Genomic DNA, 50,390 nt, shown 5'->3' on the forward strand with positions numbered 1-50,390 from the left:
GAGGGAGAGCGAGGGAGAGAGAGGGGGAGAGGGAGAGAGGGAGAAAGTATTTTTCCCTGTTCCCTGTTCCCTGTTCCCTGTTCCTTCTGACAACTAACAACTGACAACTAACAACTGACTACTGACAACTAACAACTGACAACTAACAACTGACTACTGACAACTAACAACTGACTACTGACTATTAACTACTGACCAACTGATTTTCCTGCCGCAGATAAGCTTGAATGAACGGTTCTAATTCGCCGTTCATCACATCTAGGATGGCGGTTGTTTCCACCCCAGTCCGCAAATCCTTGACCATTTGATAGGGGTGAAAAACGTAGTTGCGAATTTGGTTGCCCCAAGCTGCCTCTACCATGTCGCCGCGAATCTCGGCAATTTCCGAAGCCCGCTGTTCCTTAGCAATCACCAACAGCCTAGCCTTGAGTAATGCCAAAGCTTTTTCCTTATTTTGCAACTGACTGCGTTCTTCGGTACAGCGGACGGCCAAACCAGTGGGAAGGTGAACGATGCGGACGGCCGTTTCTACCTTGTTAACGTTTTGTCCGCCCTTGCCGCCCGCGCGGGAAGTTGTGATTTCTAAGTCTTTTTCTGGGATATCCAATTGTACGGATCGATCGAGCACCGGCATCACTTCCACGCCCGCAAAACTGGTTTGACGCTTGTCATTCGCGTTAAAAGGCGAAATTCTGACCAAACGGTGAGTGCCTTTTTCCGATCGCATATAACCGTAAGCGTAGCGCCCGACAATTTCCAAAGAAGCCGATTTAACACCTGCTTCCTCTCCCTCGGAAATTTCCATTAAATGTACTTTGTAACCTTGACTTTCCCCCCAGCGGGTGTACATCCGCAGCAGCATTTCCGCCCAATCTTGAGCATCCGTGCCGCCCGCCCCGGCGTTAATTGTCAAAACTGCGCCGCCTTCGTCGTAGGGGCCCGATAGTAATTGTTGCAGTTCCCACTGGTCGAGTTCGCGGGTTAATTGAGCGAGACTCGATGAGGCTTCTTGGAACAAAGACTCGTCGGCTTCTAACTCCAGCAGTTCTAAAATAGCTCTAGCATCTTCTAGGCTAGTCTGCCAGCCGCGGTATTGGTCTAAATGAGATTTGAAGTTGTTGAGTTCTTGGAGGGTTTCTTGAGCTTTATCCTGGTCGTCCCAAAATGCTGGTTGGGCACAGATTTGCTCTAAATCTTGGATTTTTGCTGTGAGTGCGGGGATGTCAAAGATAGTCCTGGGTGGTACCCAGTCGATCGGACAATGTTTCGATATTGTGTTTGATGTCTAGAACTTCCACTGTGAGTTTTCCTAGTTGTGGGGTGTATTTTTGAGTTTAGCTGAAATTGCGCTCTTTCAACAAAATGTTATGACTTCTTCCTGATTAGATATAGTGCGAACCTGTTGAATTAAAAACTTTACCGCATTAAAAATTCAAGATTCAAAAAAAAGTTGCTATAATCTAAAATCAGGTTAACGATCTCGATGGAAGTTAACTGCCATGATTTCCCCAGAACTTAAATTGAGCTTGCCGTCCACCGAAGACCTGCCCTGTTCGGACGATACCCCTGTGGATAACGAAGACCAGAATTTGCTGCCGAACCTACTGTTGTTTGTCTTGATCGGTATTTGGTCCGATCGCATGGATTGGTACTTTGGGGTAGATATGGCGGTGTATCACACTACAGGAATCAGTCCCAAAGTGCCTGTCGTCCCGGACGGATTTCTCAGTTTGGGGGTGGAGCGCCGAAAAGGAGGCAAATCTCGCCGCAGCTATGCTGTCTGGGAAGAAAACGAGGTTGTGCCGATTTTAGCGTTGGAAATGGTGTCTCACAAACCGGGTGGGGAGTACGACGATAAGATGTCGATTTATGCCGGGTTAGGGGTTTTGTACTACATTATTTACAACCCCGAATTTTGGCGGCGCGATCGGCATCAACCGTTTGAAGTGTACAAGCTGATTGACGGGCAATACAGGCAGCAGATTGGCGAACCCTATTGGATGCCAGAAGTGAGACTGGGCATAGGGCGCTCTGGGCAAGTTATTGGGGGCATCGAGCAAGAAATTCTGGTTTGGTACGACGAGTCAGGAAATGTCTATCCCTTGCCGGATGCAGCGGCAGGGCAGATGCGCGAGGAGTTGAGGGTAGAACGACAGCGAGCTGAGGTTCAACAGCAGCGGGCCGAACGCCTAGCTGAGTATTTGCGATCGCAAGGTATCGATCCCGATAACCTGCCTGAATCGTGACATGAAATTCGATCGCTTCACCGCATTCTTCCTTCTTTCTTGTAACTAATGACTAATGACTAATGACTGATGACTAATGACTTCTTAAATATACTGCGAACCTGTGGAATTAAAAGTTTTACCGCATTCGTGAGCGCATACGTCCAACCTTTTGGAACATGAAAAACTTTTTGTGAGGTCTTCGCGAAACCAATCACAGGCGATCGCCTCTTTCACCGATTTAGTTCTGAGAGAATTAAACCCGTTGCCGTACTTTTCAATTAAAGCCAGCATTTGGGGTCTGTAAGTGTCGTTATAAACAGCGTATTTAGTATGGCTGACCCAACAGCAAGGCCAGAGTTCCGCTTCAAAAGAAATAAAAATCTCTTTGGTGGCTTGAGTTTGGCAGCTAATTTCTACATTGCGGTAGTAATTGTTTAGGCTGCCAAATGTTTCTACAGCTTTGATAAATTGGTCTCCCTGTGGATTTTTATATTGTTCCAACGATGGGGGTTGGAGTTCTTCGCTGGCTGGCTGTGACGGGATAGGCTGATTTTGAGCTACTGCTTGAGAGGTTTCGATAGCTATAGCTTGATACCAAGCATAATTTGCTTTTTCTGGTTGCCCCAACTGCGTTAAAACTCTAGCTAAATTGCGATAAGCTCCGGCAAAATTGGGTTTAAGCTCGATCGCCTTTTGGTAATAAGCACTAGCTGGCTGCCACTGTTTCTGTTGAGCGTAAAGACTGCCGACATTAGCATAAACTTCTGGAAAATTAGGCTGAATTTTCAGTGCGTTTGTATAGCAGTCGGCTGCTGCTTGTAACCGCCCCATAGCTTGGAAAGCATTGCCTAAAGTTTTACAGGCTGCTGCAAAGTTAGGTTGGATTTTTAGGGCTTGTTGGCAGGCTGCGATCGCCTCTGAGAGCTGTCCTTGTTTCAAACAGTCCTCCCCTTGTCGGTGCAGCCCAACAGCCGTCTGTGTTTGATTTTGAGGGGCTGAGGCATTAGTTGTTGCTGGTTGGTTGGGGCGATCGCTCTTAGCATCTACCTGAGAGTTTTCTGCCTGCTGAAGCGGTTGATTTGCGGACTCTTTGTCATAAATTTCTTTTGCTACAAAACGAGAGGTAGCTTTTGGTACAAACTCAACAAATCCTAATTCTTGGGCTAAATCCCTGGCTGCTTCTACTTGGTGCTGGTTGTGTTCAAATATCAAGTAGTGCCAGACTGCTTTTCCGCCCGCTTGGATAAAGGCCTTAACAGATTGCATTATCCTGTCCCAGTTGGTATTTTGGCGGTAAATGCTGTTAGTATCAGCCAATCCGTCGATGCTAAAAACTACGCGATCGTGTTCTCCTGTCATCGCCTGCGCCAGGGTTTGCCACCAGTCTGGATTGCGTCCGCTACCGTTGGTGTACAGGCAGATTTTAGGAACTCCCATCCGGTGCAAATATTCGATCGCCCCAATTGTAGTATTGCTAGTCATAGCATCGCCGTAGTTGCCGCACATATACACCAAATCCAACTGAGAGCAAAACTCTTGTGGGAAAATTCTCTCAATATCCTGCATCTTTAATTCCGCCCCCGGCAAAATCGGGTTGTCGGTGCGCGGACATTGGGGACAAGCGGCATTGCACCGGGAAGTAATTTCTACGCTGACTATCCTGATATCTTCATATTTTAAGTACATAACTGTTATTAAATTGAGTTGTGATTAATTTTGAAATCGCGATCGACAGAATTAGTAGAATCAATCTCAACTATAAAATCTCAAATCGACCGATCGCTCTCTTGGTTGTAAATCTTAATCAAAAACCGCAGCCGGAAGTCGATCGAGCTGCGGTTGTTTTTAAGCTAAACTGGCGTTGATTAATCGCGGCTGTTGAGAGCAATCATCAGGCGCAGAATGAAGATGAACAAGTTGATGTAGGTCAAGTACATCGACAAAGCTGCGGGTAAATACTGGTCGTCGCGGTAGCTGCGGGGCAGAATGTAAAAATCTACAATCGCAGCGCCAGCAAAGATAAACACGCCGATGCCGGAAATGCCAATTTCTAACCAGGTTGGGGTGTAGACTCCAAATAGAGAGAGGAGAAATTGACCGCCAACGACGACTAACAAAGCAATCACACCTAAACTGATGGTTTTGGTGACAGCCATGCCGTCTTCTTCCGACAAGTTAGAACCAATTTGGCGGGCGGCGATGAAGGTAATGCCACATCCGAGGGCTGCAAAACCGATGCCAGCAATGCCGACTCCTTCGTTTCTGAGCGCTACAGACACCAATCCGCTGAGGGTGTAGCCGGTAAGCAGGCTGTAGGTTACTAGGAGGGGTAAGGCGGTACTATTGTTACCTTTTTCGGCGACACCGCGAACGACAAAGAACAGAATTAATTGTAGGACGATCGCGGCGATGAATGTGGGAAAAAAGATTCCCGGATAGTTGCGAATGACTCCGAGGCCGCCGTAGGTGCCGACAGCGGTTAAGACAAGTCCGCCACCGACGAAGGGGAGGGCGTTGGAGATGACGTTGGGGCCTACCAGTGCGTGGTTTTTGGCCTCGCGCACGGCTTCGCGGAAATTGCTGGTGTTACTCACGAGGATTTACCTAATTTTGGCTGAGAGTTGATATCTTGGGACTGGCGCGCGGCAAAAGGAACCGGGTATGCACGAAAATACGAGGGCTTGAACCTGTAGTTATGGTGAAAAAGCCGATTTCTCACGCGGCGCGCAAGTCTTGTATTTCTATTCTGACAGCTTTACACTTTGTTTGCAAAACCTAGTCGAGTTTAAAGATTTGATAAAGAACCGGGGTGAAATCACCCCCAAGTAGGAAACTATTGTTTATAATCGACTGCGTACATGGTGTGCAGTCTCGCTGCGCCGGAATTAGCACAGTCTAATTAGGATTGTCTGACGCCACAGAGATATTCTTTAACTTAATTAACAGGGTGATGTCAAGGTCGATCGAATCGCAGATGGCACAGGTGAATAAATTTGGGATTTTAGATTTGCGATTTGGGATTGAAAGCTTTATGCTAAAGGGAGGGGGCACAGTTGATTTGAGGTTTTTGATGGCCGGCAAGAGTTGAAACTAGGGAGAGAGAATCTCCACAATTTAAAATCTCAAACCTGAAATCGGTTCGGTTAGTTGCACCTGGTAGCTCAGACAGGGAATTCCAAGAAAATTAATGAATAAATTTAGTTCGTACCGACCAAATTCTCAACAGGTAATGTCTAATGCTCACCTTTTTTGCTCGTAAATTATTGTCACCGGCAGCCGGAATTCTTTTGAGTGCTACTGCGGTGATTTCCGTTGGCCAAGCTGCTTTTGCAGGTAATGTCGGAGACATTTCTGTGGCTGCTGCATCGCAGGGTTCAGAATATTGGCTGCTGGCTCAGGTTGGTCAACCCCCCCAAGGTACAACTTCTCCGAGCCCGAACCCGCTAAAGGTAAACCGGGCACCCGGGCCTGTGAAAATTCCCGAACCTTCGACGGTGGTAGGGTTGGGTTTAGTGGCGGGTTCGCTGGCGGTGACTCGCCGGAGAGCGAGAGTCGGACGATTTTAGATTTTAGATTTTAGATTTTAGATTGGGAAATTGACGGATTGACGGATTGGTGGATTGAGGGATTGAGGGATTAGGGAATTGAAATGATCCCTCGTGTTGCGATCGAACTGCTATACAATCAGTGGCGGTGATATTGTGTGCGATCGATTTGCTGCAATCAGATTGCATAGCAGCATGGGACAGAAGTTTTTTGACGCTGCGGACTTTAGTCCGCACTACAAACTGCTGCGGACTAAAGTCCGCACTACAAACTGTTTGTTATGATTTTAGCCGATCGCATCCCTCAAAGCATTTTTAGTCATAGCTGCGATCGACTGTTCAGTAGCTTTCGGCAAATGATAGTATTTCCCGCCAGAAGTCTTGGCCAACTCCTTCGCAAAGCCGGTCGAAATGAATTTGCTCTCAGTGTCAATCACCAGCAACTGCATTCCCAAACCGCGAATTTTGGCAGCAATTTCTAACAATTCCTGCTTAATATCAGGCTTTTCTCCATCTAAAATCGGTTCGCCCAAAGAACGGGCCAAAGGAATATTACCGCGCCCGTCAGTAATCGCGACAATCGCCACTTGACCGATATCTCCCGACTGCCGCGCGTTGACTCCCACGCGCACCGCCTGCGTCAAACCGTGGGCCAGCGGCGAACCACCGCCGCAGGGCAGCCGTTCCAAACGCTTGCGGGCCAAGGCTATCGAGCGAGTAGGCGGCAGCAATACTTCTGCTTGTTCTCCGCGAAACGGAATCAGCGCCACTTGGTCTCGGCTTTGATAAGCTTCGGTGAGTAGCTGCATGACAGCACCTTTGGCCGACTGCATCCGGTTGAGGGCCATCGAACCGGAAGCATCCACGACAAATACCACTAGAGCCCCAGCTTTTCGGGCCAAGCGCTTCGCCCGAATGTCTCCCTGTTCCACAAATACGCGGCGCTGAACCCCCCCTTGCCCCCCCTTGCTAAGGGGGGGTTGACTTGCCTCTTGTCCTGCCCTAGCAAGAGAGGATTGACTCACCTCTTGCCCCCCCTTACCAAGGGGGGGTTGGGGGGGGGTCCCAGCGATATAATCATCAGCAACATCGGGAGCCATATAACCCAGAGGCAAAGATTTAGCCGCCCATTTCCCCTGAGCTTCCGCATCAGGAACTGTCAAAAATAAAACAGTTTTAGCTTGATAATTTGGTGCTAACTTCGTCAATTCATTCAGCAACTTTACCTGATTCACATCTTGGTCGCCGCGAATACTTACCAAAACCAAAACTGTAATACCGCTGTCATAAACAGCCTGATAAAGCACATTTTTGACAACTTGCGTCGGAGAACATTTCAAAAACTTGCAAAGTTTATCAATTGTGTCAGTTCCCGGCGTTTCCCGCTTTTCAAAAGTTGCAAAGGGCGACAGTTCCGCATCAGCCGGCATCGATACAGCCTTCTCCACATTAGCAGCATACTGACCGTCTTCAGTATAAAGAACTTCATCCTCACCCGCTTCTGCCAGCACCATAAACTCTTGAGAACCAGAGCCACCAATTGCACCAGAATCGGCATCTACTGCTCGGAATTCCAAGCCCGATCGGCGCAGCATATTGCTGTAGGCTCGATCCATATCCTGATAAGTTTTTTTCAAACTTTCTTCGCTAGTGTGAAAAGAATAGCCATCTTTCATAATAAACTCGCGACCGCGCATCAACCCAAAACGCGGGCGAATTTCATCGCGAAACTTAGTTTGAATTTGATAGAGATGCAAAGGCAACTGCCGATAGGAACGAACCATATCCTTAGCAATTGTAGTAATCACTTCTTCGTGAGTGGGGCCCAATCCCAACTCTGTATCGCGGCGGTCTGTGAGAGAAAACATGATACCTTCAGCTTGAGTGTAGGTATCCCAGCGACCGGATTCCCGCCACAAATCAGCAGGTTGCAGTTGCGGGAGAAGGCATTCTTGAGCGCCGGTAGCATCCATTTCTTCCCGCACAATTTGGGAGACTTTTTTGAGAACTCGCCACATCAAAGGCAGATAAGCGTAAATTCCGCTACCGATGCGCCGGATGTATCCCGCACGGAGTAATAGTTTGTGGCTGGGAATTTCTGCTTCTGCAGGGTCTTCCCGCAGGGTGACAAAAAGCATTTGAGAGAGTCGCATAGCTGATTTCCTTAAAAGACCGGATGATTGTAATCTCAGATTAACTTCTGATATTATCAGAACTCAGCCAGATTTGATTAAATCTATGAAGAAAATTTGGAAAGATTATCAAAAAGGTATGACAGCATTTGATAATTGTCACTCTCCTACTCTGCAATCTCAGTGGATTGCCTTAAAAGATGAAATAGGAGAATTTGTTCGGGAACCTAACTTGAGCGAAACTTGGGATATTCTTCATGCTGCTGGTCGATTGCTGTACCAACTAATCGGAATTCCTTTACATTTGGTTTCCTATCCTACTGTTTGCAAACACAGTCAACGTTTCGAGGAGTACGGGTGTATTCGCAGCAGACGCAACTGCGAGGGTAAATGCTGCCAAAAGTTGACAGTTGATGGTTGATAGTTGATAATTGATAGTTGATGGCGAGAGTTTTAAACAGTTGATATCTGACAATTTTTACGAGCAGATTTAACTGGTTTTAACTGGTTTAACTGGTTCCCAGCCAGAGCAGGAAATTTTCCAGAGGAAGAGCCTCCGCTGCAACAATGGAGGCAGAGCCTCCGGTTCTGCATTACCAGGTAGAGCTTGGTAACGAGTAGGGATTAGACGAGTATTGGCGAGGTTTTCAAACAGTTGATAGCTGACAATTCTCATGACTAGATTTATTCACGACCAATTCGCAAAGCAATATCTAAAAGAACTATTAACCCCTCTCGGCAAGGTCGAAACCAGCCGCGACATTGCTGGAGAAGTGAGACAGATTGACGTTTTCTTTGCCCCCAAACCAGAACCTGAAGTCGAACCAACGACGCTCGGCATTTTGGGTCAAATTGCAGCAAAAACCGCTGTATTGGAACCATTCCGCAGTCCAGTTCAAACCGGAGAAATTCGCAGTTGTTTGGGCAAACTATTTGATGTCCACGCCGAATATGAACGAGTCGCAGCCAGAGATAATAGCAGGATTGCAGAGGCAGACTTGCCCCAACTCTGGATACTGTCGCCGACGGTTTCCGACGTTATGTTAGCTGGATTTGGAGCGATTCCCGAACCCGAAAATTGGGTAAATGGAGTTTATTTTCTGAGTCCGTCTCTGAAAGCAGCAATCATTGCCATTCACCAACTGCCCCGCACTCCTGAAACGCTGTGGCTGAGGATTTTGGGGAAGGGAAACGTGCAAAAGCAAGCTCTTGCTGAATTGAGAGAATTACCCTCGGATAATTTCTTTCGGTTGAGCGCGTTAGAATTGTTGTACAACTTGCGAACGATTTTAGAAGTCCGTCAAGACATAGATCGAGAAGATCGGGAGTTAATTATGGAACTGTCACCCCTCTATTTGCAACGGCTTGAAGATGCAACTCAACGAGGTATCCAGCAAGGTATCCAAGAAGGTATCCAAGAAGGTATACAGCAAGGTATCCAAGAAGGTATCCAAGAAGGTATCCAGCGCAGTCAACGCTTGATAGTTGAGAGTATGCTACAAGTGAAATTTGGCGAGATTGATGAAGAATTAGCCCAAATAATCGAGCCTTTGATTAAACTAGAAAGCCTCGATCGCGCGCGACTGATTAGGCAGCTCGAACGCCCGCAATTACTAGCTCGTTTTCAGCCTAAAAATCAAACGGAATCCTAAAAAGACAGCGCACTTTACGATATGTAGGGTGCGCCACATCGCACTTTATTAAGTAACCACGCCCTATTAATTACATAAAAAGTCTTGACGGCCCCTGTGATAATTACTAGCCATCGCCCCCGCCTCAAACCTGCATTTTTTGGCGAACTCTACGGCTACTCCTCCCAAATCAACTCATTTCTGACTTTAGAGGGATTTATTTTTCCGCTTCCAGAGCCATAATCAGCAGTAAGGATGACATAACTAAAGAACTGATTTACTATTCATCCTTCATTTTACTAATTAGGGCTTCCTTAAGATAAAGCCTGACGAAAAAAACCACCATCAAAAAAGTGTCCATTCCCCTAGTTAAATGTTAGGGGCTAATTTCAATATGCCTGATTCGGCATCAAAATTTAGGAGGTAATTTATGTTTGAAAGCGAGTTATTAATGTCGCTGTACAGTCCCAAATTCAATATTGCCCAAATGCCGGTGCAAAGAGATGTCCCGTTCCAGCACCCCGATGTCGCAGGGCTGATGTTTCTAAGTCCTCAGTTTTTCGTGGCATTAATCGCCGGAGTCATTATGGCTTTCGGCTTCCAATTCCTGTTAACCAATTTCTCGATTGCCGCCAAAATATCTAATTGGGACGACGCTTTACCCGATGATGATGACGATTCCGAAAGTTTTGGTACTAAAATTCGGAAGACTGAAGGTCTAGTCGGCGGTTGGATTTTAGTCACAGTTAACATAGCTTTATTTGTAGCTTGTTTTCTGGCAGTCAAGTTAACTTCAATTTCCTCGGTAGATGGAGCGGCAATTATTGGTGTTGTCATTTGGGCTGCGTACTTTTTAACCCTGGTATGGCTGGGTTCTAGCGCCGTCGGCTCGATGATCGGTTCCTTGATAAAAACTGCTTTTTCAGGCATTCAAGGCGTTATGGGTACTGCCGGTTCAGCGATCGGCGGCAAGATGGCCGGCGACCAAATGGTCAATACTGTGGAAGCATCTGTGGCTGCTGTCCGCCGCGAATTGAGCTCGGCTGTAGACCCGGAGAGCATTCGCGAAACACTGCAAGATTATGTGGGTTCTTTGCAGTTGCCGAAGTTGGATGTCAAGGAAATTCGCGGTCAATTTGAAAAGTTGCTGGGGGATGCCGATATCAAATCTCTGGCGGGAACCGATGTTTTAAAGAATGTTAACCGCCAAACTTTTGTGGATTTAATTAGCAGTCGCAGTGATTTTTCTCAAGAGGAAATAAATCAAGTTGCTGACCAATTAGAAGGCGTTTGGAAGCAAACATTTGGCAAGCAGCAAGAAAAGAAAGACCCGAATTTAGAGTTAATTGATTTTCTCAAGTTTGCGGCTCCCGATTTGCTGAAGTCTGACGAACTTAACGCCAAATTGTCTCAAATCATGGAAAGTAGGGAAAACAAATCGGAGTCCAGCGGGGGCATGAACCGAGCGATGCAGTTGGGTGTGGAAGCTCTGGTGGGCACTGTTTTGTCGCGTACTGATTTGTCGGATTTGGATGTTGAAAAAATTTCTGGTCAGTTGCAGCAACTAACTGCAAAAGGAAAGGAAAAAGCTAAGTCTTTGACCGAGAAGGTGGGCGATAAATTGCCTGTGCTGCCTTTCAATACAGCTAAGGCTGATGTGGAAAATTACTTGCTGAATACTCAACCTTGGCATCTCAACCGAGAAACTATTAAGCAGGAATTTAGGGATGTTATTTACGATCCCGAAGCTTCTCCGGGGGCAGTTTTGCGCCAGTTAGAGATGTTTAATCCTGAATATTTTGTAGGGATTTTAGGCCGCCGCGAGGGGTTTAGTCAGGAACAGGCGGCGGAAATTGCCGAACAGCTTGAAGGTGTGCGTCAAGAAGTTTTGGGAATTGTTCGAGATGCTGCTGGTGAGGAACAGTCTCAAGATTTACGCAGCCGGATTGAGAATTATTTGCGATCGACCGGCAAGGAAGAATTGAATCCTGAAGGTATCGAGAAGGATTTCCAAGCGCTTTTGGACGATCGCGATGCTGGTTTTGAGGCTTTGCGCGATCGCCTGTCGCAATTTGACCGCGATACTTTGGTGCAGTTGCTCGGCCAGCGGGAAGATTTCAGTCCAGAGGAAGCGGATCAGTTAATCGGACGGCTGGAAAGTTCGCGCGATCGCGTAATTGCCAAATCTCAAGAATTGCAAGAGCAAGCGCAATCAAAAGCGCAAGAATTGCGCCAAAAGGTAGAAGAGTATCTCCGCAATACTAATAAGGAAGAACTCAATCCTGAAGCGATCGAGCGCGAGTTTCAAACGCTGTTAAGCGACCCGGAAGCGGGATTGAAAGCGCTGAGAGAACGCTTGTCTCAATTCGACCGCGATACGCTGGTGCAACTGCTGTCGCAGCGCCAAGACCTCAACGAAGAACAGATCGATCGGGCGATCGACAAAATCGAATCCGTCCGCGACAACATTATCCACGCGCCGCAAATAGTCGCAGATAGAGCTAAGCAACAGTACGAAGAAATTACTGGCAAAATTGGTGAGTACCTGCGGAATACCAACCTGGAAGAACTCGATCCAGAAGCCATCAATCGCGATTTGACCAAATTGTTTGAAAATCCGAAAGAAGGCGCTTTGGCGCTGCGGGAAAGGCTGTCTCAGGTCGATCGCGAAACCTTAGTCAAGTTGCTTTCGCAGCGGGAAGATTTGAGCGAAGAACAAATCAATCGGACGATCGATCGCGTGCAAGATTCGATTCGCAGCATCGTGAAATCGCCCCGTCGTTTGGCATCTCGCGCTCAAAAAACTGTCAAGGATTTCCAAGGAAGTTTGGAAAATTACTTGCAGAATACCAACAAGGAAGAACTCAATCCCGAAGGCATCAAACGCGATTTGCAGTTGCTGTTTAACGAGCCGGGAATGGGGATGCAAAGTTTGGGCGATCGCCTGAAGCACTTCGATCGCGGTACGCTGGTAGCCTTGCTGTCGCAGCGGGAAGACATCTCCGAAGAGGAAGCTAACCAAATTGCCGATCGTATCGAATCTGTCCGCAACGAATTTGTCGAACAACTTCAAATGGTGCAAGACAAGTTCCAGTCGGCAATTGACGGTATTTTCGCGAAAATTCGGGATTACCTCAATTCGCTCGATCGACCAGAACTCAACTACGAAAGCATTAAGCGAGACTTCCGCAAAGTGTTTGACGACCCGCAGGCCGGATTTGACGCGATTAAAGAGCGTTTAGGCGAGTTCGATCGCGGTACTTTAGTCGCAGTAATTAGCTCTCGCTCCGATATTTCAGAAGACCAAGCTAACAAAATTATCGACCAAATTGAAGGAGCCAGGGACAGCGTGCTGTCGCGCTCGGAACGCCTGCAAGAGCAAGCCAAAAAACGCATTAAAGATATCAAGAAAAAGACCAAGCAGCAAGCAGAAGATGCGCGCGAAGCTGCCGCAACTGCTGCTTGGTGGCTGTTCGGTACGGCTCTAACTTCTGTGGTTGTTTCGGCTCTGGCTGGAGCAATAGCAGTCGGCGGTATTTCGGGTTTGTTTAGCTAGAATTTCAACAAGTTTCAATTAAAATTCTCCTGATTCTAGGCTGGCTGTGTGCCAGCCTATTTTTTTGGGAATAATATCGTATTCGCTCCAACGGCCAAAAATGTTCGAGCGATCGCACTTAGGTACTCAAAAATGAAGAAAAACTGAATTGCGATCGAACTTGACGCTCTCAATCGAACTTGACCTGAGACCCACCGCATCATCCTTTAGTTGTAAACTTCCTACCACCTTCGGAGCCGCCACCACCAATTACTGTCGGGGTTCATCTCTACCTTCAGCAAGATTCTAGCCTCCCTATTTATTTGCTAACTTTTATTGAGTAGCAAAAAAACTTTTTGCGATCGGCAAACAGAGCAATACATATTATTTTGGAGACTGAAATGACATTTTCTACTAGCAGCGCCTACGACCAAGGAAAAGCAGATATGCAGAGCTTGAGCGTAGACGATCAATTAGGTTTGCTGTGGTTTGTTTACACCGAAATGGGCAAGTCAATCACGCCAGCGGCTCCCGGTGCTGCCGGTTCCGAAATTGCTCAGGGTTTGTTCGAGCAAGTCAAGCCGTTGCCCAAGGAAGAACAACTGCAAGTAATGCGCGACATTGCCTCAAAAGCTAATACTGAAATCAGCCGGATGTACGGCTCAATGAGTCCTGAAACCAAGCTGGCTTTTTGGTACTTCCTGGCAGTAGGAATGGACGAAGGAACCATTATTCCCGTACCTTCCGACTACAAACTTCCCGAAGCTGGAAATGCTTTATTAGCAAAGATTAAGGGCATGGATTTTCAGCAGCAAATTGATTTCCTGCGCGGTACAGTTTTAGAAATGGGTGCTGAAGCCGCTTCAGGGGCTGGAATTTAATATCAAATCCTCTCTTCATCGGAGTAGTAAATTCACGGTTGACTGTTGACTGTTGACTGTTGACTGTTGACTGTTGACTGTTAACAGTTAACATCATGTCTGAGTGCAACCGGAATTGATTTAATTTCAGTACAATCAGCACGAGCAATCAGAAACCGGTTTTTTGGCAAACATACTGCATCAACGCTTTTAATGGTGCAAAACCCGGTTTCTTTAATATTGACCTGCAATTCCTGCTTTACGCAGTAATTGTCGGTAAATATAGCATTTCTCAGAAAGATGAGGTGTTGTCGGCCAAACCGGCCCGCGCCGGGCATACCTCACTTTTTTGAGAAATGCTTACCAATTTTAACTAATAGACTTCTTGCAAAAATAGTTAGAACCGGCTAGGAGCAACGTCCCACAAAAATCTTTTTTCTTGTGGGATGGGCACGCGAACCCGTCCCAAAATTTGATTAAAAGGAATTTTGCAAGAGGTCTAATAACTGAATTCAGCAGCTATGTTTCCCACAACTTCCGGCGCACCTGCCATTAAACGCATATCTTCGCAGGCAACTGTTAGCAAGGGCTGACTTAAGTTCAAACTGGCAAAATGACTTTCGTCAGGTATTTCTAGTTCGCCTTTAATCAAACCGAGTCGAGACTGAAATTCTCCTTTGAATAGTAGCAAATTTCTGCGATCGGTGCTGAAAACATTTCCGCTAAAAGATACAGGTAGCGCTAAACTTTGCTGGCTGTAATTGAGAATGCACAGTTGACGGTTTGCTTGGCTAACTGTAACTCGGTAGCCTAGCGGTGCTGCTTTTACCGAATCGTTGCCTTCCCAACTAAATTGAGCTAATTCTTTAGGAAGTCCCCAAATTTCGCGCCCGCCGGCTACTGAGTTAGGGTTGTCTACGTAGATGTGGGAAATCCAAGCGCCCCATTTTCCTGCATAATTGGCGATCGCACTTACGACAATTAACTCATTGTACTCCATCACGGAATCCAATCCGTAGGAGGATATATAAACTCCGCCTAGGGTTTTTCCGGGCAATACAGAGACTATTTCTAACTCAGATGGAACCAAGGGACGCACCCGTGCCACATCTATTAATTGTAAAGTCTGAACAGCATAACCTTGCAAATTCCAAGGTGCAGGTGGATATACCATTTTCAGGGATTTTATGTGGGATATTTTATACTTATTTTAGCTCAACTTCTAAAACAGCAACTGGTTTTGGTATTTATTTATAAAGTTTTTGGAAAATTATTTAAGTCTTAATGTTTATAGTCTCAAAAAGTACCAGGTAAAAACCTTTGCCGAAAATCACCCATCAGATAGCATTAGCGTAGAATATCGCCGTCATGATGTTGGCGGAACTTTCGAGTGTTGCCTTCCTGGGGGGGAAAGTCTTGAAAGTTTCCTTCCTTAAGGCGAAAACATGAGTCGTTCAACCTCAACCCCTACTCCCCTTTTAAAAGGGGATTTAGGGGGTTCTTTATCTACTTACTCGCATATCCCGTACTCACCAAAAACTCGCGCAATTTCGTAAAGAATTGATTGCGATCGCGCCCTTGATAAACTTTGTCCAACAATTGCCAACCTTCGGCCTCCTGGCCCGCGACATACTTGCTAGCCATGAAGGCGGCCAACACCCCTTTTACCTCTACATCTTCGCTCGATCGCTTTCTAGATTCCAGCCACAGTTCAGCAGAATTCGTGTATACTTCCACGGGATACTGCTTAGTAACATCTTCCATTTTACCTTGGCGGTACTGCCAAATTTGCAGCGGCAACCGAGAATCCGCATAATTTGTAAAAGCCTCCGCAAATCGCCCGTCTAGACTTTTGAACTCCGGGATATCATTTTTGCCAAAATCGACAATTTCGTAACTCACATTGCCCCAAAAATGCTTGATGTGAGTGTATTTTTTGGCTGCTGAGTCGTAGCGGTAAATAAACGAATAATTGCAGCAGCGGACACCGCTATTGAGTGAGACCAAATCTGCCAGCACTTCCGGTTCTTTGTCGCCGTCAAAATCGCGTATTCGCACCGATAACAAACGCCCTTGGGATACTTCTTCGTTGGCTTTTTTATCGGGATTGTCTACTAGAGAACGAGTCGGAATTAGCACTGGTTCGTCTAATAAAGTTTGACCGTCTCGGATAATTTTGATGCGGATATTTTTGGCATTTTCTCCTTCTTTCACGAAAGAAACTTCTGCCCTAATATTCCCAGATTCCGAGGTTTCTGTGGTTCTGGGGCCGCTGATATCCGGCGGGACTTGGGCGATGTATTGCGAGGGAACTAAGGCTGTTTGTCCGGGTTTGGCGATCGCCTGACACAAGAAAGTTGCTACTTCGGCGCGGGTTGCATTGCGCGTAGGTTCTAGCTGTTTGACGGCGGGATAATTGACCACAAGTTGTTTTTCTGCCGCGGCGGCGATCGCATTTCTTGCCAATTCGGGAATTTCCGGCGCATCTTCAAAAGTCGCATCCAAAATCTCAGCCGCTGGCCCTGTAGGCGTATATTTCAAGCCGCTGCTTAATGCTACCAAAACCTGCCAGCGGGGAATGTTAAGAGTCGGGTTAAAAATACTGCCGCTGTAACCGGATAGAAAACCCGTCTGATAAGCTTCTCGAATTGGTTTATAACCCCAGTAGTTCGTGGGAATATCTGCAAAGTCGATCGGATTGCGGACGGTTTTTGCATCTGGAAAAGCCCTACGCAGCATTGCCGCAAACTCAGCGCGACTGACTGGGCGGTTCGGGCGAAAACTGCCGTCTTCGTAGTAGCCGCTGATGATTTTTTTGTCTGCTAATTCTTCTATGCAACCTTGGGCCCAATGGTTTTTAACATCCTGAAATTTGGCCTCGGCCAATGCCGGGGCTACATTCAGGCCTGGAAACACTAAATTTCCGATGATTGTGCCCAAAGCTGCGACTAAAGCGATGACAGCTTGACGTTTGTGCGATCGAACCATAGAACAGCCTCCTTTGTCACCAAATTTGCGATCGAAACTCACGCAAGGTTTACATAGTATACCAGTCGCCAAGGCTCTTTGGTCATTGCTCCCTGAGCGTAGTCGAAAGGTTCAATAACCATAAATGCTTTAACAACCTTGGCGGTTGCTATATCAGGTATTCCAACCCGATGGAGTGCTTATTTAGAATCCAAAGTCATCTCCATCAACATTTTTGTTTTCATTGTTACTTCTTCGGGATTTCCTGCAACTTTAATAATCATTTCAGAATTAGAATTGATAGAGACGACTGAACGAACAGGCATTAATTTATCCAGTCGCATTATAACTTCTCCCTGACCCTGAGACGCAAAAGATTTTATGGCCATAGTAGAGCCAGCAGGTAATTGGGGTAAAGTCAAATTTTGGGGATTTGCTTGTTGTTCTACGCTAGTTTTGAGAGTAGCAACTCCATCTTGCAAGCCAATCAATTCATAGGTAGCAGTTTGATTCACATTCATGCCACTGACATTAGATGGAAAAGAGATGCGCCATTTAGCGCCTTTTCCAACTGCTTCTGCCGGCAGAGGCGAGGCAAGCTGTTGTAATGATTTAGACATATTTTGAACCATTTGTTTGGTGTTGTTGTCCGCTTCTTTCGGCAAAGTAAAGCTACCTCCTTTACTCGCACCCCGACTATCCATGATGAAAGAACCTTTCAATCCAACTAACTTTTTAACTGCCGATCGCATACTATCCAGGGCCGCAGTTGGCAAATTTGGAGTATCAGCAACAACATCTGCACTAGCGTATAAAAAATCGTAGTGAATATCTCCATTGGGATCAATTTTTGTGGCTTTTGTGTCTATAGTTAAGACCATTGTCGGAACTTTATTCACCTTCGTACTTCTGCCGGCTGCAGACACTTCCATCTCCATTTTTACAGCCATAGCAGTCGTTTGTTTGACACCTAAACTTGGTTTTAAACGCAACTGTTGTCGGGGTTCCACTCCGGGATTTAGCAGTTCGACTTGAACGGGTTTCGCGTCCATCCTAGGCTCGGATACGTCACCGGCTGGCTGCTGGACGACAAGTGGAATCTCAGCACTGAGGGACGCAGGAGAAAGCTCGATCGCCCATCCGGCACTTGCCAAACAAAGAGATGCAATAAACAGTGTTTTTTTCATTGACTTAATTTCCGGTTATTTGAATATTTGCCTGTTGCCACAGGCGATCGACTGTCACGAATTTGTAACCTTTATACAAAAGAAAGGGAATTATCTTGTCAGCAGCAGCGGCAACATCTTCGCCGCCGGAATAGCCGTCGTGGAGCACAATAATTGAACCGTTTTCTGTTTGCTGCACGACGCGGCTAGTAACTTTCATCACCCCCGGCCGCACCCAATCTTCCGGGACGACACTCCACATTACGGGACGATATTCCCACTGCTGCAATAACTCTAATATTCGCGGCGTAAAAATGCCGTTCGGCGGCCGCACGTCGCGGATTAATTGTGGGTCTAAATCGCAAGCTTTGCTAATTGCTTTTTGCGTGTCTTCTAAACTGTGTTTTAGTTCGTGGGTTTTGAGTTTGGCAAACGATACGTGCTGGTAGCCGTGGAGACCGATCCAGTGTCCGCTATCGTACACTTCTTTGGCAATTTCTGGATGTCTGTCAACGCAAAATCCCAGCCAGAAAAAACTTGCTTTGATGTCGTATTTATCTAAAATCTTTAGCAGTTGAGGTGTGTGCTGCAGGTGCGGCCCGTCGTCAAATGTTAGGGCTATTTCTCGGCTGTTGCTATCTCCCGTCCACAGACATCCGGGAAAAGTAGATTTGAGAATCGGGTGAACGACAGGAAAAAAAGGTGCTAGTGGCATTGGTTAATATTGCGAAAGTGCGATCGGGTAGAAATGAAGCTGCGCTACAATAGAATAAAGTTAACTCAATCGAGGTCAATATGACAACTGCCGTTGATATTGGAACGCTAATTGTCAGCACGCCGGGAACTTGTGGCGGCCGTCCCCGCATCGCAGGTACAAGAATGTCCGTACAAAGCATAGCCATTGACTACAAAGCGGGAATGACTCCTGAAAAAATAGCTGAAGAATTTCCGCACTTGACCTTATCACAAATTTATGCGGCATTGGCTTACTATTACGCTAATCAAAACCAAATTGACGCGGATATAGCAGCAGAAAATGCTGAGTGGGAGCGTTTGGAAGCAGAATATACGACGAAAATTAAGCCGTTACAATAGAATAATATTTGAGGAATATTTGAGAGCTTGTATTATAGCTAAATAACTGTTTATAAAAGATGAGCGATCGCCAATTATAAAATTCTTTAACTCTTTTGATAGATCCTCAAACTATCTCCGATCGCATTCACCTCTCTCTCAAGATCGATGCGATCGCCCTACAGTGTCCTCTTATACTAAATACCAGCACAACTAATCGACAAACCATCAAGGAGAAACAATGACAGAGGAATATCTAGCAGAACGCACAGTTTCAGCCGTATTTAAGGAAGAAGAACAATTAGACGGCGTAATTCGGCGGTTGCTCGATCGCGGAGTCTCCCGCGACCACATTTCCGTAATGGGCAAAAACTTTCAGTCCAAAACTAAAATTGCCGGCTTTCTGACTAAAAAAGATGTAATTTTAGGAGGCTTGCGAAGCGGGGCGATTTTTGGTTCCTTATTCGGTTCTTTTTTGGGTTTGCTAACCGGCGTGGGCGTGCTGTTTATTCCCTTTGTCGGTGCAGTAGTATCCGCAGGCCCGCTGGGTGCTGTACTGTTGGGTGCAGCTAGCGGCGCGATCGCAGGTTCGGCCGGTGCTGGTCTAGTTTCGGCTTTAGTCGCTTTGGGAATGCCCGAAGAGAAAGCAACTATCTATCAAACCCGCGTCGAAGCAGGCGAATTTCTCGTGATGGTCGAAGTCGCCGCAGATAAATCGGGCGAATTTCAACTATTGCTAGAAAGTGCAGGTGGCGAAGAAGTTTCTGTTAGCGAGATGACGCTGCCGCGCGCCGTCAAAGGTCGCTGCAACAGTCCGGCAGACTTATCTCCAGAAGTGCGATCGCACCTGTCGGAAGCAGCACAAAAAACCTTTATCGAATCCTACAACACCGCATTTGACGAAAGCAACGACTCGATACAAGCAGAACACACCGCCTGGGAAGCCATTCACCAGCAGTACGAAGAAGATGAAAATGGTGTTTGGACTAAGCCTTTAGCGAAAGTCTAGTGTTCCAATCGCAGTAAACTAATAAAAAATACCATCAAGCCTCTAGAACTGCGGTTCTGGAGGCTTTGACGATTTTAGATTTTAGATGTTTTAATTGTGAAAAACTTATTTTTTAATCATTTGAGAATAGCTGAAAATCTCATGATTTTTTGAAAGTGGTATTGCATTAGGTTGCGTTATCAACTACAATCTACAGGCTTACAATTTAAAATTGAGTTAAGCAAATGCAAAAATACGTTTGTACAGCTTGCAATTACGTCTACGATCCAGAAGTAGGCGACCCCGACGGAGGCATAGCTGCCGGTACTGCCTTTGAAGATATCCCCGAAGATTGGGTTTGTCCCACTTGCGGGGCGGCAAAATCCGATTTTGAACCAGAAGAATAAGCGAGAAAAAAATTGTCCGATCGCATCCTCAAAATTACAGTCATAGGTGGCGGTGCAGCGGGTTTTTTTAGTGCAATTACCTGCGCGAAAACCTACCCCCAGGCCCGCGTCACTTTACTAGAAGCTGGCCGGCAACTCCTGGCAAAAGTTCGCATATCTGGCGGCGGGCGCTGCAACGTCACTCACGCTTGTTTTGACGCCGGTGTTTTAGTGCAGAATTACCCCAGAGGAGGGAAAGCTCTGCGCGGTGCTTTTAGTCGATTTCAACCCCGCGATACTGTTGATTGGTTTGCCAGTCACGGTGTGAAATTGAAAACAGAAGCAGACGGGCGAATGTTTCCGATCACAGATGATTCGGGGACAATTGTTAACTGTTTGATCCGGGCTGCTGAGGATGCAGGTGTGAAAATTCGCACGGGTGATGCAGTTGTTTCAGTAACGAAATTAACTGGCAATAATGCAGAGGGCGAACAAGGGAATACTACCCCTACGGATGAAACTAGATTTGAAGTTGAGTTGAAATCCGGGGAGAGATTGCAGTGCGATCGCATCCTGCTGGCTACAGGCAGCAATCCGTCGGGTTTTAAGTGGGCAAAAGAGTTAGGTAATACTGTAGAACAGCCGGTTCCTTCTCTATTTACTTTTAATATTTCTGACAGCAGAATCAAAGATTTAGCCGGGGTTTCGGTTCCTAATGCTAAGGTGAAATTGCCGGGAGCTAAATTAGAACAAAGCGGGCCTTTGCTAATTACTCACTGGGGTTTAAGCGGGCCTGCTGTACTCAAACTTTCGGCTTGGGGTGCGAGATTTTTGCACGATCGCCATTATAAAACATCTGTGCTGATTAATTGGCTGCCCCAGTACAATGCGGAGGTTTTGCGGCAGCAATTGCTAGCGGTTAAATCGCAGTTGTCGCACAGACCGATCGCCTCTAGCTGTCCGTTTCCAATACCGCGCCGCCTCTGGGAACGTTTGACAAGTTCGATCGGCATTGACGAACAAAAACGCTGGGCAGACTTATCCAACAAAATCCTCGATCGCCTCCTGCTAGAACTCATTCAAGGCGAATATCAGATTTCTGGAAAAGGCGCATTTAAGGAAGAATTCGTCACCTGCGGCGGTGTTAACTTAAAAGAAGTCGATTTTAAGACAATGGAAAGCCGCCGCTGTCGGGGACTTTTCTTTGCTGGCGAAATCTTGGATATCGACGGCGTGACGGGCGGTTTCAACTTCCAAAGTGCGTGGACTACGGCGTGGTTGGCTGGAATCGCGATCGGCAAATCGGACGATTTGGGATTGTAGATTTGGGATTGGGGATTTGGAATGCAGTCAGAAACCGGGTTTTTTGGGAAAATATAGGTTTATACCCGCAGATTTGGTAAAAAACCGGGTTTCTCTCAGGTAAAGGCGGGGAGTGGCGATCGGGCGATCGGGAACCTGAATTGTGAGATTAGATCGGACGATCGCGCTTTCAACCGCTGCTATACAAACAATAAAAATCGGTTTGTAGTAAGGACTTTAGTTCTGATGGACTCAAAGACAAAAAGAAGATTCAACTCCTCTCGATCTGATAGAAGAGCACCTGTGGCAAAAACCGGGTTTCTGACCGCAAATTTAACATCACAACCTATATCTCTCGTTCAGAAACCCGGTTTTTAAGAGCTTGTTGAGAATGGTGCTTTTCTGTCAGCTCGATCGAACTCCATGAGTGTAGAGAGTCATCCCGAAATTGATTCAAGCCAAGCAATCAAATCCTCTTGACTGCTAAAATCCAACAAATTTTCACCTAAATCATCCAATTGTTCGGGAGATAGCTGCTGGATGCGAGTTTGAATTTCCGGCGAAACCTCACCAGTGCGCCGCCGGAGTAGACGCAGAATTAATGCTATCTGTCCTTCAATTATGCCTTCTTTGCGGCTTTTAGTAATAGCACCGCGCTGGTCTTCAAAAAACATTTCTCGCTTTTCTAATGCGGCTAATTCATCAACGCTTAAATTAGTTTTGCTGGCGATGGAAAAAGCTGTATTAATTTCTGGTATTGATGCAAATTTTTCGGGAATTTCATCAAGTTTAGTAGCATTTTTGATAAAATAAACCCAGCTTTGAATCAGGTTTTCGACTTGCTCCAGTTCTTTATTAAATTTCGGCAGTTCCACAAAAAATAATTCTATTTCTCTGTAATATTCGATGTTTTCTTCGACTTCTTTAAAAACAAAATGGGTGAGGAATTTTTCGGTATTTTCAAATAGCACAAAATCTGTAATTGTTAAAGCAATCACAGGATTTAATTTTGAGTAGCCTTCTCTCGGTTTGAGCTGAGTCGCGTAGGTTTTCGCTGCATTGTATATGACGCGCTTAGTAAAAGCTTCTACATTAATTACCTGCATTTCGATAATGACAGTTTTGTTGCCTGTAATTTTGGCTTTGACATCGAGGTAAGTGTCTTTTAAACCAGTTATGCTTGGTGCGGCGTAGGGGTCGATGATTTCTAAGTCTTGAATTGTCGGCTGTGCGTTGTAGAGCATCGCATTGAGGAAGCTAATCAAAACTTCTTTGCTCTGAGGCGAAGCAAAAATCTTTTTGAAGCCAAACTCTGTTTTAGGATTGATGAATGTCATAATCGCTCGCGGGTAAACGGTAATTTTAAAACACTTAAAACTTACGCATAACCCAGAAACCGGGGTTTTTACCGACTAATCTGTTGGCTGCAACCAGTGTATTTTCACACAAAACCCGGTTTATTTATTCGGAGTACAAAATCCCTGACAGTATTTAATTGTGGCAATTCGATCATAACATTCCTTCCATTTCTAAATCTTCAATTGTCTGCAAACCGCGCGGGTCGCCGACTCGCAACAGGGAAGATTTTGCATCTTCTCGCACGCCCATATCTTCATCTTCTTCTAAAGATTCAATTAAAGCGTCGATCGCCCCAGCGTACACTACATTATTCGGCAATTCCCGCGCCAGTTGCCCGATCGCCCAAGCCGAGTTGCTCCGCACAGCAGATACAGCATCTCCCCGCAGCGATTCAATCAACGGCGGAATCGCTGCAATCACCACATAGTAACCAACTTTTGCCATTTGACCCAGCGAACTCGCCGCCCACAAACGCACCGCCGAAATATCAGTTCTCAAAGCATCAATTAAAGATGGCAAAGCGCGGGGATCGCTGCAATTTCCCAGGGCCCAAACTACCCCTTTGCGAACGTAACCGTTCCAGTCGCAGTTAAGCTGCTCAATTAGCGCTTCCACAGCATCGGGACTCGGATTTCGCCCCAAAGCATAGGACGCGCTTACCCGCACCAAGGGGCAACCGTCTCTCAACAAATTAATTAAATGCGAAATCGCGCGATCGTCCTGCAATTCGCAAAAAGCCCGCGCCGCAATCATCCGGTGTTGAGGTTCCGGGGATTCCAGCAAAGGCAGCATTTCCTCTGGATCTGGCAGCGGGGGTTCGGATTCGTCAAATTGATCCAAAGGGCTTTCCAGTTCCGTCTCAGTATCGAGGGCGTTGGGGTAGTCGTGATTGTTCATAAAAAAACTTTACCGCACTGAGGATGCTACGGGTGCAACTGAGTCAGCCGTCAATCGATTTTAGATTTTAGATTTTAGATTTTAGATTTTAGATTTTAGAATTGAAGCATTGACCCCACGGATAAATTCGGGGGGCAAGTTTCATCGGATACAGGTTTTTTATTTCTCCACGGATGAATCCGGGGGCTTGTATCCTGGATGCTTTCGGTCAAAGTGATTTGTTCATCCAGACAGAATGGCTTTGATAGCCTAACTTTTGATAGAGATTCATAGCAGGCTGATTGCTCAAAAAAACTTGTAAACCAATTTGCCGATCGCCCCTGGAACGTGCCCAATTTTCAGCATGAATCACTAAAGCTGCACCGAGTCCCTGACGGCGGTGTTCCGGCGCGATGTATAGCAAAAAAATGTGACCGTGGCGCAATCCAGTGGTTTGGTCGATCGCATTTCCCAGCCACAAACATCCGACAACCGATTGGGGATTTAGCGCTGGAGATTTGGGATTGAGATACTGCGAGGGCTGCACGGGCAAATTTTCTTGCTCTTGGGGGGTGTTTTTCAGGCACTCTATCCACCAAAGCGGCGTCTGGTTAGAAAAATACTGTTCGACAGTTTGAGACAAATGTCCCAATTCCCGATCGGGGTAAAGTTCTCCGTAAGTCCGGTGCAGGAACTTTACCAGTTTTGCCCGATCGAGTCCCGATCCCGATCGCAGCGCGTAGCCCGGTATTAGTTGAGCAGACATCAACGGACTCGGACACCGAGAGCGACATCATTTAGACCCAAGAAAATTGGATTCACTACTGCTGCTTGCTTTTGGGGGATCTCTTCCTCAATCGGTGCCGGGGCAGCCATGTCAGCCGGCAAAAAGATGCGAGCGCTGACAGATACCAGAGCTACGAAAAATATTAATATCGCTATAAAGGGAGCAATGTATTGACGAATGATAGCCATAACCGCAAAAACTTAATTCTTGAGTTGATTTTATCAATTGTACCATACAAATCTTGTCAGCTATAATGCTGCCATTAGACAATTAGCTCTCAAAAAGAGCGATCGCCAGTACCAACAAACACAAAATATAAGATTATGAGTGCCTCGCCTGCTGTTTATGAAGCTCTAGCTAAGTCAATTGTTTTTTTGAATCAAAAGCCCAACGCGCAGAATGATGTGGCACGTTTCCTGGATACTAACGGCTACTATATCGATCGCATATTCGACGACCGAGAAACTGGATTTTATGCGATCGGCTTCGGTTCCTCCGACTCCCGAAATCCGCCAGTCCTCGTATTTAGAGGTACAGATTTCATCGACGGCGATGCTATGTTTTCCGACTCCCGCGACATCGGCTTACCCGAATTTGAAAAAAACAAAGATAGCATCAAAAGCTGGCTCACAGAAATCGGTCAAGATACTGCTAAAAACCCCAGCAAATTATTGCCCGATATCGTCGGTCACAGTTGGGGCGGAGCGATCGCTCAAATTACAGCCACCGAATACACATCTATCACCGGCGACATATTTACTTTCAACTCTCCCGGAGTCTCAACCACAACATTCAACGCTTTTCGGAAAAATCTCAGCAGAGTTGGCAACAAAAATGTCAATCACTACATTGTCAGCGGAGATATTGTCAGCTTGTTTGGCGAAGCATTTATACCGGGAAAAGTATTTATCCAAAATTTTACCGATCCGAGCATTAATCCCTTAACTGTTTTGGCAAAACATCGAACAGAAAATTTATTAAGCGCTCCGCCCGCAGATTTTTTCCAGAGGCAAATTTCCGTCGAAGACTTAAACAAACCCGACTTTGCTTATAACGACAACGACTCAGATTTTAACGAATTTATCGCAGCGCTAAATTTTGCCCTGCCCACTGTGTCAATAGCAATGAGAAAGAGATCGGGTGTAGAGAGTTTGAGAACAGCACCAGAATTTTCTTTTGTGCAGTTAATCAGAGAAATACAATACGGTTTAGCTCCTCTGCAATCGAATTATTTATTAGGCGACATTCGCAACAATACTGCTACCGGTGGCAAGGGCGAGGATACCATGATCGGCAGCAGAGGTAACGATACTCTTAGAGGTAATAGAGGTAATGACAGCATCACCGGTGATGAGGGTGACGACTTCTTGTACGGCGGCAGAGATAACGATTATTTGGAGGGTGGCGACGGAAACGATTTGATGTCCGGCGAGTTTGGCAACGATATTTTGATCGGCGGTGCGGGGCGCGATCGCTTTGTATTGGAATCCGGTGGCGGAGCCGATGTAATTGTCGATTTTAAAAAGGGTGAAGATTTAATTGCACTGTCGCGGGGGCTAACTTTTCCTCTAATTATAGTCCGCCAAGGTGGTGAGGGAGCTGTAATTTCTATCCCAATTACTGGCGAAATTCTTGCTACTCTCACAGGCGTGTCGGCCAGCGACATTACGCAGACTGATTTTGTGCAGCTTTAGTGCGAGAAAAATTTGTAGTTTTGGTATAGCCTTTCTTAAAAAGATGGGCCAAAGAGGTCATGGGGCATGGGGCATTGGCCCGCGCAGGGCCTACCTCACCACGCTTGAGAACCGCTATATCGTAAAAGCGAACAAAACTTAGCAAAAAATACGTCATATTTCTTGCTAAGTTTTGTTTGCTTTTTGTATTATTATTTTACAATTTTATAACTCCAAAATTGGATAAATTAATATTGTTAATTAATCAAGTTTACAGTAAAATGAATTAACCAGGTTAAATACTAATGCCCAATTCAAACACAGGAAATAAAAAATATGCCTTCTTCCCCCGCCGTTTACGAAACTTTAGCGAAACAAGTTGCTTACATAGATGACAACCCCCAGTTTCAAACTGTAGTTCAAACTGGTTTGAGCGCTGCCGGCTACCAAATCGATCGCACCTTTGACGATCCGACAACTGGGTTTCACGCGATCGGCTTAATCTCCACCACTCCAGACAAACCGCCAGTTCTCGTATTTCGGGGCGTTGACCAACCGCTCGACGAAGTTGCCAACACAGACCCGCGAGGCATCGGTTTCAACCAATTTGAAGCCAACAAACAAGCCCTAGGAAATTGGCTGACAGAAATCGGTCAAAATACAGCAAAAAATCCCAACCGCTTGCCGCCAGACGTTCTCGGACACAGCTTGGGCGGTGCCTTAACCCAGCTAGCCGCCAGCGAATTCACATCTGCGATCGGAGATGTGGTGACATTCAATTCTCCCGGAGTCGATCGGAGCACAGTCAATACTTTTACACAGAAAGCCGGTACCAGCAAAAATGTAACTCACTACATTGTTAGCGGCGACTTTGTGAGTTTGGGTGGAGAAGCTTTTCTGCCAGGAAAAGTGTTTTTACAAACATTTACCAACCCGATTATTAACCCGCTATTAGTTCTAGAAAAGCACACGCAAACAGGTTTATTAACAACTCCTCCTCTCGGTTTTACTCAAACAGAAATTTCTGCAAACCAATTGAGTAGCCCAGACTTTACTTTTACAGATTCAGATTATTTAGAACTGCTAGCTGGCATAGACTTTGTGCTGCCAGAATTGGGAGCATCACTGGAATCGCGCAGCACCTTCGAGCAATCGAGAAACGCTCCGGGAGCCACATTTTTTGGAAACATTCTTACCATAAAAAATGCTCTCAACCAATCTCAAGCTAATTATTTATTAGGCGACGATGCCAATAATACAGCCACAGGTTTTGGCGGCGACGATATTATTATTGGTAACGGGGGAAATGACACTCTCATCGGCAGTCGCAACAATGATATTATCAGCGGTGGCACCGGCAACGATCAGCTATTTGGCGGCAAAGGAGATGATAATTTGGAAGGGGGAGATGGGGACGATACACTTGTTGGTGGAATTGGTGCCGATATCTTAATTGGTGGCCTTGGACGCGACGTATTAGTGTTAGGAGCAGGCGCAGGTACAGATACAATTATAGACTTTCAACAGGGTCAAGATTTAATCGGTTTGACCAAAGGTTTGACTTTCAACCAACTGAAAGTTACTCAAGCCGATGTTTCAACAACGATCGAAATTGCCAGTAACGGCGAAGTTCTTGCCAGTATTCCTGGCATTTCAAGGAGTCCGCTAACAGCTAGCGATTTTATTTCAATTTAATTGGCTGCTGGCTAATTATCCAGGGTGCGCCGCCAGCACCGATTGATTTGGTTTGTAGTGCGGACTCACATTCCGCACTACAAACCTTGCTGATTGCGGTTCGTAATTCCCTAATCTACATCATCTAGTCCGGGCCTTGGCATCGGTAAAACCTTGATCTTATTTAGCTGTCGCAAACACATCCCGCCGACAACAGCAGCGGTTAAAGATACCCATCCCGTTAGCGGCTGAAGCAGTAAAAATCCGCCGATCGCCAACATCGACCCAAACATTAATACAATCGCCGCTACTACCCGTTTGAGGTCAGTTCCTAAATCTTGAATCGGTTCTAAACCAGTGCGATCGCGCTGTCTTTTCCAACCAGGCCCGCCCGGCCGCACCCGGCGGTAAAATTCATCAAGAGTCTCGTCAGATTCTGCAGGAGTCAGCAGCATCGCCGCGATCCACAGAATGCCAACTGTCACCGTAATAAACATCAAACGCAAACCAAAGTCTTGAATTTGCAAAGCCGGCACCGAACTGGTAGTCAAACCCACCACAAAACCGCCGAGAATTGCTGTCAGTTCCGCCGCTGCATTAATTCGCCACCAAAACCAGCGCAAAATTAACACCAATCCCGAACCAGTACCGATCGCAATTACCAACCGAAAAACCGTCGCCACATCCTGTGCAAAATAAGCCGCCACCGCACCCAAAGCAGTCACAAAAACCGAAGAAAGCCGACCAACCCACACGAGTTCATCTTGAGTAGCATCGGGCTTGACAAAGCGGAGATACAAATCATTAGTTACAAAGGAAGCGCCCCAGTTAATTGAAGTAGAAACCGTACTCATAAAAGCAGCCAGCAGCGATGCGACTACTAACCCCAAAACTGCAGGCGGCAAAAAATCTAACATCAATTTGGGATAGCCCAATTCCCGGTCTTCCAAATCGGGATAAATTGCGATCGCCACCAAAGCTACAATAATCCAAGGCCAAGGCCGCACCACGTAATTCAAAATATTAAACAGCCAAGCCGACTTTTCCGCCTCCGCTTCATCTTTCGCAGCGATCAAACGCTGAATGAATTCACCGCCGCCGTCGCTGCGCCGCCACGACCACCACTGAACGCCAAGATAAGCTAAAAATGTGCTTGAAGTAATACCAGCCGCCTCACTCCACCGAAAGCCACCAGACCCAATACTAAAGGGAAAAAATGATAAAATATCCTGTTTTGTAGCCTGCTGCACTGCCGGAATCAGGGCGTGAATTCCGTGAATCCGATCGCTGCTGAGAGCAAAAAAAGCTACTAAAACAGCCCCCACAAGTGCCAAAACTAACTGAAAAAAATCAGTAGCAACCACGCCCCACAAACCAGCAAAGCCAGCGTAGATTAACACTAAAACACTGATACCGAGAACGCTCAAAAACTTGAGATTTTGTCCCGGTTCAATCCCAAAACCCTGCCAGATTTGCAAAGCATCTACCACTTTCACCGTGGCCAGCATCGCGTAGCCGATACCGATGCAGTTGATAGGAACAGCAAACAAAAATGCTTTTGTAGCCCGCAAAACAGCCGCCGTTTTGCCACCGTAGCGAACCTCTGTCAGTTCCGCATCGGTAATCACTTCAGAACGCCGCCACATTTTGGCAAAAACGTACACCATAATAATGTGAGAAATGCCAAAACTCCACCACTCCCAATTGCCAGCAATTCCCCGATTGCCGACTATTCCAGCAACGTAGAGGGGAGTGTCGATGGAAAAAGTGGTAGCCGCCATGCTGCTACCAGCCAGCCACCAAGGAAGCGATCGACCCGATACAAAAAAATCTACCATACTCTTCGACCCTTTGCGGGAGAGATATAAGCCCACTGATAGGGAGAAGATCAGGTAAAGTAGGACAATTAACCAGTCGATAGGTTGCATAGATTCACGTTGAAATGAATTGAGAATTGCAATTATAGGACTTACGCGCACACTCTATCTTTCGGATGCGCTAAAGCCAAAGAAACCGGGTTTTTTACCGAATCTGTGGACGAGTGCGAAAGATTTTTGCAAAAAACCCGGTTTCTGACCACCCGCGCGCAAGTCTTGAATTAGCTATATTGCAGTTGACGCCTAAAACAGTTTACAGTCTTGAGTCTTAATTACCGTATATTTTTCATAAAATGAGCTGGCAAAAAGTTTAACATGAAGGGCGATCGCCAGACTTTATATAATACCAATTTAATAAATACTTGCTATAGATCAATTTCTAGCCCCCCCTTAACAAGGGGGGGTTGGGGGGGGTTCTATGTAGCACTTATTTTGCAAAATGGTATAAATCCCGAATTTGTCGCTTTCTGCAGTTGTCTGTCAACAAGTTCATCAATCTCCCGCTGTGTAGGAAATATTTCTCCTATTTGAGCGCCCAATAAAAGTAATTGCTCTAAATTAGGATACTGCAAATTGCGTAAATCAGTAGCATTAACTTGAGTGTGTCCGTTGAACAGCCGGAAAAACCCATCTACCAAACTCGAATTTAGATAAACAGTCAATCCCCGCGCCAGAGTGAGGTCTAATCCGCGTCCTTGTTGGTGAAAGTAATTTAAATGATTTTCAAAACCAACGCTAGAATTATTAATTTTGTGGGAATCCCAAACAACTGCAACAATTCGCTTTTGTTCTTCCTTTGACGAAAAGCGCTTAGTCAAAACATAATTTTCGTTGGGTACGAGGAGTGCAGCAGTTTTTTCGGTGATTGCTAAAGCTTGGTGCTTTTTGGTGGCGGTGGGATATTCAACAAACCCAGCCGATAAATGTGCTGGATAAATCAGTGGAACTGCATCTTTTTCTAGTTCTAGCCGCAAGTCAGAACCGACGCGAAAATCTACAACTTTTCCGGTGGAAACTGTCAAACCTAATTCTTTTAGCGTGCAGGTAAATTGAGCCATTTGCTCAACTAATTGCTGGCTGAGGGCATCGGGCAAAATCCGAATAAATTGCTCGGAATCTTTGGGATTAACTACATCAGTATATCGTATATTATGACACAAAATTAGATCGTCATCTGCGCTGGTGCTTGAGGTAATCGTTACAGTATCTGGCTTTTCTATTTGTTTAGTAGCGCGAATAATAATTGTTTCTTGCAAAACAGCATCATCGCGAAATACTTCCTGTCGCGATTCAAAGATATGTATTTGGCGTAAAGCCATCATTTGTAGGAAGACTTTACGAAAATCTCGAAAGTATAAACCGTTGCAAAAACTGCGGGGAGTAATCGATACTAATTCACCGTTTGGTTTGAGCAAGCTAGCGGCGGCAATCATAAAACCAGTGTAGAGATTGCCGGTTTCTACTCCTATAGAACGCAGTAAAGTTCTGGCTTGAGATTTAGCGTTAATTTTAGCATAGGGAGGATTGATGATTGCATGGGTAAATTCCAGTTTTTTTGAGTTTATAAATAGATTGGGATTCAACATTTCAGCAGATTCTTGAATGAAGTCTACGCTGCAAATTTTACTGGTAAAGATTATGCCAAAGTTCTGACATTCAATTCTGCACAATTCTAAGGTTTGTTTGAGGTAGTCAATCAAAATAATATCAATTTCATAAGCTGTTACCTGCATGGTTTGCGGTTTTTTGGGGCGCTGACAAAGCTCGCAAACAACGGCTGCTATCAGGGAACCAATACCTGCACCTGCATCTAATAATGATATATCGGGACACTTGAATTCAAACATTCCCGCCATCAAACTTGCTGCGGAGCAAGGTGTCAAGAATTGTCCTTTTTCTCCTCTCTGGTTTTGCTGCAATTTTTGGGTTGCTTCTAACCGCAGGAGGTCTACTCGATCGAGTAAATTGCTGGCTGTTGTGTTGCTGTCGCCCGGAATGCCTAGTGCTTGAAAATGTGGTGCTATCATTTGTTGAGAAAAGTGCGTTAGCGAAGCCCTCGAAGAGGATCGCCAGTTCAGTTTATTTTCGCCTAAAATTGCACCGATGTGCGAAAATGTCAAGCGCCCTAGAAAATATATAACTTATCCAAAAGTATGTTGACTGTTCATATAGCTAGATCGGGAGGTAGCTAACGATGACACAAACTCAAACCAAGCGTTATGATTTTACTTAAGTATCTAACTGTAAATGATGACAACTATCAACTGGGGTCAAGTTTTAGATAGCATTCCAGAGAATGCCATTGAAGCGATCGTCAACTCTCAATTTGTGTCGGTTCTAATAGAAGCACTTGGATTCACTAAAAATGACCAGTTTCCACAGTTTCCAACAGGTCAGGGTGCTCAGAAAGTAGATTTCGCAGCGCGTAAAAATACTGAGAGTGAGAAGTTTTTGTTCTCTCCTGTCGCTCCCTACTTACTTGTTGAAGGCAAGGGACGGGCCATAGCGACAGGAGCTAAAATTAACTTAGCGGAAGGTACTCCCAAATATAACGAGTCTAGGGAACAGATTAAAAGATATCTGCTATCTCCTAAATGTCAAACGGCTCAATGGGGCATTATTACCAATGGCATTCATATCCAGTTATTTCGGAGGCATGGGAAAGTTGTAATTCCAGCAACTGCTTGCACTCTGATTAACAAAAGTAATATTAGTGCCACTGTCCAATATATCAAATCTTTGATTGAAAACCCGCCCCAGGCATTGACGGTTTGTATCTATAACAATAAAGGAGGAGTGGGCAAAACGACAACAACGCTCAATTTAGCATCAATTTTGCGAAAAGAGAAAAAGAAGGTTCTAGTAGTTGATTTTGATTCACAAAGAGATTTAACTAGAACTCTTGGGCTAGACGTAGGAGCTATTACTTTATCTGACTGTCTGACTGATACAAAAGCAGATGTTAACAAAACAGTTGTTCATTTTACTCACATTGACAAGCCAGGAAAAATCATACATTTTTTTGACGTGATTCCATCAAGTGAGGACATGGAAGACTTTACAGATCAGCGTCTAGCTGAATCAAAAATTCAAAAAGGTGCAAAAAGATTGCGAGATATTCTTAAACCTTTTGTTTTTAAATATGATTACATATTGATTGATTGCCCTACCCAATGGTTATTTTTCAGCCAAAGCAGTGTTTATGCCTCTGATGTTGTTCTCATCCCTACCAAGCATAATGGATTAGCCTCACTACACAATGCAGCTAGGGTGATTACGCAGTTTATTCCTGAAATTAATAAAGTAAGAGCAGATGGTGGACCAATTGCCCTACCAATCTTTTTCAATGGAGAGAAGATCACAGATCCTGCCCTTCAGACAGCCAATCAGGAAATTGGAAAAATAATTAATCAAGCTAAAAAAGATGGTTTTGATCTGCTACCATATTATTGGCCTAAATCTACAAGTGGAAAAGATATTAAAACTATCTTCAGTATTCCCAGTTATGCTAGTGTTGCTAATGCTGCCTTCTCTCACATTCCCGCTGTCTTTCTCAACAAGATCGCTTTAGAACACTATTCGGGTCTAATTAAGGAGTATTTCTTAGAATGAGTAAGTATGATGACATCGGTAAGCTGATGCACCTGCCATTAGCTGATATTGCAGCAGGGGAACCATGTTCAGAATCTGAGTTTATCATCACCGCCGCAGCCGAGGCGGTTATGCAAGCTGGCGGACACAATTGGATTCCTGTAATTGTTAAAGAAACAGATGATTACCAATATCAAGTAGTTAGCAATTCCTTTATTTATGCAGTTGCTCAACAAGCTGAACTAGAGCGAGTCTGGTGCATAATCATTGAACCAGAATCTAAAAACATCTATCAAGCTAAAATTTTGGCAAGGGAAACAATACCAAAAGTTAACTTGAACACAGCATCAAGAGATACTATTCTCGCTGCACTTAGATATTTGGTTGCAGAACCAGGAAGTGCATTGAAGGGATTGGATGTTATTGTAGCAGCTAATCGCATTTCAGCAGCCAATCGGGAAACGTGGTCAAACTTTAGCCCTATTACCAGCTTAAAATGTACCATTACTAAGGGAAAAAAGTTGGATGCACTTGCCAAAGTCTTCTTTTTATCGCCGACTCCTGTTGCACCACCGCCGCCACCGCCTGAAGCAGTTAGCGTGAAACGTGCATCGAGAGATGAAATTTTAGATCGCCTCAATTACTTATCAACTAATAAAATAGGAGGCTTTGAAAATATCGATGCCGAAAAAACAGCCGATGCGATCTTCAACGCGAATAAAGGCAAGTGGAAAAGCCTAACTCCAATTTCAAAACTTGAATGCGGTATCGATACAGCCAAAATGAAAATTTTTAAAACCCTATTTAGGCTGTAAAACTAGGTTCAATCGGGTGACTAATTCATCCGATCGCCCTTCCAGAACAAAGTTTCGCCCTATAAGTTGCTCTAACGCAAAGATGTGCGAAAATGTCAACCGGACTCTCAGACCAAAAGTCCGTAAAAGACAGTTCAACGCTCTCTCACACATTGTTCATGCGTAAACACAAAACATTCTTTTTGTCAAGCTGGTTCGCGATCGGCTTAACAATTAGTTTTCTGCTGATTCCCGGCTGGTTCTCAAACTTCCAAAACCGGGCTAACGCCACACTTCCCCCGCAAACCGCCGAATTTCGCGCTTTCTGGGTGGACGCATTCAACCCCGGTTTCAAAACGCCTCAAGAAGTCACCAAGTTGATTGCAGACGCACAGCGGGCCAATGCTAACGCGATCGTCGCCCAAGTCCGCCGCCGTGGCGATGCTTTTTACACGAGTTCGATCGAACCCCGCACCACCGATCCCAACGTTCCCCCCGGTTTCGATCCCCTCCAAGATTTGATTGACAAAGCCCACGCCGCAGGCATTGAAATCTACGCTTGGATGGTGACGCTGCCGGTGGTTTCTGGCGGCAAACTTCCCGCCGGTCACGTTTGGCAACAACACGGATCTTCAGCCGCAGGCAGAGATAATTGGGCGATGTTGACTTCCAGGGGGGAATCGCCCGGTTTCCTCGATCCCGGCCATCCAGACGCTGTAGATTATACAGTTTCCGTCTATTTGGACTTGCTGAAGCGCTACGATGTGGACGGCGTGCAGTTGGATTACATCCGCTACGGCGGCCCGAATTGGGGCTACAATCCTACTTCGATCGCCCGTTTCAACCAGCAAAACGGTCGATCGGGCAAACCCGCACCCACAGATCCGCTGTGGATGCAGTGGCGGCGCGAACAAGTGACAAATTTAGTGCGGAAGCTATACGTAGAAGCCCTGGCGATTAAACCGCGCGTGAAAATTACCGCCGCCACCATCGCCTGGGGAGACGGCCCGAAAAACGATCGCGACTGGATGCAAACGCAACCTTACAAAGAAGTCTTGCAAGATTGGCGCGCTTGGCTAGAAGAAGGTATTCTCGACATGGCGATGCCGATGACTTACCAGCGCGAGTACAAACGATCGCAAAAACTCGCCTATGACAATTGGATCGAGTACGCCAAAAACCACCAGTACAACCGCCAAATTGCGATCGGCCCCGGCAATTACCTCAACTACATCGAAGACATCCTCGCGCAAGTCCGCCGCGCCGAAGCCCCCTCTGCCAAAGGAAATCACATTGCCGGTACGGTTTTGTATTCCTACGCTAGCAGCAACCTGTATGCAAATGTCGAACTGCGATCGGGCCGCAGCAGCCGAGATTTGCCCCGCCAGCCTTGGAAATACATCTCCCAAAGCAATGATTGGTTTTATACCGCCCTCTCGCAGCCGAGTCAATACGTTGACGGCGCTACGGGCAGAACAATTCAAACTCAGCCAGTGTGGGCGACTGCGGTGGCGGTTCCCGATATGCCTTGGAAGTCGCGGCCGACTGCTGGGGCCATCGCCGGAGTGTTGCAAAAGTGCGATTCCCTACGGGATAGCTTCGCTGCACGAACTTGCGACGGTGCGAGTTTGACATTACAGCCGATCGATGATATGGGCAAGGTGCGGCAACTGCAGGCGGATGGTAAAGGATGGTTTGGGGCGATCGAGCTTTCGCCCGGTTCTTATCAGTTGAAAGTTGACGGAAGTCAGGTTCAACAAACAGTTGATGTTGTCGCCGGTGAAGTTACAAAAGTTAATTTCGCCAGTTTGTAGTTTGTGGGGTTCCCAGCGCGTACCTTACTAATTTTTTGATTGATTGCAGATATGTAGGTTGGGCAGAGTGAAACGCAGCTTCATTCTTGGACTCAACCTACATTTTTTTTTTACCGCAGAGGGCGCAGAGGGCGCAGAGGGAGATTGGAGAGAGGCAAGAATTTAATCAGTTACGGGGCAATTCGTAGGTCGGTGAGTAAAGTAGGATTTACTCAGAAGTGGTACAATTAAATTATCCTGGATTGAAGTGCGCTATTGTCGGTGAAGCTATGTTAATCACAGAAGCCCCTTTCACGCTCCGCAAATGGACGGTTAAAGAATATCAAAAACTCGGAAAAATCGGGTTTTTTCACCCAGAGGAACGAGTTGAATTAATTTCAGGAAATATTCTCAAAATGAGTGCAAAAGGAACTGCCCACACTTCGGCTTTAGGGCGCACGGATAGATTGTTTCAAGACTTGTTTAATAATCTGGCATGGGTACGAGTGCAAGATCCGATCGCCCTCGATGACAATTCCGAACCAGAACCTGATATCGCTGTAGTAGTCATCGATCCCTTGGACTACGCCACTCACCATCCGACTCCTTCAGAAGTATATTTAATTATCGAAGTTGCAGACAGCAGCTTGGCTTACGATCGCGAAATTAAGGCCAAAATCTACGCGCGATCGGGAATTGCCGATTATTGGATACTAAATGTAAATGAGCGACAACTTCATGTTTTTCGAGAACCGACTGAAGACGGGTATCAAAGCGAAATAGTTCTGGGGGAAAGCGCGAGTATTTCACCGCTGCAATTTCCTGCTTTTAATATCGCAATTCAGCAAATGTTGCCACCAATTATACTCAATTAAAAAGCTTACTGATTTTTTTTATTAACCGCAGAGGGCGCAGAGGGCGCAGAGAGGGAAGAGGGAGACAACTATTTAATCTGTAGCTTTGAACCAGGGGTTTAAACCCCTGGCAGACTGCCTAACTGGCTACATATTTACTGGGGACATATTTCAGGAATGAAGTCCTTACTACAAATTTAGTCGCTTTCTAAAATCCCCGCCAGCAAAGCTTGCTGAGCGTGCATCCGATTTTCTGCTTGCTCCCAAACGCGCGATTGATTTCCCTCAATCACCGCATCCGTAATCTCTTCATCCCGGTGTGCCGGCAAACAGTGCAGTACAATTGCATTGCGATCGGCAAACTCCAGCAATCGCTCATTTACCTGATAAGGCTCGAACAAAGGAATCCTGATCTTAGCTTCTTCTTCCTGTCCCATACTCGCCCAAACATCAGTATAAATTACTTGAGCATCCTTAGCCGCCGCTTCCGCATCAGAAGTCACAGTAACTTCTGTTTTTCCATTAGCAATTGCCTTAGCCTTTGCCACAATTTCAGGATTAGGACGAAAATCTTCAGGACAAGCAATTCTGACATTCATTCCCGCCATAGCACAGCCCAACATCAGCGAATTTGCCATGTTGTTTCCGTCGCCCAAATAAGTTAATGTCACTCCTTCCAGCCTGCCAAAACACTCTTTAACTGTCATTAAATCCGCCAACACTTGACAGGGGTGTTCATTATCTGTCAGCGCATTAATTACAGGAACTTTAGCATAATTGGCAAAGGTTACTAAATCCTTTTGATCGAAAGTCCGAATCGCCAAAATGTCTAAATATCGGTCTAAAACTCTGGCTGTATCGACTAAAGGTTCGCCGCGACTGACTTGCGTAACGTTCGGATTGAGGTCAACAACTTGCCCTCCCAATTTGTACATTGCCACCGTGAAACTCACCCGCGTTCGGGTTGAAGCTTTAGAAAATAACAAGCCGAGAACTTTAGTGCGTTTCAGCTTGACCATTCCCGATTTTAAACTGGCTGCTAGATCCAGCACATAATTTAATTCGTCAATACTTAAATCTGCCAGACTTAATAAATCTCGCCCTTTTAATGAATCCATACTTTCCCCATACACAAATTTCTAGCTGTGTCTTAAATCTAAGCCCGCTTGCGTCGGGTTTTGTTTCTGCAACCGCTGTTTTACTCCGCCCAAAAACGGAGATATATCCACGACGCTTGTACGTGGATAGATCGAAATTTCAGACTTTTGTTCCAGATATCAGATCCATCTGTGGAGTAAATCTAAAATCTAAAATCTAAAATCTAAAATTGACTGTGGATCTGGTTTATGCGGGTAATTGTTCGATCGCGCGATCGATCCAATCGCAACCTTGCTCCACCGTTTCTACCACCGCCAACACCCCCCGCAATTCCCCAGCGCCTGGGAAACCTTTAGCATACCAGGTTAAGTGCTTGCGCGCTTGAGACACACCGCTTTGACCTTTATATTCCCACAAAGCCCGCAGGTGTTCCTTAGCACATTCGAGCCGCTCAATTGGTGTCGGAGCTATCTTTTCCACACCAGTTTTCAAGAAATGATCGACTTCTCCTACCAAAAAAGGATAGCCCAAAGTTCCCCGCGAACACATCACTCCGTCAGCACCGGTTTCTTGAAGACAGCGCACCGCAGCTTCCACTGAAAAAATATCCCCGTTACCAATTACAGGAATCGATAAAACTTCCTTAACCCGGCGAATCCATTCCCATTTTGCCGGGCCGGTGTAACCTTGCGATCGAGTGCGACCGTGTACAGTAATCATTTTTGCTCCCGCATCTTCCATCCTCCGAGCAAATTCCAAAATATTAATTTCTTGGTCAGTCCAACCGATGCGAGTTTTAACAGTCACAGGAACATCTACAGCTTCCACCACCGCCCGCACAATTGCCTCGGCCGTTTCCGGGTCTCGCAGCAGCGAAGAACCGCCACCGTTTTTAGTAATTTTGTTCACCGGACAGCCCATGTTAATATCAACAGTATCCGCTCCTTCTGCTACGGCTTTCTGCGCCGCTTCTGCCAAGAAATTCGGCCGGCAGTCAAATAATTGAATGCTAATCGGGCGTTCGTTTGGATCAATTTCCATAATTTTTGGCAATTGCTTCACGTAGTGCAAACCCGTAGCGTTGACCATTTCGGTGTACATCATCGAATCCGGGGCGTAGCGGCGCACCAAACGGCGAAATACTAAATCAGTAACACCTGATAAGGGCGATTGCAGGACGCGGCTTTTTACTTCCAAATCGCCTATTTTGAGCGGAGTTGCTAATCTTTCTTTTAATTCTGGAGATAAAGTAAGCATAGTCGATCGCACTTTAATTCTAATATCTGTATATTCTACTACAACTGAGATATTTTTTCAGTTATTAGCCAAATCTTGAGCCGAAGATTGAGCTATATCATTTTCAGTAGATTATCCCAAATAACCAAGGAAGGTTCGTAGTGCGGACTTAAGTCAGCTCTCAAGTTGCGTACTCTTGTAGGCGCGCTAACAGTTTTTGTAATGGTAATCGACCAGACATGACATGATATCATTGGCAGCAAATCACTTTTGCTACTGTCATTACAAAACCAAGTGAAGCAATCGCTCTTGCTTGAGATTAGTTTTCTCAGCAGCCGCACAGTTTTGCCATCGCGGGTATGGAGGCGGACATAGGACAGCGAAAAGAATACTTAACCGGACTGCAATGTCTATTTTACTGCGGGCGATCGCCCGAATTCGAGTATTGTCAAACCAGAACCCAAAGCCGAACCCAGACAACACTTAAATCTATTTGCGGCTATCGCTTGACTTTATATCTATCTATGGGGCTTAGCCATCAATGGGCGATCGACCTACCAAAAATGCCGCCCAAGTCATATTTTTATTGTTGAATTCTGCCGAACCCAGCCTTTTGCCTTCCTAGGACAAATGCTTAAATTTTATTGGGATTCTGCAAAAACTATACATAACATCGTTTTAAACTACAATTGGTTGATTCCCGACGACGATCGAACATTATAAAAATTTTAGAGAATTCTATGGACGCCAAAGCACTCTGGCAACGCTACCAAGACTGGCTTTACTATCACTCTGGATTGGGACTTTATCTCGATATCAGCCGCATGGGATTTGACGACGCTTTCGTAACAGCACTCAAACCCAAATTTGACAAAGCTTTCAAAGATATGGCAGCTTTGGAATCAGGCGCTATCGCCAATCCCGACGAACACCGCATGGTGGGTCACTACTGGCTCCGAAACCCCGATTTGGCTCCCACTCCAGAATTAAAACAACAAATAATTGAAGAAATTGCACAAGTCGAAGAATTTGTCAAGAAAGTTCAAAACCGCGACATCAAACCGCCCTTTGCTCCGCAATTTACCGACATAATCTCGATCGGCATCGGCGGTTCCGCTCTCGGCCCCCAATTTGTCGCCGAAGCCCTATCCCCAGACATCCCGCCCCTAGCAATTCATTTTATCGACAACACAGATCCTGCAGGGATCGATCGCATCCTCAACAAAATCAAAGACAAACTCAGCAGCACCCTAGTAATTACCATATCCAAATCCGGCGGCACCCCCGAACCCCGCAACGGCACCATCGAAGTTCAAAAAGCCTTCGCCGCCCAAAAACTAGACTTCGCCAAACAAGCAATTGCCATCACCGGCACAGACAGCAAACTAGACAAATTAGCAAAATCCCAAGGCTGGATTGCCACCTTCCCCATGTCAGACTGGGTGGGAGGACGCACCTCAGAACTCTCAACAGTAGGACTTTTGCCCGCAGCTTTGCAAAACATCGACATTCGGGCCATGCTAGACGGCGCTAAAGTCATGGACGAAGCTACCAGAATTCCCGAAATTAAAAACAATCCCGCCGCCCTTTTAGCGATGAGTTGGTATTTTGCCTGCAACGGACGCGGCGAAAAAGATATGGTAGTTTTGCCATACAAAGATTCCCTGCTATTATTCAGCCGCTATTTGCAGCAATTAGTCATGGAATCTATAGGCAAAGAAAAAGATTTAGAAGGCAACACAGTTCATCAAGGAATCGCAGTCTACGGCAACAAAGGCAGCACCGACCAACACGCCTACGTCCAGCAACTGCGCGAAGGCGTGCCGAATTTCTTCCTCACATTTATCGAAGTATTGGAAGACAGGCAAGGCATTTCCCCAGAAGTAGAAACAGGTGTTACTTCTGGAGATTATTTGTCTGGTTTGTTGCAGGGAACTCGACAAGCTTTGCACGAAAATCACCGAGATTCAATTACTGTCACAATTCCCCAAGTCAACCCTCGGACAGTAGGAGCATTAATCGCCCTCTACGAAAGAGCAGTAGGTTTTTACGGTTCCTTGGTAAATGTCAACGCCTATCACCAACCGGGCGTGGAAGCAGGCAAAAAAGCTGCCGCTGCTGTATTGGATTTGCAAAAACAGGTACTGCAAGTGCTCACAGACGCTCATGCACCTCTGTCTGTAGCAGAAATAGCCAAACAAGCCGGAAAACCAGAGCAAATCGAGACAATTTACAAAATTCTGCGACATTTGGCAGCCAACGGGCGCGGCGTAGCTTTAGAGGGGAAATTAGCGCAACCTGCTACTTTAACCGCAAGTCACAAAGAGAATTAAACAGTAGAATTAAGAATTAAAAGTGAAATTACTCATTTTTAATTTTTAATGTTGAATTTTTGATGTCCGCCCATGCCCCTGACGATTCTGGTTGCTGACGACGATTTCGCTACTCGCCTGTCGATTACCGATTATCTGGAAATTACCGGATACTCTGTAATTCCTGCTGAGAACGGCAAAGAAGCTTTAGGGTTGGTACAGGAATTTCAGCCCCACTTGATTGTCACCGACATTACAATGCCCGAAATGGATGGCTACGAATTTGTGCGGCGAGTTCGGACTCGTCCCGCTTTTCGTTTGCTACCGGTGATTTTTTTGACGGAACGCACGAGCACTGAGGAACGGATTCGCGGCTATCAGATGGGGTGCGACAATTTTCTGGCTAAGCCTTTTGAACTACAGGTGTTGGGGGTGGTGATTCGCTCTTTGCTCGATCGCTACGCTCTCATTGCTCAGGCATCTTCTCGTTCGGAATCAGAATCTACGTCAACAGAGGCACGTCACAGAGCCACCAACCACCCTGAATCCGATTTTTTAACTCAAAAGTCAGAAACTGGCGATGGCTATTCTCCCCGCCAAAATGCTCCGAATTTAACGCAGCGAGAGCAACAAGTGCTAGATTTGCTGACAGAAGGTCTTTCTAATATTCAAATTGGCCTTCGGCTGCACCTCAGTCCCCGCACCATCGAAAAGCACGTCAGCAGCTTGTTCAGGAAAACTGAAAGCAGCAACCGAACAGAACTCGTTCGCTTTGCGATGGAACACCATTTAGTCAGTAATTGGTAATTGGGAATTGGGAATTGGGAATTGGCCAAACAGGCCAAACAGGGCATTGTTAATTGTTAATTGTTAATTGTTCCTGAGTGATAACATACTCCAACAAACCCTCTGAAGCGTCCATCAGCAAATCAATTACCCGATCGAATCCATCCGGGCCGCCGTAGTAAGGATCTGGCACTTCTTTCAGGTCGTATTTCTGGCAAAAATCGCACATCAACCGCACTTTATCTTGATATTTTCCCGCCTTGTCGAGAGCAAGAATATCCTGATAATTTTCCCGATCCATCGCCAGAATCAAATCAAAATTTTCAAAATCTTTCCTTTGAAATTGACGGGCTGCGCCTAACAATTCAATTCCTTGCTTCCTCGCAGCCAATGTCATGCGGCTGTCAGGGGCGCTACCAATGTGATAGCCACCTGTTCCGGCGGAATCGCAGGTGATACGATCGCCCAAACCTGCTTTTTCGATTAAGTGATCCATGATATTTTCTGCTGAGGGCGATCGGCAGATGTTTCCAAGGCATACAAATAGTAATTTAGTCATTAGTTATTAGTTATTGGTTATTAGTTATTGGTTATTAGTTATTGGTTATTGGTTATTGTCATTTTATTAGTCATTAGTCATTAGGAAGAAGGTTTTTTTCATCTTTTTCCCAAAGTTTCCTACTTCATATAAATCAACCAGTCATTAGCTATCAAGTCGTTATACCAATTTCATAAAGTAGCGCTAGATATTACCACCCAACTCCCCCGATGCTTTGGGGGGGCTAGGAGTTCATCAGCACATCTCTAGAAAAATAGTATTACTCAACATAAATCACTAATGACTGATGACTAATGACTGATGACTACTGACTACTGTCAACTGCCAACTGACCAAGGGCTTAGAAACCGGGGAGATTCAGTCCGCCGGTCAGTTCTTCCATTTTCTCCCGCATCGTAGCCGTAGACTTAGTGTAAGCATCCTGCATCGCCACGGTGACGAGTTCAGAAACCACATCAGCACCTTCACCGAGGGCATCCGGTGCAATTTCGACCCGGCGGGGTTCTTGGTTGCCGCTGAGAAAAACTTTGACCAAGCCGCCGCCGGCAGTTCCCTCAATTTCCATTACATCCAACTCTTCTTGAAGCTTTTTAGCTCCTTCTTGAACTTGCTGAGCTTTTTTGAAAGCTTCAGTCAGTTCTTTCATTTTGCCCAGGCCGAAGCCAAATCCTTGTCCTGATTTTGTCATAATTAATTTGTCAGAAAAATGGGTAGAAACCCCGTGCTTATAGCACGGCTTTACATCAATTTAAATCCCCTCGCGGGGTGGAGGGGTATGGTTGCCCCTCCGATGAGGTATGGTTGCCTCGTTCTCCTTGCGGAGTTAAGTTAGCTTGTCGGCCAATGTTTAGTGAGCTTGTTAGACCGAAAGCACTGTTCCAGTGACCTTAGAACTGTTTAACCTTCAGCGACAGAGCGGAAAACTAGCTACGCATTCTCCGGTGTCGTGACTCAAAAAACGTAGTCAGTTAAGACTTAGGCCCGTCAGAATGGCTTGTTAGATTTCTCTTTCAAGCCTCATGCCGTCAGGGCTGAGGTTCCTGACAATTACTTTGTGATGGTGTGTGGGCTGGCAGTTTGCCGCTTTCGTATTACTTCAATGATGCCTTAGAAAGGGAACTCTCCCAGTATTCTAACTTCTGGCTCCAACAACAGCGACCACCGCTGCTCGACTTGCTGTTGAACGTGGCGGATCACTTGAAAAATATCATTTGCCGTTGCTGACCCGCAGTTAAGAATAAAATTAGCATGGCGCTGAGCTACTTGCGCGCCCCCGATCTGATATCCCTTCAGTCCCGCTTGTTCGATGAACCAACCTGCCGTCTTGGGGCCGGGGTTACGGAAGACTGAGCCACAGCTCGGTAAGTGGTAAGGTTGAGTTGTCCGCCGCTGGCTGAAATTTTCATTAGTGACGGCCATTACTTGCGATCGGTCAAATCCCGGCTGCAACTGAAAAGTCGCTTCTGTTACCAGGCGATCGCCCCCTTGCAACACCGAAGTCCGGTAGCGGTACTCCAACTCTTGGGGAGTCAAAATTTCCACCTTACCGGAGGGGGATAGCAGGCGAGCATTGACCAGAATATCAGCAGTACAGCCCCTGTGAGCGCCTGCATTCATCACCACAGCTCCTCCCACGGTGCCCGGTATACCGACAGCCCATTCTAGACCTTTCCAGCCCCGTTTAGCCGCCAACCAAGCGAGGCGCGGAATTGACTCCCCCGCCCCGGCCGTAACTTGACCTGCTTCTGCATTGAAATGCACTTGCTTGAGGTAGCGAGTGGCAACGACCAAACCGGACAAACCCCGATCGCTTACCAACAGATTAGAACCCGCACCCAGCAGAGTCACCGGCACCCCTTCATCGTGTGCCCAGGCAAAACTTGCTTGCAAAGCCTCCACAGTGCGGGGAGCGACGTACCACTCGGCCGGCCCGCCGACTCGGAAGGAAGTCAGGCCAGCCAGCGAAACCTGGGAGTTAATCTTGCAGTCAGTTCCCCGCAAAGAAATAGGAGAATACACTCGCTGATTGTCCTTAACAGAAAAGTGATTCGAGATAGCCACCATCTTGAAAATCCTTAAATATACATTCGCTCGAAGACGTGGTTGAAAATTTATTTATCGGTGCCGCCACTTGGAGCGAGCCGCCCGAGCCAGCAGTGTCGGTACAACCTGCACCGCCGGAGGCTGTCGATTGTACTCTTTCGGGCGAGCTAAACTAATCCGGGCGCGAGGCGGCTTGATAACAGGCCATCACCTCTGGAATAATCTGATTGAGATTACCAGCACCCAAAAATAAAGCCAAATCTCCCGGTTGCAGATTTTCTTTTAAAAACTGAGTGACTAATTCTAGGGAAGGCAAAAACTTCACTTCCCGCCCTGCTTTAGCAATCAAATCAGCAACCTGCCGCCCGCTAATTTTTCCTAAATTTGGTTCCCCAGCACTATAAATATCGCAAGCCACAACCAAATCTGCATCCCCAAAAGATTGAGCAAATTCTGGCAAAAATGTCAGAGTCCGGCTGTAACGGTGAGGTTGAAAAATAGCAACCACTCTTCGAGCTTTCTGATTTTTTTCGCTACCTTCGATACGCAAGCGAGCCGCCGCCAAGGTGACGAGAATTTCGCTCGGGTGGTGGGCGTAGTCGTCCACAAACAAGATGTCATTGTGAAAACCCCGCACCTCAAAACGGCGGCGAGCACCTTCAAAGCCGGAAATCGCTTTGGCGATCGCCAAAAACTCCAACCCCAACAATCGACCCACTGCTACCGCCGCTAGTGCATTGCTGAGATTGTGTGTCCCCAGCAACTTCAACTCCATTTCCCCCAGGAAAGCTCCTCGCTCCAAAATACCAGCCTTGGTGCTTTCGGCACCGTACTCCACCCCCGAAACCGTGTAGTCAGCACCGCTGTTCGGATTCAAGCTGTAGCTGACATTGGGGGCGAGGCAGTCTTTGACGATTTTGTCGTCAATGCAGCCCACCAAGGTTTGACAGTTTTGGGCAAACACCTTAAATATGTCTATCACTTGGTCGAGACTCTCGTAATGGTCTGGATGATCCAGTTCCACATTGGTCACTATGCCAATTTTTGCTACCAGCTTGACGAGAGAACCGTCGGATTCATCAGCCTCGGCAACTAAGTAGGGGCCTTGGCCGGCACGGGCATTGCCTTCCCAAGCATTTACCTCGCCTCCTACCACGATCGTCGGGTCTAGACCCGCAGCCATCAGCATGAAGCCGATTAAGCTGCTAGTAGTAGTTTTGCCGTGAGTCCCTGCTACAGCTATGCTTTGGTAATCTTGAATTAAGGCGGCCAACACATCCGATCGATGAAAAATCGGACAGCCCAAATCTAGAGCAGCTCGATATTCGGCATTTGCAGGGTGAATTGCCGTCGAACATACTACTTGAGGCAATCCCCCATTTGCTGGGGCGTCCGAACCGTTGCTGTTCAATTTGAGAGCTTTGGCTGTCGCGACGGAAGTCCCTACCGCACCAGCGACCGAGGATACTATATTTTCGGGTGTCCCGCGATCGGGACTGCTACCGTTGATGGCCGTTTGAAAAACTTCAAAATTGCTGGCGTCTTGACGCCAAAAAATGTGAGCTCCCATTTCTTGCAAGCGCTCGGTGATGTGACTCGATTTAATATCGGAGCCGTACACGGGCAACTTGCGTTTAGCTAGAATGTAGGCAATGGCTGACATCCCAATTCCACCAATGCCGATGAAATGAAATGGTCTACCGCTGAAATCAACAGAACTCGGCATCTTCGCTCCTCACACACCACGCCACGCCAATAACACGCGATATCATATCAAGAATTGTTTTTTTCAGGATACAGTTCGCTAGACATTTTTGTACACAATTCTCTGCGCTTCCCTAAATTTCGGGATTTGTAGAGAGGTTTGTCTTGTATCCTATTTGACTTAGTACCGAGTAGTTTTCCGGAACAGTCACAAAAGAGAAAATTGCAGGTCAGAGAGAATGGGGTTTGGGGCCAGGATCGGCTGACTAATTTTGGGCGGTTGCACAGTCCTGCATTCTTTCTATTTCTGTCCGCCTGCTGTGCTGGGATACGGCAGCAAAAGCCCCACAATCTTTTTACGAAGATTGAGGGTAAAACCCATCAGGATTTACAAACACTACCACGTATGGCACAACTTCGCTCATTTTTTAGTCTTCGATCTGTTGCTACGTTTGACTGTTGACTGTTGACCGATCGCGCTTTTGAGATTTTCTGCGAGGGAAATTAATTTTTCCGTTCTCTTTACAAGGAACAGGCTTTAAACCCATTTTTTCTATTAAGTATGCTAAGTATAGTTTTGAGAAAGATGAGGTACTATGTGGCATAGGGCATAGGGCATAGGGCATTGGGTATCGGGCATAGGGCATGAGGCTCTCCTCACTTTTTTGATAACCGCTATACCCCTTTGGCAAAACTCAATCTGACATGATGTTGGCCAGACTGAGCTATAGTAGGTTTCTCACTTTGTTTACAGACAAAAGTAATGCCGGTGTCTGGGAGCGGACTTAAGTCGGCACTACGAACTAATCCGCGATCGGACTATATAACTGGTCAAAGCCTACAAAAATAAAATTTCGGTAAAGTCTGTATTAATCCTAATTTTTGGGAAATATGGAAAAAGTAGCGATTTTGGGGGGGACTTTTGACCCGGTTCATTTCGGGCATTTGTTGATGGCCGAGACGGCGGTGAGTCAATTTGGGATCGATCGAGTCATTTGGGCGATCGATCGCACCCCTCGTCACAAGTCGCACAGTGTTTTGGCAAGTTTTGACCAACGGCGGGAAATGGTGGCTCTGGCAACGGCCGGGCGGTCGGATTTGGGACTTTTGCCAGTGGATACCAATCCCTCTGGAACTTCTGCTATTGACACTTTGTTATATTTGCAAAAAATCTATCCGGGCGATCGGCGGTACTGGATTATTGGTAGCGACGCGCTCCAAACTCTCCCCAAATGGCACCGGTGCAGCGAAATTGGCGGGTTGTGCGACTGGTTGGTGGCCCCGCGTCCGAGTCAGAAAAATCGGGATCGAGAAAAAAACGGGGAAATTTGCTCCTTTGAGTGGGGGGATAGTTTGTGGGATGCAGCCATTGATGGGGATGACAAAATGCAGGATCAGACAAAAGCTGTTTGCTGTAAAGTTGCTCAACAGATGGCTCTGGTGAATGTGGAAATTCGCTGGGAGGTGCTCTCCATGGGTGCGATCGAGATTTCGTCGAGCCACATCCGCCGCTTGGGTGCCGAAAATCGCGATCTCAGTTACTTAGTCCCGGAAGCTGTACGGACTTATATTGCGACTCAGAACCTTTACCAGCAAGCAGCAGCCGAAATCTGAATGCCTTTGGCCTGGGGATTTCTGGCGAGTTCAAAAAAGTTTAGGCTTTTTTGATACAGACGAAAAGTTAGAAAGGATCAGCCTTTGCGATATGATCTTGTCTCATAAGTCAATTCTTAAATTTTTCCAAAATTTAAGCCTGAGCTAAGGGCTGCAATCGTTAGGAGGTAATAAGGTGATTAGAGTCGCGATCAATGGTTTTGGACGTATTGGGCGCAGTTTTGCGCGCTGTTGGCTGGGCCGAGAAAATAGCCAGCTCGAACTCGTAGCAATTAATGACACTTCCGATCCCAAAACTAATGCCCACTTGCTGAGATACGATTCCATGATGGGAACGTTGAAGGGTGTGGACATCAGCACGGATGAAAATTCGATTATTCTCAATGGCAAGACAGTTAAGTGCGTGAGCGATCGCAATCCGCTCAACCTGCCTTGGAAAGATTGGGGTATTGATCTGATTATTGAAGCAACCGGCGTCTTCGTTGACCAAGCTGGTGCATCGAAGCATATCACGGCCGGCGCGAAAAAAGTGCTGATTACTGCTCCGGGTAAAGGGCCAGAAGTAGGGACTTATGTGATGGGAGTCAACCACCACAACTACAAGCACAGTGACTACACAGTCATCAGCAATGCTAGCTGTACCACTAACTGTCTAGCTCCGGTACTGAAAGTGCTTAACGACAATTTTGGCATCATCAAAGGCATGATGACCACTACCCACAGCTATACTGGCGACCAGCGCTTGTTGGATGCCAGCCACCGCGACTTGCGGCGGGCGCGGGCGGCGGCGATGAATATTGTGCCGACTTCTACCGGAGCTGCCCAAGCTGTGGCTTTGGTGATTCCAGAGTTGAAGGGTAAGTTAAATGGCATCGCCATGCGCGTGCCGACTCCCAACGTGTCGGTAGTTGATTTTGTGGCTCAGGTAGAGAAAAAGACTTTTACCGAGCAGGTAAATCAAGTGTTCAAAGAAGCAGCCGAAGGCTCGATGAAGGGGATTTTGGAGTACAACGATTTGCCTCTGGTTTCTTGCGACTATCGCGGAAATGATGCTTCTTCAATCTTGGATGCCAGTTTGACACTGGTGATGGACGGCGACATGGTGAAGGTGTTGTCTTGGTACGACAATGAGTGGGGCTACAGTCAGCGGGTGGTTGACTTGGCTGAATTGGTCGCCGAACGCTGGGAAGGCTAATACCCGAAGGTAGAAGGCATTAGTCAGAAGGTAAGTCGCTTGGGTTCGGCGAGATTTCGCGTCATCGCACGGGTGGCAGAAACCGGGTTTTTTAGCCAAATATTCGGTTCAAACCGTTAAGATTGGTAAAAACCCGGTTTCTCGATCGACATCGCACCGGTGGCAGAAACCGGGTTTTTTAGCCAAATATTCGGCTCAAACCGACAGAAGAGCACCATTCTCAACAAGCTCTTAAAAACCGGGTTTCTGAACGAGAGATATAGGTGGTGATGCTAAATTTGCGGTCAGAAACCCGGTTTTTGCCACAGGTGCTCTTCTATCAGTTCAAACCGTTAAAATTGGTAAAAACCCGGTTTCTCGACTATCGACCGGTGGCAGAAACCGGGTTTTTTTAGCCAAATATTCGGTTCAAACCGACAGAATAGCACCATTCTCAACAAGCTCTTAAAAACCGGGTTTCTGAACGAGAGATATAGGTGGTGATGCTAAATTTGCGGTCAGAAACCCGGTTTTTGCCACAGGTGCTCTTCTATCAGTTCAAACCGTTAAGATTGGTAAAAACCCGGTTTCTCGATCGACATCGCACCGGTGGCAGAAACCGGGTTTTTTAGCCAAATATTCGGTTCAAACCGACAGAAGAGCACCATTCTCAACAAGCTCTTAAAAACCGGGTTTCTGAACGAGAGATATAGGTGGTGATGCTAAATTTGCGGTCAGAAACCCGGTTTTTGCCACAGGTGCTCTTCTATCA

Annotated in this window: 42 protein-coding genes; 21 read left to right on the forward strand and 21 right to left on the reverse strand. The window is 46.2% G+C overall.

Features of this window, described 5'->3' with window-relative positions:
- Nucleotides 1–184 precede the first annotated feature (184 nt).
- Nucleotides 185–1,298, reverse strand: a protein-coding gene (gene prfB, locus AACV78_RS21670) for a peptide chain release factor 2 (protein WP_194012877.1) whose coding sequence is annotated in 2 segments (ribosomal slippage) — nt 185–1,225 and nt 1,227–1,298 — 1,113 coding nt in all. Because the reading frame shifts where the segments join, the coding sequence is not laid out codon by codon here.
- A 201-nt stretch (nt 1,299–1,499) separates the two neighbouring features.
- On the opposite strand from prfB, the gene AACV78_RS21675 reads away from it, so the two are divergent.
- A complete protein-coding gene (locus tag AACV78_RS21675; RefSeq protein ID WP_194012878.1) occupies nt 1,500–2,246 on the forward strand; it encodes a Uma2 family endonuclease in 747 nt (248 codons plus the stop codon).
- 84 nt (nt 2,247–2,330) lie between these two features.
- On the opposite strand, the gene AACV78_RS21680 is transcribed toward AACV78_RS21675, so the two are convergent.
- Nucleotides 2,331–3,914, reverse strand: a complete 1,584-nt coding sequence (locus tag AACV78_RS21680; RefSeq protein ID WP_194012879.1) for a radical SAM family protein — start codon at nt 3,912–3,914, stop codon at nt 2,331–2,333.
- Between the two features lie 20 nt (nt 3,915–3,934).
- Between AACV78_RS21680 and AACV78_RS21685 the strand changes: the two genes are divergently transcribed.
- A complete protein-coding gene (locus AACV78_RS21685) occupies nt 3,935–4,093 on the forward strand; it encodes a hypothetical protein (RefSeq protein WP_194012880.1) in 159 nt (52 codons plus the stop codon).
- Here the strand turns inward: AACV78_RS21685 and AACV78_RS21690 are convergent, their stop codons facing one another.
- Nucleotides 4,094–4,822 carry a Bax inhibitor-1 family protein gene (locus tag AACV78_RS21690; protein ID WP_194012881.1) on the reverse strand — a complete coding sequence of 243 codons (729 nt, stop codon included), beginning with the start codon at nt 4,820–4,822 and terminating at the stop codon, nt 4,094–4,096. It lies immediately after the preceding gene.
- A gap of 642 nt (nt 4,823–5,464) precedes the next feature.
- On the opposite strand from AACV78_RS21690, the gene AACV78_RS21695 reads away from it, so the two are divergent.
- Nucleotides 5,465–5,794, forward strand: coding sequence for a PEP-CTERM sorting domain-containing protein (locus AACV78_RS21695; protein WP_194012882.1), 330 nt, complete (start codon nt 5,465–5,467; stop codon nt 5,792–5,794).
- Nucleotides 5,795–6,060: 266 nt separating this feature from the next.
- On the opposite strand, the gene proS is transcribed toward AACV78_RS21695, so the two are convergent.
- Nucleotides 6,061–7,926 carry a proline--tRNA ligase gene (gene proS / locus AACV78_RS21700; protein WP_194074334.1) on the reverse strand — a complete coding sequence of 622 codons (1,866 nt, stop codon included), beginning with the start codon at nt 7,924–7,926 and terminating at the stop codon, nt 6,061–6,063.
- A gap of 85 nt (nt 7,927–8,011) precedes the next feature.
- Here proS and AACV78_RS21705 point away from each other — a divergent pair, with 85 nt between their 5' ends.
- The gene (locus tag AACV78_RS21705) at nt 8,012–8,326 is read left to right on the forward strand and encodes a hypothetical protein (protein WP_194009775.1); all 315 of its coding nucleotides are present in this window, start codon (nt 8,012–8,014) and stop codon (nt 8,324–8,326) included.
- A gap of 69 nt (nt 8,327–8,395) precedes the next feature.
- Here AACV78_RS21705 and AACV78_RS21710 read toward each other — a convergent pair whose 3' ends face one another.
- A complete protein-coding gene (locus AACV78_RS21710; protein WP_194009774.1) occupies nt 8,396–8,581 on the reverse strand; it encodes a hypothetical protein in 186 nt (61 codons plus the stop codon).
- Between AACV78_RS21710 and AACV78_RS21715 the strand changes: the two genes are divergently transcribed.
- The 3 genes from AACV78_RS21715 (at nt 8,580) to AACV78_RS21725 (ending at nt 13,952) form a co-directional block, all read left to right on the forward strand.
- The gene (locus AACV78_RS21715) at nt 8,580–9,557 is read left to right on the forward strand and encodes an RpnC/YadD family protein (protein ID WP_194009773.1); all 978 of its coding nucleotides are present in this window, start codon (nt 8,580–8,582) and stop codon (nt 9,555–9,557) included. The two genes, AACV78_RS21710 and AACV78_RS21715, sit on opposite strands and share 2 nt — an antisense overlap.
- Nucleotides 9,558–9,966: 409 nt before the next feature.
- A complete protein-coding gene (locus AACV78_RS21720; RefSeq protein WP_194009772.1) occupies nt 9,967–13,092 on the forward strand; it encodes a synaptonemal complex protein 1 in 3,126 nt (1,041 codons plus the stop codon).
- A 380-nt stretch (nt 13,093–13,472) separates the two neighbouring features.
- Nucleotides 13,473–13,952 (forward strand): orange carotenoid protein N-terminal domain-containing protein, encoded by a 480-nt coding sequence (locus AACV78_RS21725; RefSeq protein ID WP_194009771.1) that lies wholly within the window; start codon nt 13,473–13,475, stop codon nt 13,950–13,952.
- A gap of 478 nt (nt 13,953–14,430) precedes the next feature.
- Here the strand turns inward: AACV78_RS21725 and AACV78_RS21730 are convergent, their stop codons facing one another.
- From AACV78_RS21730 to AACV78_RS21745, 4 genes are all read right to left on the reverse strand, one after another.
- Nucleotides 14,431–15,105 (reverse strand): acetoacetate decarboxylase family protein, encoded by a 675-nt coding sequence (locus AACV78_RS21730; protein ID WP_194009770.1) that lies wholly within the window; start codon nt 15,103–15,105, stop codon nt 14,431–14,433.
- A 332-nt stretch (nt 15,106–15,437) separates the two neighbouring features.
- Complete coding sequence (locus AACV78_RS21735; protein ID WP_194009769.1) at nt 15,438–16,919, reverse strand: S-layer homology domain-containing protein; 1,482 nt, start codon at nt 16,917–16,919, stop codon at nt 15,438–15,440.
- A 179-nt stretch (nt 16,920–17,098) separates the two neighbouring features.
- The gene (locus AACV78_RS21740; RefSeq protein WP_194009768.1) at nt 17,099–18,085 is read right to left on the reverse strand and encodes a DUF6263 family protein; all 987 of its coding nucleotides are present in this window, start codon (nt 18,083–18,085) and stop codon (nt 17,099–17,101) included.
- 4 nt (nt 18,086–18,089) lie between these two features.
- Nucleotides 18,090–18,779 (reverse strand): polysaccharide deacetylase family protein, encoded by a 690-nt coding sequence (locus AACV78_RS21745; RefSeq protein WP_194009767.1) that lies wholly within the window; start codon nt 18,777–18,779, stop codon nt 18,090–18,092.
- Nucleotides 18,780–18,859: 80 nt separating this feature from the next.
- Here AACV78_RS21745 and AACV78_RS21750 point away from each other — a divergent pair, with 80 nt between their 5' ends.
- From AACV78_RS21750 to AACV78_RS21765, 4 genes are all read left to right on the forward strand, one after another.
- Nucleotides 18,860–19,159, forward strand: a complete 300-nt coding sequence (locus AACV78_RS21750; RefSeq protein ID WP_194009766.1) for a DUF433 domain-containing protein — start codon at nt 18,860–18,862, stop codon at nt 19,157–19,159.
- Nucleotides 19,160–19,379: 220 nt separating this feature from the next.
- Nucleotides 19,380–20,147, forward strand: coding sequence for a ChaB family protein (locus tag AACV78_RS21755; RefSeq protein WP_194009765.1), 768 nt, complete (start codon nt 19,380–19,382; stop codon nt 20,145–20,147).
- A gap of 224 nt (nt 20,148–20,371) precedes the next feature.
- The gene (gene rd / locus AACV78_RS21760) at nt 20,372–20,533 is read left to right on the forward strand and encodes a rubredoxin (protein ID WP_194009764.1); all 162 of its coding nucleotides are present in this window, start codon (nt 20,372–20,374) and stop codon (nt 20,531–20,533) included.
- Nucleotides 20,534–20,557: 24 nt separating this feature from the next.
- Nucleotides 20,558–21,835, forward strand: coding sequence for a BaiN/RdsA family NAD(P)/FAD-dependent oxidoreductase (locus AACV78_RS21765; protein ID WP_370528834.1), 1,278 nt, complete (start codon nt 20,558–20,560; stop codon nt 21,833–21,835).
- Between the two features lie 416 nt (nt 21,836–22,251).
- Here the strand turns inward: AACV78_RS21765 and AACV78_RS21770 are convergent, their stop codons facing one another.
- The 4 genes from AACV78_RS21770 to AACV78_RS21785 form a co-directional block, all read right to left on the reverse strand.
- Nucleotides 22,252–23,151 (reverse strand): Rpn family recombination-promoting nuclease/putative transposase, encoded by a 900-nt coding sequence (locus tag AACV78_RS21770; protein WP_194009762.1) that lies wholly within the window; start codon nt 23,149–23,151, stop codon nt 22,252–22,254.
- A gap of 172 nt (nt 23,152–23,323) precedes the next feature.
- Nucleotides 23,324–24,070: a HEAT repeat domain-containing protein gene (locus tag AACV78_RS21775; protein ID WP_194009761.1), complete on the reverse strand. Its 747-nt coding sequence runs from the start codon at nt 24,068–24,070 to the stop codon at nt 23,324–23,326.
- Nucleotides 24,071–24,278: 208 nt separating this feature from the next.
- The gene (locus AACV78_RS21780; RefSeq protein ID WP_194009760.1) at nt 24,279–24,815 is read right to left on the reverse strand and encodes a GNAT family N-acetyltransferase; all 537 of its coding nucleotides are present in this window, start codon (nt 24,813–24,815) and stop codon (nt 24,279–24,281) included.
- A complete protein-coding gene (locus AACV78_RS21785) occupies nt 24,815–25,024 on the reverse strand; it encodes a hypothetical protein (RefSeq protein ID WP_194009759.1) in 210 nt (69 codons plus the stop codon). The genes AACV78_RS21780 and AACV78_RS21785 overlap by 1 nt, the downstream gene beginning before the upstream one ends.
- A 135-nt stretch (nt 25,025–25,159) precedes the next feature.
- Here AACV78_RS21785 and AACV78_RS21790 point away from each other — a divergent pair, with 135 nt between their 5' ends.
- Together AACV78_RS21790 and AACV78_RS21795 are read left to right on the forward strand one after the other, a co-directional pair.
- A complete protein-coding gene (locus tag AACV78_RS21790; RefSeq protein WP_194009758.1) occupies nt 25,160–26,530 on the forward strand; it encodes an alpha/beta hydrolase family protein in 1,371 nt (456 codons plus the stop codon).
- Between the two features lie 315 nt (nt 26,531–26,845).
- A complete protein-coding gene (locus AACV78_RS21795; protein WP_194009757.1) occupies nt 26,846–28,204 on the forward strand; it encodes a Tle-like phospholipase domain-containing protein in 1,359 nt (452 codons plus the stop codon).
- 110 nt (nt 28,205–28,314) lie between these two features.
- Here the strand turns inward: AACV78_RS21795 and AACV78_RS21800 are convergent, their stop codons facing one another.
- Nucleotides 28,315–30,111 (reverse strand): sodium:solute symporter family protein, encoded by a 1,797-nt coding sequence (locus AACV78_RS21800; RefSeq protein WP_194009756.1) that lies wholly within the window; start codon nt 30,109–30,111, stop codon nt 28,315–28,317.
- Nucleotides 30,112–30,476: 365 nt separating this feature from the next.
- Nucleotides 30,477–32,087, reverse strand: coding sequence for an Eco57I restriction-modification methylase domain-containing protein (locus AACV78_RS21805; RefSeq protein WP_228042382.1), 1,611 nt, complete (start codon nt 32,085–32,087; stop codon nt 30,477–30,479).
- A gap of 220 nt (nt 32,088–32,307) precedes the next feature.
- On the opposite strand from AACV78_RS21805, the gene AACV78_RS21810 reads away from it, so the two are divergent.
- From AACV78_RS21810 to AACV78_RS21825, 4 genes are all read left to right on the forward strand, one after another.
- Complete coding sequence (locus tag AACV78_RS21810) at nt 32,308–33,672, forward strand: AAA family ATPase (RefSeq protein WP_228042383.1); 1,365 nt, start codon at nt 32,308–32,310, stop codon at nt 33,670–33,672.
- Entirely contained in the window at nt 33,669–34,466 is a 798-nt protein-coding gene (locus AACV78_RS21815; protein WP_194009755.1) for a hypothetical protein, read from the forward strand. The genes AACV78_RS21810 and AACV78_RS21815 overlap by 4 nt, the downstream gene beginning before the upstream one ends.
- 158 nt (nt 34,467–34,624) lie before the next feature.
- Nucleotides 34,625–36,259 (forward strand): family 10 glycosylhydrolase, encoded by a 1,635-nt coding sequence (locus tag AACV78_RS21820; RefSeq protein WP_194009754.1) that lies wholly within the window; start codon nt 34,625–34,627, stop codon nt 36,257–36,259.
- A 269-nt stretch (nt 36,260–36,528) separates the two neighbouring features.
- On the forward strand, nt 36,529–37,113 hold the full coding sequence (locus tag AACV78_RS21825) for a Uma2 family endonuclease (protein WP_194009753.1): 585 nt from the start codon (nt 36,529–36,531) through the stop codon (nt 37,111–37,113).
- Between the two features lie 176 nt (nt 37,114–37,289).
- Here the strand turns inward: AACV78_RS21825 and argF are convergent, their stop codons facing one another.
- Entirely contained in the window at nt 37,290–38,210 is a 921-nt protein-coding gene (gene argF, locus AACV78_RS21830; protein WP_194009752.1) for an ornithine carbamoyltransferase, read from the reverse strand.
- A gap of 226 nt (nt 38,211–38,436) precedes the next feature.
- A complete protein-coding gene (gene dusB / locus AACV78_RS21835) occupies nt 38,437–39,447 on the reverse strand; it encodes a tRNA dihydrouridine synthase DusB (RefSeq protein ID WP_194009751.1) in 1,011 nt (336 codons plus the stop codon).
- A 719-nt stretch (nt 39,448–40,166) separates the two neighbouring features.
- On the opposite strand from dusB, the gene AACV78_RS21840 reads away from it, so the two are divergent.
- Nucleotides 40,167–41,759 carry a glucose-6-phosphate isomerase gene (locus AACV78_RS21840; protein WP_194009750.1) on the forward strand — a complete coding sequence of 531 codons (1,593 nt, stop codon included), beginning with the start codon at nt 40,167–40,169 and terminating at the stop codon, nt 41,757–41,759.
- 72 nt (nt 41,760–41,831) lie between these two features.
- On the forward strand, nt 41,832–42,545 hold the full coding sequence (locus tag AACV78_RS21845; RefSeq protein ID WP_194009749.1) for a response regulator transcription factor: 714 nt from the start codon (nt 41,832–41,834) through the stop codon (nt 42,543–42,545).
- A gap of 49 nt (nt 42,546–42,594) precedes the next feature.
- On the opposite strand, the gene AACV78_RS21850 is transcribed toward AACV78_RS21845, so the two are convergent.
- The 4 genes from AACV78_RS21850 to murC all read right to left on the reverse strand — a co-directional run bounded on the left by AACV78_RS21850 (nt 42,595) and on the right by murC (nt 46,852).
- Nucleotides 42,595–43,083 carry a low molecular weight protein-tyrosine-phosphatase gene (locus AACV78_RS21850; protein ID WP_194009748.1) on the reverse strand — a complete coding sequence of 163 codons (489 nt, stop codon included), beginning with the start codon at nt 43,081–43,083 and terminating at the stop codon, nt 42,595–42,597.
- Nucleotides 43,084–43,423: 340 nt separating this feature from the next.
- Nucleotides 43,424–43,771, reverse strand: coding sequence for a YbaB/EbfC family nucleoid-associated protein (locus AACV78_RS21855; RefSeq protein ID WP_194009747.1), 348 nt, complete (start codon nt 43,769–43,771; stop codon nt 43,424–43,426).
- A 419-nt stretch (nt 43,772–44,190) separates the two neighbouring features.
- Nucleotides 44,191–45,147 carry a UDP-N-acetylmuramate dehydrogenase gene (murB, locus tag AACV78_RS21860; protein WP_194009746.1) on the reverse strand — a complete coding sequence of 319 codons (957 nt, stop codon included), beginning with the start codon at nt 45,145–45,147 and terminating at the stop codon, nt 44,191–44,193.
- A gap of 151 nt (nt 45,148–45,298) precedes the next feature.
- A complete protein-coding gene (gene murC, locus AACV78_RS21865) occupies nt 45,299–46,852 on the reverse strand; it encodes a UDP-N-acetylmuramate--L-alanine ligase (RefSeq protein WP_194009745.1) in 1,554 nt (517 codons plus the stop codon).
- Nucleotides 46,853–47,721: 869 nt separating this feature from the next.
- On the opposite strand from murC, the gene nadD reads away from it, so the two are divergent.
- Nucleotides 47,722–48,444: a nicotinate (nicotinamide) nucleotide adenylyltransferase gene (nadD, locus tag AACV78_RS21870; protein ID WP_194009744.1), complete on the forward strand. Its 723-nt coding sequence runs from the start codon at nt 47,722–47,724 to the stop codon at nt 48,442–48,444.
- A 175-nt stretch (nt 48,445–48,619) separates the two neighbouring features.
- Nucleotides 48,620–49,639, forward strand: coding sequence for a type I glyceraldehyde-3-phosphate dehydrogenase (locus AACV78_RS21875; RefSeq protein ID WP_194009743.1), 1,020 nt, complete (start codon nt 48,620–48,622; stop codon nt 49,637–49,639).
- The last annotated feature ends 751 nt before the right edge of the window (nt 49,640–50,390 follow it).

The sequence above is a fragment of the Tychonema sp. LEGE 07196 genome (assembly GCF_963890365.1).
Lineage (GTDB): Bacteria > Cyanobacteriota > Cyanobacteriia > Cyanobacteriales > Microcoleaceae > Microcoleus.

Bases quoted from the DNA above. Each gene is read 5' to 3' on its own strand.
- dusB (WP_194009751.1), bottom strand. From the start codon at position 39,447: ATGCTTACTTTATCTCCAGAATTAAAAGAAAGATTAGCAACTCCGCTC.
- AACV78_RS21730 (WP_194009770.1), bottom strand. From the start codon at position 15,105: ATGGTATATCCACCTGCACCTTGGAATTTGCAAGGTTATGCTGTTCAG.
- AACV78_RS21840 (WP_194009750.1), top strand. From the start codon at position 40,167: ATGGACGCCAAAGCACTCTGGCAACGCTACCAAGACTGGCTTTACTAT.
- AACV78_RS21680 (WP_194012879.1), bottom strand. From the start codon at position 3,914: ATGTACTTAAAATATGAAGATATCAGGATAGTCAGCGTAGAAATTACT.
- AACV78_RS21780 (WP_194009760.1), bottom strand. From the start codon at position 24,815: ATGTCTGCTCAACTAATACCGGGCTACGCGCTGCGATCGGGATCGGGA.
- AACV78_RS21720 (WP_194009772.1), top strand. From the start codon at position 9,967: ATGTTTGAAAGCGAGTTATTAATGTCGCTGTACAGTCCCAAATTCAAT.
- AACV78_RS21675 (WP_194012878.1), top strand. From the start codon at position 1,500: ATGATTTCCCCAGAACTTAAATTGAGCTTGCCGTCCACCGAAGACCTG.
- argF (WP_194009752.1), bottom strand. From the start codon at position 38,210: ATGGATTCATTAAAAGGGCGAGATTTATTAAGTCTGGCAGATTTAAGT.
- AACV78_RS21775 (WP_194009761.1), bottom strand. From the start codon at position 24,070: ATGAACAATCACGACTACCCCAACGCCCTCGATACTGAGACGGAACTG.
- AACV78_RS21715 (WP_194009773.1), top strand. From the start codon at position 8,580: ATGACTAGATTTATTCACGACCAATTCGCAAAGCAATATCTAAAAGAA.
- AACV78_RS21770 (WP_194009762.1), bottom strand. From the start codon at position 23,151: ATGACATTCATCAATCCTAAAACAGAGTTTGGCTTCAAAAAGATTTTT.
- AACV78_RS21725 (WP_194009771.1), top strand. From the start codon at position 13,473: ATGACATTTTCTACTAGCAGCGCCTACGACCAAGGAAAAGCAGATATG.
- AACV78_RS21790 (WP_194009758.1), top strand. From the start codon at position 25,160: ATGAGTGCCTCGCCTGCTGTTTATGAAGCTCTAGCTAAGTCAATTGTT.
- proS (WP_194074334.1), bottom strand. From the start codon at position 7,926: ATGCGACTCTCTCAAATGCTTTTTGTCACCCTGCGGGAAGACCCTGCA.
- AACV78_RS21855 (WP_194009747.1), bottom strand. From the start codon at position 43,771: ATGACAAAATCAGGACAAGGATTTGGCTTCGGCCTGGGCAAAATGAAA.
- AACV78_RS21820 (WP_194009754.1), top strand. From the start codon at position 34,625: ATGCGTAAACACAAAACATTCTTTTTGTCAAGCTGGTTCGCGATCGGC.
- AACV78_RS21735 (WP_194009769.1), bottom strand. From the start codon at position 16,919: ATGGTTCGATCGCACAAACGTCAAGCTGTCATCGCTTTAGTCGCAGCT.
- AACV78_RS21815 (WP_194009755.1), top strand. From the start codon at position 33,669: ATGAGTAAGTATGATGACATCGGTAAGCTGATGCACCTGCCATTAGCT.
- AACV78_RS21710 (WP_194009774.1), bottom strand. From the start codon at position 8,581: ATGAGAATTGTCAGCTATCAACTGTTTGAAAACCTCGCCAATACTCGT.
- murC (WP_194009745.1), bottom strand. From the start codon at position 46,852: ATGCCGAGTTCTGTTGATTTCAGCGGTAGACCATTTCATTTCATCGGC.
- AACV78_RS21755 (WP_194009765.1), top strand. From the start codon at position 19,380: ATGACAGAGGAATATCTAGCAGAACGCACAGTTTCAGCCGTATTTAAG.
- AACV78_RS21745 (WP_194009767.1), bottom strand. From the start codon at position 18,779: ATGCCACTAGCACCTTTTTTTCCTGTCGTTCACCCGATTCTCAAATCT.
- AACV78_RS21795 (WP_194009757.1), top strand. From the start codon at position 26,846: ATGCCTTCTTCCCCCGCCGTTTACGAAACTTTAGCGAAACAAGTTGCT.
- nadD (WP_194009744.1), top strand. From the start codon at position 47,722: ATGGAAAAAGTAGCGATTTTGGGGGGGACTTTTGACCCGGTTCATTTC.
- AACV78_RS21705 (WP_194009775.1), top strand. From the start codon at position 8,012: ATGAAGAAAATTTGGAAAGATTATCAAAAAGGTATGACAGCATTTGAT.
- AACV78_RS21785 (WP_194009759.1), bottom strand. From the start codon at position 25,024: ATGGCTATCATTCGTCAATACATTGCTCCCTTTATAGCGATATTAATA.
- AACV78_RS21695 (WP_194012882.1), top strand. From the start codon at position 5,465: ATGCTCACCTTTTTTGCTCGTAAATTATTGTCACCGGCAGCCGGAATT.
- rd (WP_194009764.1), top strand. From the start codon at position 20,372: ATGCAAAAATACGTTTGTACAGCTTGCAATTACGTCTACGATCCAGAA.
- AACV78_RS21845 (WP_194009749.1), top strand. From the start codon at position 41,832: ATGCCCCTGACGATTCTGGTTGCTGACGACGATTTCGCTACTCGCCTG.
- AACV78_RS21805 (WP_228042382.1), bottom strand. From the start codon at position 32,087: ATGATAGCACCACATTTTCAAGCACTAGGCATTCCGGGCGACAGCAAC.
- AACV78_RS21740 (WP_194009768.1), bottom strand. From the start codon at position 18,085: ATGAAAAAAACACTGTTTATTGCATCTCTTTGTTTGGCAAGTGCCGGA.
- murB (WP_194009746.1), bottom strand. From the start codon at position 45,147: ATGGTGGCTATCTCGAATCACTTTTCTGTTAAGGACAATCAGCGAGTG.
- AACV78_RS21850 (WP_194009748.1), bottom strand. From the start codon at position 43,083: ATGACTAAATTACTATTTGTATGCCTTGGAAACATCTGCCGATCGCCC.
- AACV78_RS21810 (WP_228042383.1), top strand. From the start codon at position 32,308: ATGATGACAACTATCAACTGGGGTCAAGTTTTAGATAGCATTCCAGAG.
- AACV78_RS21825 (WP_194009753.1), top strand. From the start codon at position 36,529: ATGTTAATCACAGAAGCCCCTTTCACGCTCCGCAAATGGACGGTTAAA.
- AACV78_RS21800 (WP_194009756.1), bottom strand. From the start codon at position 30,111: ATGCAACCTATCGACTGGTTAATTGTCCTACTTTACCTGATCTTCTCC.
- AACV78_RS21750 (WP_194009766.1), top strand. From the start codon at position 18,860: ATGACAACTGCCGTTGATATTGGAACGCTAATTGTCAGCACGCCGGGA.